Genomic DNA, 56512 nt, shown 5'->3' with positions numbered 1-56512 from the left:
CGGCCCGCCTACCGCCGGCTGTGGACGTCGACGATCGTGACAGCCGTCGGCAGCCAACTGACCGCCGTGGCCGTGCCGAAGCAGATCTACGACATCACGGGGTCCTCGGCCTGGGTCGGCTGGGCGAGCCTCGCGGGGCTCGTGCCGCTCGCGGTCTTCGGGCTGTGGGGCGGCGCGATCGCCGACCTGGTGGACCGGCGTCGTCTGCTGCTGGTGAGCGACTGCGGCATCGCCGCCACATCGCTGCTGCTGTGGGCGCAGGCCGCCGCCGGACTCGACTCCGTCGCCCTCCTCATGGTGCTGCTGGCCGTCCAGCAGGCGTTCTTCGGGCTGGAGTCACCGACGAGGAACGCGTCCGTCTCCCGGCTCGTGCCGGGCGACGAGATCGCGGCCGCGGCCGCCCTCGGCTCCACCGTCTCCGGCACCGGCATGCTGGCCGGTCCGTTGCTGGCCGGGGCGCTGATACCGGTCATCGGCCTGCCCACGCTCTACCTGATCGACGTCATCGCGCTGTGCGCCGCGGTGTGGGCGGTGTGGCTGCTGCCCGCTCTGCCGCCTCTGCACACGGCCGCCGCCGACACACGGTCGGCGCTGCGGTCCGCCGGCCGGGAAGTCGTCGCCGGCTTCCGCTACATGGCGGCGCATCGGGTGCTGATGCTGTCGTTCCTCGCGGACATCATCGCGATGGTCCTCGGTATGCCGCGGGCGCTGTTCCCGCAGCTCGCGGCGGAGACGTTCGCGCCGTACGGGGAGGACCTGGCGCTCGGGCTGCTGTACGCCGCCATCCCGGTGGGCGCGGTGCTCGGCGGCCTCGCCTCGGGAACGTACTCCCGTGTGCGGCGGCACGGACTGATGGTGATCGGCAGCATCGTCGCCTGGGGCGTGGCCGTCGTGGGATTCGGGCTGAGCGGGAGCCTGTGGCTCGCGCTGGTGTTCCTCGCCGCCGGGGGTGTGGCGGACATGGTGTCGATGGTGTTCCGCAACGCGATCATGCTGTCGGCCGCGACCGACGCGATGCGCGGCCGGCTCCAGGGCGCGTTCACGGTCGTGGTGGCGGGCGGCCCGCGGGTCGCCGACGCCCTGCACGGCGTCGCGGGCTCGGCCTTCGGACCGCGGACGGCGATCGTCGCGGGCGGGGCGGCCGTGATCGTGTGCATGCTGGCGATGGCGGTGCCGCCGTCGCTGCGCGGCCACCGCGGCTGACCGGCCCACGCGGCGGCACCGGTGCCGCCGTGACCGGCAGGGCCGGTGGGGCGTTGGGCAGTCCGCGACGGCCACCGCCGTGGCGGGCGAAGGGGAGGACCATGACGGACGGGTACCGGATCGGGACGGCGAGCACGGCGGATCTGCGGCTGTTCCGGCAGTGGGCCGCCGCGGAGGGCTGGAACCCGGGGCGGTCGGACCCCCTCGCGTTCCAGGCGGCGGACCCGGGCGGCTTCTTCACCGGCCGGCTCGACGGGGAACCGGTCGCCTCGCTCTCCGGCGTCCGCTACGGCCGTGACCACGCCTTCCTCGGTCTGTACATGGTCAGGCCCGAGCTGCGCGGCCGGGGTCTCGGGCTGCGGCTGTGGCGGGCGGTCATGGAGCACGTGGCCGGGCGGAACACCGGCCTCGACGGGGTGGCCGAGCAGCGGGACAACTACCGCAGGTCCGGCTTCCGCGCGGCCTGGGAGCACATCAGGTACGAGGGCGTGCCGGCCATCGACGGGGCCGCGCCGGGCGTCACCGTGATCGACGGCCGCTCCGTTCCCCTCGCCGATCTCCTCGCCCTCGACCGGCGGTACTTCCCCGCGCCGAGGGACGCCTTCCTGTCCCTGTGGGTCGGCCTGCCGGAGCACGTGTCGCTCGCCGCCGTGACGGACGGCGCGCTGAGCGGGTTCGCGGTGCTGCGGCCGACGGAGACGGGGGCGCGCGTCGGACCGGTGTACGCGGCGTCCGAGGCGGTCGCGCTGGCCCTGATCGGCGGGCTCGCGGCCCGCGTGCCCGGGTCCCCTGTCGCCCTGGACGTCCCGGACGTGAACGCCCCGGCCGTCCGGCTGGCCGAACGCCTTGGCCTGCGCCCGTCGTTCGCCTGCACCCGGATGTACACCGGTCCCGTGCCGGACGTGGACCTGCCCGGCATCTGGGCGGCGACCAGCGTCGAACTGGGGTGACGGCGGGATTGGCCGCACCGTCGGAGGCGCCCTGTCGGTCCCGGTCGACGGGCACGACCTCGCGCTGCTGCGCCATGTCCCCGGCCGTCCGCTCGACGGCGCCGACACCGGGGACGCCGCGCTGCTCGGCACCGTGCTCGGCCGCGTCCACCGGCTGCTGAGCGGGGTCCGCGCGGCTCCGGGCGAGGCGCGCCGGCGGTTCGACCTGCTCGGGCCGGGCGCCGACACCTGCGGTGTCATCGACTGGGGAGCGGCCGGTGAGGGGGCGCTGCTGTATGACGTGGCCACGGCCGTGATGGACACGGACGGCCGGGCGGGTGCGGTCGCCCTGCTCCGGCACTACGTGGCGGAGGGTGCGCTGCCGCAGGATGAGGCGGACCGCGCGCTCGGGCCGCTGCTCGACTTCCGCCACGCCATCGGCCTCGTCTACTACGCCGGGCGCGTCCTGCGCGGCGACATGCGGGGGCTGGGCGACGGGTCGTCGAACGATGAGCGCGTCGAGGCGGCCCGCGCGACTCTCATCCCGCTCTCATGAGCGCGGCGTACCATCTGCGTCGCCGGCGCATCGACGCCGCATTCCGAGACGACGGGACAACAGATCGAGTACGTGAGGTGACGTGATGGCCTCTTCCGCCGAACGAGCCCTGGGCCGGCCGCTGAGCAAGCACAGGACCGATGAACGAGGGCGCCGCCGCCGGGCCGTCCGCGCGCTGGTCACGGGGATCGTCGTGACCGTGGCCGGCGCGGCCGCCGCCCCGGCCGGGCTCCCGCTGCCGGCCTGCGCCGTGCTGGTGGTCCTCGGCCTGCTGCTGGTGTGCCGGGGCGTGGTGCGGGCGCGGGACGCGCGGCGCGCGGGGACGGAGATGTTCACGGTCAGGGAGCGCGGGTTCGCGCACCGGCGGGCCGGATACTCCCGGGTGGTGCCCTGGGAGGACGTGACCGGGGTGGAGGAGGTCCGGTTCGGCCGCCCGCTGACGCGCGCCGCGGGGCGCGACACCGCCCTGCGGATCAGGCTCACGGACGGGACGGCACTGCGGGTCACCGCGTTCACGGAGGACCCGGGCGGCCTCGCCGCCGTGGTGCGGGAGCACACGCCGGCCGGTGCTCCCCCGGTGAAGGACGCGGACGTGGCACCGGCCACGGCCTGACGGCGGGCGGCCCGTGGCGCATCACACGGGCCGCCGCCGCGCTCACCCGGAGGGGCAGCTCTCCCGGAACGGCACGTCGGGCACGTACGCCGCCCATTCGAAGGAGCCGAAGCCGCCGTCCGTGAGCCGGCACGCCATCCCGACGGTGTCCGCCGCGATCACCGGGAGGTCGCCGAGGTCCCACGTGTACAGGTTGCTGTCGCTGAGGGTCAGGGCATGCCCGTCCGGTGTGAAGAGCATGTCGTCCACGGCGGCGGAGTGGACGAGGCCGCTCGCCTCGTGCGGCCGCCGGGTGTCGGTGACGCTCCACAGCTCGACCGTGCCGCGCTCTCCCACGGCGGCCAGGAGCGTGCCGTCCGGGTGGAACGCCAGCGGCGTACCGCCGGTCCTGCCCAGTGCCTCCGGGTCGCCGGGGTCGCGGACGTCCCACAGGTACGACGCGGTGGCCACGAGTGTGCCGTCGGGGCTGAAGATCCCGTCGTCCTCCCCGAGCCCGCCGGTCAGCGGCACCAGCCCGGACCGGCCGGCCCCGTAGTCCCACAGGCTGGTGTCACCCTCCACGGTCCTGACCAGAAGGCGGCTGCCGTCGGGGCTGAAGGTCACGGTCCCCGAGCAGTAGGAGGTGTCCGTGAGGGAGGCCGTCCTCGCCGGGGCCGCCGGGTCCGAGACGTCCCACAGGCCGAGGTCCGTGCCGCACAGCGACAGCAGCGGCGCGTCGGGGGCGAAGGCGACGGCGGGGAAGACGTCGGTCCCGACGGGCAGTTCACCGACCCTGCGTGCGGCGGCCGGGTCGGCGACGTCCCACAGTTCGACGGCCTCGGAGTAGGCGGCGGCCAGGACGGTGCCGTCGGCGCTGAGGGCGAGGTCGCTCGTCCCTCCCTCCCGGGCGGGGAGGACGGCGATACGCCGGAGTGCGGCCGGGTCGGTCATGTCCCAGAGCTGGAGTTCGTCGACCCGGTTCACGGCCAGGACCGCGCCGTCCCGGGACAATGCCATGTCCAGTGCCGGCACGCCGACGGCGGTCGTCGCCACGACCCGGGCGGCGGCCGCGAGGTCCCAGCGCCTGAGCTCGTCGCCGCCCGCCGACGACAGCGAGCGGCCGTCCCTGTCGAACGCCAGCGCGTCGATGCCGGTGCGGTGCCCTCCCATGGCGGCCTCCCGGCGCGGTTCCCGGGGGTCGTCCAGGTTCCACAGGGTGAGGGTTCCGCCGAAGCCGCCGGTCGCCAGCCGCGCGCCGTCCGGCGAGAACGCGAAGGCCGTGACGAAGTCGGTGGTCACGGGCCACTCGGCCAGTACCTCGGCCCTGCCCGGCGACGTGACGTCGACGAGCGTGACGAACCGCGACCGTCCGGTGACGAGCAGACCGCCGTCCCGGCTGAAGACGGCTCCCTCGTCGGCGGCCACCCGGTCGCCGGGCCGGGGCCGTCCGGGGTCCGTGAGGTCCCACAGGACCAGGCCGCTCGACCCGATCCGGTCCGAGACGGTGGCGAGCGTACGGCCGTCCGGGCCGAGGACCACGCCGTCCGCCCCCTCCACGCCCTCCGTGACGGACAGCCTCCGGGGCTGCCGGGGATCCGTCACGTCCCACAGCACGAGCGCGCCGCCCTCCTCCCCGGCGTCCTCCTCGTCCCGCCACCCCACCGCGGCAAGCATGGTGCCGTCGTCGCTCAGGGCCACCGCCCGCGCCCCGCCCGGCAGGCCGTCGACGCCGAGGGACGCGAGTCTGCGCGGCTCCTCACCGGGCGCTCCCATGTCCCACAGCGTCACCTTCCCGTCGCAGGGGGCGGCGAGCGTCCGGCCGTCCGGACCGCCGATGAGCGGGCGGTCGGGGGCCGACCACCGGCACGGCAGGCGCGCGGCCGGTGCGTCGGGGACGGGGAGCCCTCCGACGTCCCACAGAGACACGTCGTCGAGACCGGGGAGGGCCAGGGTCCGCCCGTCGGGACTGAACGTCGCGTTCCCGGTGTAGGGCAGCGCGGAGCTGCCACGGAACGGACCCGACAGGGTCTCGAAGAGGCTCCGGCGGGTCTCGGCCGAGGGTTCGAGGGCGTGGGCGGCCAGTCCCAGGGCGAGCGCCCGGCGGGGGTCGTCGGTGCGCAGCGTCCCGGCCTCGGCGATCAGGGCGCGCGCGGTGGCCAGTTCCTGCTGCTCCTCGGCGGCCCGCTGCTGCCGTACGGCCACCACGGTCGCCGCGATCGTCATGACGAGGGCCAGCACCAGGCCGCCGGCCGCGCGCCGCAGGATCCGTCTGCGCCGCGTCTCGCGGCGGCGCTCGCCGGCCGCCGCCTCCTCACCGGCGGCCAGGAACTCCCGCTCCACGGTGGACAGTCCGGCGAGCCCCAGGGCGGCTTCGAGACGGCCGGACCGGTAGAGGAACGCCGCGTCGCGCCCGGCGGCGTCCCACTCGGCCGCGGCCGCGCGGAGCCGCTGCCGCACCAGCAGCGCGGCCGCGTCCTCCTCGATCCAGCGCCGCAGCCGGGGCCACGCCCGCAGCAGCGCCTCGTGGGCCATCTGCGCCGTGTCCCGGCCGACGGTGAGCAGACGGGCGCGGGCCAGCCGGTCCCGGATCTCCTCCGACCCGTCCGGCAGGTCCGCCAGCGGGACCCGGTGGCGCGGGACGGCGGCGCCGCCGTCCGGGGGCAGGTGCACGAGGCGCAGCAGCAGCTCCCGTGCCGTCCGCCGCCCGTCCGCCGGGAGGGAGGTGTACAGGTCCTCGCCGGTGGTGGCGACCGAGCGCCAGATGCCGCCGGTGGCCTCGTAGCCGGCGAGGGTGAGGCGCGTTCCGCTGCGCCGCAGCCATGTCCCGCGCAGCGCGTGGGCGAGGAAGGGCATCGCGCCGCCGGCGTCGGCCGCGGGGCGCCCCTCGCGCAGGTCGTGCAGCAGCCGCTCGGTCAGCCCGGGTTCGATGACCAGCCCCGCAGCGGCGGCCGGGTTCTCGACGGCCGCACGCAGGTCCGCCTCGCGCATCGGCGGCACGGTGATGGCGTGGGACAGTGCCCGTTCCAGTTCGGGGTGGTCGAGGCAGCTTCCGTAGTGGTCGGCGCGGAGGCCGATGACCACCCGCGGCCCCGCACCGGCCAGGGCGGCGACGAACGCGGCGCGCTCGCGCGGGTCGGCGCAGCGGGTGAAGACCTCCTCGAACTGGTCGACCACGAGCACGGAGGGGGCGGGCCGTCCGGGCAGGGCGTCCGGTGGGCGGCCGGCGTCGAGCGCGGAGCGCACCTCGTCCGTGGGCCGCCCCGTGGCCTCGGCCCACAGTGCGGTCAGTGCCCGCATGGGGTGCTCCCCGGGGGCGGGCAGGAGCAGGGCGTGCCGGCGGGCCGCCAGGCCGGCGAGCAGTCCGGCGCGCAGCAGGGACGACTTTCCCGCGCCCGACGCCCCGACGAGCACGACCGGGCCGCCGTCGCCGTCCACCGCGTCGAGCAGCCGGGCGGCCAGGTCGTCCCGGCCGAAGAAGTGCGCGCTGTCCTCGGTGCGGAACGGTTCCAGGCCGGGGTAGGGGCACGGCACGTCCGCCGGCGGCTCGGCCTCCCCGGCCGCGGTGGGCGCGGGGGCGTAGGCGCGGTTGCGGGCGATGACGAGCGAGCCCAGGGTGCCCTCGCTGTGACGGGCCGGGCGGACGCGCCCGTCGTCCGCGAACGCGCGGTCCAGCGCCGCGTGCAGCCCGTCGGCGGTCAGCCACGGCGGCCCGGCCGGGTCGCCCTCGGTGAGGAGCCGCAGCAGCCGCCCCGTGAACAGGGTGTGGCGCTCGCCCTCCGGGGCGAAGGAGAGGGCGTAGTGGGAGGCGGAGGTGAGCAGGAAACTGCCGCGCGGCCGGGCGGTGGCGAACGGGTTCCGTGCCCCGCCGTCCGCCGGCGGGGCGGTGGCGCGCCCGGAGAAGCAGCAGTCGAGGACGACGATGCTGCCGTGGGGTGCCTCGCCCAGCAGGTCGCGCAGGGTGCGGTACGGGACGGCCTGCGCGATGTGGCGGGCGGACCGGCCGCCGTGGGTGGCGAGGTACAGCTCGTCCCGGGGGCCGAGGAGCCCGTGGCCCGCGTAGTGGAACAGCACGGGCCCGGCGGCCCGGTCCCTCGCCTCCTCCACCGCGGCGATCACCTCGGCGGGAGTCGCGCGGGCCGGGACGCGGGTGATGTGCCGAGGGTCCATGCCGCAGACCTCGCTCAGCGCGGTCCGGAGGTCGTCGAGCGTGGTGTCGACGGAGGGGAGCCGCTGGAGTTCCGAGCCGGGGACATGGCCGCCGGTGCCGACGAGGACCGCGCGGACGCCCGGTGCCGCGAGGCCGCCCGTCATGCCGGCGGTGCGCCGTCCCCCGCCGGCCGGGCCAGGCGTTCGGCGAGGGCTGCGAGCTGCTCGGGGCTCATCGAGCGGGCCTGGCGGGAGGTGATGGTGATCTCCGTGCCGTCGGGCCGGGTCACGGTGACGGTGTGGCTGCCGCGGCGGGTCTGCACCCACGCGACCAGCGCTCCGGCGAACACCGCGGCGACACCGCCCGGTTCGAGCAGCGCGAGCACCGCGTCGGCCGCCGGGCCCATGGCGCCGGCGGGGGGCGCCGCGTACCGCGGTCCCCGGCCGATGCGGCCCCGCAGCTCGGGGACGTCGAGCAGCCACTGCCGCAGGTCGGCCGAGCCTTCCCCCTCCTCACCGTCCCCCGAGCTGCCGCTCACCGACACGACCAGACGCATGGTCCCCCCTCGACACTCCGGGCCGGTCCCCCGGCGGACAGGCTATCCACGGGGCGCCGCCGGCGGAATGCCGCGGGGGACGTTCAGGGCCGGGCGCCGTCGAGGTCCTGTGCGAGCTTGCGGAGCGCCGGGCCGTACTCGGGGTGCGCGAGCGCGAACGCCATCTGCGCGACGAGGTAGTCGGCCGGATTGCCCGTGTCGTACCAGCGGCCCGAGATGACCTGCCCGTAGACGGCGCGGCTGGCCGCGTAGGCGTTGATGGCGTCGGTGAGGTAGATCTCGCCGGTCCGGTGCTCGTACCAGCGGCGGGTCTGCTCGCGCAGCTCGTCGACGATGCCCGGGGTGATCACGTAGCCGCCGATCGCCGCGTACCCGGAGGGTGCCTCGGCGGGGACCGGCTTCTCGACGAGACCGCTGATGCGCAGCAGCCCGTCGTCGAGGTCCTCCTTGACGACGGGCACGCCGTAGCGGCGGGAGTCGGCCGGGTCCATGGGCATGAGGGCGAGGACGGGGCAGCTCGTCAGCTCGTAGGCGCGGATGAGCTGCTGGGCGCGCGGCACGTCCGCGACGAAGACGTCGTCCGGCCACAGCACGAGCATCGGCTCGTCGCGGGCGTTGCGCGCGGCGTTCAGGACCGGGGTGCCGTTGCCGTACGGGCCGTGCTGGTCGAGGTAGGTGATGTGGCCGCGCCGCGCGAGGTCGGCGACCTCCTCGACGGCCTCGGCGTACGCCTCCTTGCCGTCCTCGCGCAGCCGGTCGGCCAGGGCCGGATTCGGCCGGAAGTGGTCCTGGATCAGGGATTTGCCGCCCGACACGACGATCGTGATGTCGGTGATGCCGGAGGCGACGAGCTCACGGACCGTGTGCTCGATCACCGGTTTGTCACCCACGGGCAGCATCTCCTTGGGTGTCGCCTTGGTCAGCGGCAGGAGACGGGAACCGAGTCCGGCGGCGGGTATCACCGCTCTGCGGATCGTGGAGGGCATCACTTCTCGCTCTCGGGCGTGGGGGGCGTCCACCGGTCGGCGGCGCTCCGCGGGAAGTTACCGGGCGGAGGTTACGTACCGGAGGCCCTTCGGCCACGCGCGGATGAGGGCTTGCCGACCGGTCCGGGACGGACCCGGCACCGGCGCTGGACCGTCCGGGCGGCGGGGCCGGGCCGGTCGGCGTGTTCCGTGGCGGGAACAGAACCGAGTGGTTCAGTGTTCAACCATATGGCGCCCGGTTCGTCCGGGTGATCCCGGTGGCGCCCCGGCGCCGCCCCACCGTACGACCACGACAGGGAAAGCAAGGCACAGCATGAGCGAGAGGTTCACGGACAAGGTCGTTCTCATCACGGGTGGCGGGTCCGGCCTCGGCCGGGCGACGGCCGTCCGGGTCGCCGGCGAGGGCGCGCGGCTCGCGCTCGTCGACATCAGCGAGGAGGGCCTGGCGCAGTCGGCCCGCGCCGTCGAGGAGGCCGCCCCCGGCACGCCCGTCCTCACCGTGACGGCGGACGTGTCGGACGAGGCCGACGTCCGGCGCTACGTGGCGGCGACGCTGCAGAAGTACGGCCGCGTCGACGCCTTCTTCAACAACGCCGGCATCGAGGGCAAGCAGAACCCGACCGAGGACTTCGGCAGCGACGAGTTCCGCCGCGTCGTGGCCATCAACCTGGAGGGCGTGTTCCTCGGCCTGAAGCACGTCCTGCCCGTGCTGCGCGAGCAGGGCTCCGGGTCGGTCGTCAACACCGCATCGGTCGGCGGCATCCGGGGCGTCGGCAACCAGTCGGGCTACGCCGCGGCCAAGCACGGCGTGGTCGGCCTGACCCGCAACTCGGGTGTCGAGTACGGGGCGTACGGCGTCACCGTCAAGGCCATCGCGCCCGGCGCCATCATGACGCCCATGGTCGAGGCGTCCCTGAAGCAGATGGACCCGGAGAACTGGGAGGAGGCGGGCCGCCAGTTCGTGTCCGTCAACCCCATGCGCCGCTTCGGCCGGCCGGAGGAGGTCGCGAGCCTCGTGGCGTTCCTGCTCTCCGACGAGGCGTCGTTCATCAACGCCACGACCGTCACGATCGACGGCGGCCAGTCCGAGAAGTACTGACCGCGGCGCCGGGCGCGGCGGGGCTCACAGGTTCGGGATGCGGCCGTTGCGGAAGAGGTCGACGAAGATCTGGTGGTCCGCGCGCGCCCGGTTGCCGTAGGCGTGGGCGAAGTCCACGAGCAGGTCGGCGAAGCCCGCCTCGTCGCGCGCGATCGCCGCGTCGATGGCGTGCTCGGTGGAGAACGCCACGAGCGACTGGCCGCTGGAGTCGTCGGCCGCCGCGTGCATCGCCGCCGTGGCGCGGCCGAGGTCGGCGACGAGCTGGGTGATCTCCTCCGGGTCGTCCAGGTCCGACCAGGCGAGGTCCACCGCGTACGGGGAGACCTCGGCGACCAGCTGGCCCGCGCCGTCCAGCTCGGTCCAGCCGAGCCACGGGTCGGCGTTGGCCTGGAGGGCGCGCTGCGAGATGACCGTGCGGTGGCCCTCGTGGTGGAAGTACGAGCGCACGCGCTCCTCGGTCACATGGCGGGAGACGGCCGGCACCTGCCCCTGCTTCATGTAGATGACGACGTCGTTCTCCAGGGCGTCGCTGTTGCCCTCGAGCAGGATGTTGTACGACGGCAGGCCGGCGCTTCCTATGCCGATCCCCCGGCGGCCCACCACGTCCTTCACCCGGTAGGAGTCGGGCCGCGCGAGGCGCGCCTGCGGGAGCGTCGCCACGTAGCGGTCGAACGCCTCGAGCACCCGGGAGCGCGTGGCGTCGTCGAGCGGGATGGCTCCGCCGCCCGGCGCGAACCCGCGCTCCCAGTCGCGCACCTCGGTCATCGAGTCGAGCAGCGCGAAGCGGGTGCGGGAGCGCGCGTCGCGCAGGGCGCCCAGCATCGGCCCCGTCGCGGTGTCGAGGGTGAACGGCTCCTCGTCGGTGAGGGTGCCCGCCGCGAGCGCGCCGATGCGGTCGCGGTAGGCGGCGGCGTAGACGCGGACCAGGTCGCTGATCACGCGGTCGCTCAGCGCCTTGGTGTAGCCGAGGAGCGCCACGGACGCGGCGAACCGCTGCAGGTCCCACAGGAAGGGGCCGACGTACGCCTCGTCGAAGTCGTTGACGTTGAACACGAGACGGCCGGCGGAGTCCATGTAGGTGCCGAAGTTCTCGGCGTGCAGGTCCCCGTGGATCCAGACGTGCGCGGTGCGGTCGTCCAGGAAGTCGGCGGCGGCCGGGGCCTTCGCCAGGTCGCGGTAGAACAGGCAGGCCGTGCCCCGGTAGAAGGCGAACGCGGACGCCGCCATCCTGCGGTACTTCACCCGGAACGCCGCCGGGTCCGCGACCAGCAGTTGCCCGAACGCCTCGTCGAGCACGCCGAGGATCACCTCGCCCCGCTCCTCGTTCCCGGCCGCGGTGGTCTCGCCTGCTGTCACGGTGCTTCCGCCCCTTCTGCCCTGGCGCACGGTGCGCGCGTCGGCCCATGTCAGGACCGCTCCGACCCTACCCGCGGGGGTGACCGCGACCGGGTCCGCGGGGGCCGTCCTGACGATGCCTTGGCGCAGGCTTTGCGCCCCGGCGGCACATCGCTTGCCGGGGCGCGAGGCCGTGCGCTCTCAGCCGGTCACGGTGAAGTCGGCGCGCAGCAGCGCCTCGTCGCGGGAGGACGGCCCGACGAGCAGCTCGAACCCGCCCGGCTCGACGACGCGGTGCCCCGCGGCGTCCACCAGCGTGCAGACGGAGGCGGGCAGTTCCAGCGTGACCTGCTCCGTCGCGCCGGGGGCCAGCGGCACCTGCCGATAGGCCTTCAGCTCCTTCTCCGCCCAGGTGACGGACGTCACCCGGTCACTGATGTACACCTGGACGGTCTCCAGGGCGGGCCGGTCACCGGTGTTGCGGAGGGTGACGCGGGCACGGACCGTGTCGTCGGCGGTGACGGCGGGGGTCAGGACCTCCAGGTCGCCGTACTCGACGGTGGTGTAGGCGAGGCCCTCGCCGAAGGCGAACGCCGGGCTCTGCGTGAGGTCCGCGTAGCGGCTGCCGTGCTGGCCCCGGATCTGGTTGTAGTACGTCGGCTGCTGGCCGGCGTGCCGGGGGAACGACAGCGGCAGGCGCCCGGTCGGCTCGATGAGCCCGAGGGCGAGTTCGGCGATCGCGCGGCCGCCGCGCATCCCCGGGTTGAAGGCGTGCACGATGGCCGCGGCCCGGTGCGCCGACGGCGGCAGCACCAGCGGCTTGGAGGCGATGACGACGACGATCAGCGGCGTGCCGGTGGCGGCGAGCGCGTCGAGCAGCGCCGTCTGGCCGCCGACGAGGTCGAGGGTCGCGGTGGAGCGGCCCTCGCCGATGAGCTCGATGCGGTCGCCGACGACGCAGACCGCCCAGTCGGCGGCCTCGGCGGCGGCGACGGCCTCCGCGATCAGGGCGGCGTCCGGCTCGGCCGGCACCACGACGTCCGGGCGCGGCTGCCCGTCGGGGAAGAACGCGCCCTCCGGGTCCGGGCCGACGGTCAGGATGTCGGCGCCCCGGGCGTGCGTGACGGTCCAGCCGTCCGGCACCCGGTCGCGGAAGCCGTCAAGGACGGTCTCGATCATGTCGCGCGGGTGGCCCTGGCGCAGCCAGTCGGCCTGGCCCGAGGAGCCGGCCCAGTCGCCGAGCTGCGTCTGGGCGTCGTCCGCGTTGGGGCCGATGACGGCGACGGTGCGGGGGGCCGCGCCGTCCGGGGCTGCGGCACGGCCGTCCGCACCCCCGGTCAGGCCGCCGGCGAGCGGCAGCGTGCCGTCGTTGCGCAGCAGGACGAGGGAGCGGCGGGCGATCTCCAGGTTGAGCGCCGTGTGGTCGGCGGACGCGATGACGGCGGCCTGGCGCCCGGGGTCGGGGCGGCGCGGGTTCTCGAAGAGGCCGAGTTCGAACTTCAGGGTGAGGATGCGGCGGACGGCGGCGTCGATGTCCTTCTCGTCCAGCAGGCCGCGGGCCACGGCGTCCTGGGCGCCCTCGAAGAACTGCGGGGTCGTCATCACCATGTCGTTGCCCGCGCGCACGGCGCGGACGGCGGCCTCGGTGTGGTCGGCGCAGATGTGCTGCTCCCACACCATGCGGCCGACGTTGTCCCAGTCGGTGACGAGGGTGCCGGTGTAGCCCCACTCGCCGCGCAGGACGTCGCCGAGGAGCCAGTCGTTCACGGTGATCGGCACGCCGTCCATGGACTGGTAGCCGAGCATGAACGTGCGGCAGCCCTCGCGTGCGACGCGCTCGAACGGCGGCAGGAACCAGGAGCGCAGCTTGCGGCGGCTGATGTCCGCCTCGCTGGCGTCCCGGCCGCCCTGGGTCTCCGAGTAGCCCGCGAAGTGCTTGGCGCAGGCCAGGATCGCGGTGCCGTCCGCGAGGCCGTCGCCCTGGTAGCCGCGCACCATGGCGGAGGCGAACTCGCCGATGAGGAACGGGTCCTCGCCGAACGTCTCGCTGACCCGGCCCCAGCGGACGTCGCGCGCGATGCACAGCACCGGGGAGAACGTCCAGTGGATGCCGGTCGCCGCGACCTCGACGGCCGTGGCGCGGGCGACGCGCTCCACGAGGGCGGGGTCCCAGCTCGCGGCCATGCCGAGCTGGGTGGGGTAGATGGTGGCGCCCTCGAAGAAGGAGTGGCCGTGGATGCAGTCCTCGGCGACGAGCAGGGGGATGCGCAGCCGGGTGCGGCCGGTCAGCTCGGCGGCCTCCAGGACGTGTTCCGGGGAGGCGTGGAGGATCGAGCCGACGTGCAGCTCCCCGACGAGGTGGGGCACGCCCCGGCCCGCGGGGAGCTGGAGCATCTGGCCGACCTTCTCGGGCAGGGTCATGCGGCCGATCAGGTCGGTGACGCGCTCGGCGACCGGCAGGGCGGGGTCGAGGTAGGGCAGGGGGGCGGTCACGGGTGTCCTCTCACGACGGGCGCGGCGGTGCGGCGCGGCGGGCACGGCGCGCGCCGTCCCCGGCGCGGCGTCCGGCCCGACGGTAGCACCGAAAACCTCCGCGTGGAGGTTTTCTGCCCGTACGATGCCGTCATGAGCGACTCACCTGCCACGCCCCCGGGGCCGCCGAGCCGCGGCCGGTACGCGAAGGGCGTCGAGCGCCGGCGGGAGATCCTCGACCGCGCGATCGAGGTCTTCGCCGAACGGGGCGCGGAGCGCACGTCGCTGCGCGCGATCGGGGAGGCGATCGGGGTCTCGCACGCGGCGCTGCGGCACTACTTCTCCTCGCGCGAGGAACTGCTGGTCGCGGTGTACGCCGCCGCCGAGCGGCGGTGCGCCGAGGAGGACCCGACGCCGGAGGAGGAATCGGCCGTCGGGGAGATGCGGCGGGCCGCGCGCCGCAACCGGGGGGTGCCGGGGCTCGTCCAGCTCTACTCCGCGCTGGTCGCGGGCGCGCTGGAGGAGGGGCACGAGGAGTCGCGCGACTTCTTCGCCGGGCGCTTCGCCTCGCTGCGGGAGGCGCTGGCGCAGCGGGTGCGCCGGGAGCAGCGGGCGGGCCGCGTACGGGCGGACATCGATCCGCGGGCGGCCGCGGCCCTGGTGATCGCCGCGTCGGACGGCCTGCAGATCCAGTGGCTGCTGGACCCGGAGATCGACATGGAGGAGTCGCTGCGGCTGCTGGAGCGCTTCCTCGGTCCCGACGGCGACGCGGCGGGGGGCGGCTGACGCGGCCCGCGCGCGGGCGGGCGGCCCGTCAGGCGGCGGCGCTGTGGGCGATGTCGACCATGAGCCGCCCGTCCTCCGTGGTCACACGGAACGGCGCGTGCCCCTCGCCCTCGGGGTCGAGGCCGAGCGCGACGCCGCTCTCGCCCTCGAAGAAGCCGAGGTCGGCCACCTCGCGGATCAGCTCGGTCGTCCCCGTCGCGGTGACGGCGGTCGTGGGGTCCACGGACACGAGGACGACGACGAGGTGCTCGTCCCCCGCGACGTCGACGGGGCCGCCGTCGCCGCCGCGCGGGTACACCGTGTCGGTGTACTCGGCGATGTAGCCGGGGGTGTCGCCGGTGAACGTGAAGGTGACGCGGTCGTAGCCGTCGTGGCGGGAGAGGGCCACGTCGTCGAGGACGGCGGCCTCCGCCGTCGAGTCGCTGGAGCTGCTGCGTTCCGTGGCCCAGCCGTCGCCGGGGAGCCCGGCGGCGTTGGCGTCGTCCTCCGTGGCACCGGTGGTGGCCTCCGGGGCGGGGTCGTCGTCGCCGCCGCAGGCGGTCAGGGCGAGCGCGGCTGCGCAGACGACGGCGGCGAGCGGGAGTGCGGGGTGGCGCGGCACGGACGGGCCTCCGGGCGTGGGGATGCGGACGGCGGTCTGGCGGCAGCCGCGCGCGGGGCACGGGTGCGGCGATCATCGTAGGCCGCGCGGACCGCCGCGCCTGGACACGAGCGAACCTCTTGGCGTGCCCCAATAATTAATATTTAATGCTCTGGAGCAGGCAGTTGAACGGTCCGGAGGTCCCCGTGGCAGCACCGTCATCCCCCGAGGGCAGGTTCGCCGGCCGCTGCGCCGTCGTCACGGGCGCGGGCTCGGGCATCGGCGCGGCGACCGCCCGGCGCCTCGCCGGCGAGGGCGCTTCCGTCCTCGTCACCGATGTGCGGCGGGCGGCGGGCGAGGAGGTCGCCGCGGACATCGCGCGGGCGGGCGGGCGCGCGGCGTTCCACCCGCTGGACGTGTCCGACGAACCCCAGTGGCACACCGCCGTCCGGGCCGCGCGCGAGGCGTTCGGCCCGGTGTCCGCGCTCGTCAGCAACGCCGCGTCGGTGACCGTCGCCGCGGCCGACCGGATCGACCTCGCCGAGTGGAACCGGCAGCTCGGCATCGGGCTGACCGGCGCCTTCCTCGGCTTCCGCGCGTGCCTGCCGGATCTGCGTGCGACGGGTGGGGCGGCCGTCCTCGTGTCGTCCGTCCACGCGCTGGTGGGACTGCCGGGCCGGCCGGCGTACGCGGCGGGCAAGGCCGGGCTGACCGGGCTCGCGCGGCAACTGGCCGTCGAGTACGGCCCGGACATCCGCGTGAACGCCGTGCTGCCGGGTCCCGTGCTCACCGCCGCCTGGGACGGCGTCACCGAGGACGACCGGCGGCGCAGCGCCGAGCAGACCGCGGCCGGGCGCCTCGGCGATCCCTCGGAGGTGGCGGGGGCGATCGCGTTCCTGCTGCACGAGGACGCGTCGTTCGTCACCGGCGCATCGCTCGTCGTGGACGGCGGCTGGAGCGTGTACAAGACCAGCTCGTGACGCACGCGCCCCGCACACCACCGACCGACACCGCCGGCACGCCGGCGCGGACAGGGAGCAGGAACCACCGTTGAGGATCACGCGGGTCGAGACGTTCGCGGTGCCGCCGCGCTGGCTGCTGTGCCGCGTCGAGACGGACGAGGGTGTCGTCGGCTGGGGCGAGCCGGTCGTCGAGGGCCGGGCCGCGACGGTGCGGGCCGCCGTGCACGAGCTGTCGGAACTCCTCGTCGGCCGTGACCCCGCGCGCATCGAGGACCACTGGCAGGTCATGACGAAGGGGTCGTTCTACCGGGGCGGCCCCGTCCTCTCCAGCGCCGTCGCCGGGCTGGACCAGGCGCTGTGGGACATCGCGGGCAAGACCCACGGCGTACCGGTGCACCAGTTGCTCGGCGGCCCGGTGCGCGAGCGGGTCCGCGCCTACGGGTGGGTGGGCGGCGACGACCCCGCCGAGATCACCGACGCCGTGGCGGCCCAGGTCGCGGCCGGGTTCACGGCGGTGAAGATGAACGCGTGCGGCCGGATGGGCCGTATCGCGGCCGTCGCGGAACTGGACGCCATGGTGGGGCGGGCGGAGGCCGCGCGGGCGGTGCTCGGCCCGCACCGGGACATGGCGCTGGACTTCCACGGACGCTTCACCGTGGCGAACGCGCGGCGCGCCCTGCCGCTGCTGGCGCCGTTCCACCCGCTGTTCGCGGAAGAGCCGCTGCTGCCGGAGTACACGCACCGGATCGGCGAACTGGTCGCCGCGTCACCGGTGCCGGTCGCCACGGGCGAGCGGCTGTTCTCCCGCACGGACGTGCTGCCCGCGCTGCAGGCGGGCGTCGCGGTGATCCAGCCGGACCTGTCGCACGCGGGCGGCGTCTCCGAGGTGCGGCGGATAGCGGCGCTGGCCGAGACGTTCGACGTCCTGCTCGCGCCGCACTGCCCGCTCGGGCCGGTGTCGCTCGCGGCGAGCCTGCAGGTCGCGTTCGCCACGCCGAACTTCCTGATCCAGGAGCAGAGCATCGGCATCCACTACAACGAGGGCGCCGAAGTGCTCGACTACGTGGTCGACCGCGAGGTGTTCCGCTTCGACGAGGGCCACTTCCGGCGCCCGACGGGTCCCGGACTCGGCATCGAGGTGGACGAACGCGCCGTACGGGCGGCCGACGGGCGCGCGCCCGACTGGCACAACCCGGTGTGGCGGCACCCGGACGGCTCGTTCGCCGAGTGGTGACGCCCCCCGGTCAGTCCGCGGCGGAACGGTCGCGGGCCAGCACCGCGTCGAGGTAGGAGCCGATCGCGTCGCGGTTGCGGACGAGGCAGTCGATCCTGGCGCTCATCCGGTCCATCTCCGCGCGCAGGGTGGCGATCATCTCCGGCTCCGGGTCGGGGAAGTGGATGGTGCGCGGCGAGTCGAGGCAGGGCAGGATCTGCCGGATGATGCGGGTCGGCAGCCCGGCGTCCAGGAGACCGCGGATCTGGCGGACACGGTCGACGTTGCGCTCGTCGTAGTCGCGGTAGCCGTTGGGGAGGCGGGCGGCGCTGATCAGGCGCTGCTCCTCGTAGTAGCGCAGGAGGCGGCGCGGGGTGCCGGTGCGCTCCGCCAGCTCGCCGATCCGCATGTGATCCACCCCACTCGCCGCCGCGTTGACCTTCTCACCGATGCGAGGGTTCGAGGATACCGGCGGACGGCGCCGACGGAGCGCCGTCAGGACGCTCCGAGAGGCGAACTCCCGTGGACAACACGCTCTTCGACTACAGCCCGATCACCGAACGCCCGCCGCTGCGGTGGCCCGGCGGCGCGCGCGTCGCGTTCTACACCGGCCTCAACATCGAGCACTACCGGGTCGACCGGCCCTCGACCAGCATCTTCCCCGACACCCGCGACCTCGCGCCCGACCCCCTCAACTACGGGTGGCGCGACTACGGGCCGCGGGTCGGCTTCTGGCGGACCCTCAAGGCCCTGGACCGCCACGGCGTCCGGGCGAGCGTCATGCTGAACGCCGCCGTGACCCGGCACTACCCGCAGATCGTCCGGGCCGGCCTGGAGCGCGACTGGGCGTGGATCGCCCACGGCGAGGACAACTCCACGCTCCAGGCGGGGCTCACGCGCGAGGAGGAACGGGCCGCCCTCGGCCGCACGGTGGACACCATCGCGGCGGCCACCGGGCGCCGGCCGCGCGGCTGGCTCGGCCCCGCGCTCACCGAGACGTTCCACACGCCGGAACTGCTCGCCGAACTCGGCCTCCAGTACGTCCTGGACTGGACGAACGACGACCAGCCGTACCGCCTCAACGTCCCCGGCATGCTGAGCGTGCCCTACTCGGTCGAGGTCGGCGACATCCAGCTGTTCGTCGGGAAGGCGCTTTCGGGACCCGAGTTCGTGCGGATCGTCCGCGACCAGCTCGACCAGCTCGTCGAGGACGCCGCGGACGGCGGGCGGGTGATGGCGCTGGTGCTGCACCCGTTCGTCATCGGCCAGCCGTTCCGGCACCGCTACCTCGACGAGGCCCTCGAGTACGTCGTGAACCACCCCGCCGTGTGGGTGACGACGAGCGACGAGATCGCCGCGCACTGGGCCGCGACGCAGGACGGGGGCACGGCGGCGGCCGGGTGAGGACCGGGGCCGCCGCCGGCGGGTCACGACCGCAGCAGCGCGTTGCACTCGCGCTGGAGCTGGACGTCGTCCCACATGGCGTGGTGGGGCGCCGCGTTGGAGCACACGACGGCGCCCCGAGCGCCGACCTCCGCGCAGGCGGCGAGGGCGCGGCGGCACAGCGCGGCACCGACCGGCCCCTCCTCGAACGTGCCGTGCGCCGGCGTGTAGCCGACCCAGCCCTCCCCCAGCACCAGCGGCCTGCCGGCCGCCCGCGCGTGGTCGGCGGCGGCAGCGAGCCACAGGTCGAGCTTCTCCTCCATGGCGAGCCGGTGCGTGGCGTACCGGTCGTACAGCCACGCGTCCCACTTCCCCGGGTCGCACCAGTCGTGGACGTACATCTCGCGCAGGCCGACGATCGTCGCCGTGAGGCGCCACCGGTCGGCGGCCGGGGGCGCCCAGTCGGCGAAGTCGGGGGCGCCGGGGCGCAGCAGCTCGCGGTGGGCGTCGGCCTGGGGGAAGGGCCGTGTCGTGTCGCGCAGGGCGAAGGTGTCGATCAGCTCGTCCAGGACGCCGTAGACGTACGGGTGGAAGACCGCGACGTCCGCCTCGTCGGGGACACCGCGCAGCGAACCGACGGGCACGCCGGCGTAGTTGACGGTGACGGGGTGGTCCGGGTGGCGTTCCTTGAAGCGGACGAGGCCGCGCGCGAGCCGGGGGCGCAGCGCGACGACCGGGTCCTCGTCCGCGGGCAGGCCGTCCGTGAGACGCCCCGCCTGCACCTCGTTGTGGAGCTCGGTGAAGGCGACGCGGTCGTCCAGGCCGTCGTGCGCGGCGAGGAAGTCGACGAGGTCGGCCAGCGCGTCCGCGAGCGCCTCGGCCCGCCGCTCGGGGTCGATGGCCATCAGCGCGTCGAACCAGGCACGGTCGGCCGCGAACGACGGGCTCTGCTGGTACTCCCAGCTCGAGAGGATGACGAAGAAGTGGTGCCGCCTGGCCGCCTCGAACAGCGCGAGCAGGTGCGCCCGGCCGTCGATCCGCGTCGTGTGCCGCACGTCGTACCAGCGGACGCGCTGCCCGTACGCGCCGCCGAGCGGGCCGAGGACCACCTCGCGCGTGTCCAGGCCCGAGCCGAAGAGGAGGAACGGCATCGCGCAGATCCGGATGGTGTTGTAGCCGCGGTCGGCGGCCTCGCGGAAGGCGCGGTCCAGGTCGGCGAACGGCTCGCCCGGCCCGGTGCGGGTGTACCAGGTGAAGTCCCACAGGGTGATGGTCAGATGGTCGGGGACGTGGGGCGGGAGAGGTGTCGGCACTGGCGGGCCTTTCGTCGGCGGTGCACGGACGGCTCGGGGGCGCGGTCAGGAGGCGTGGAGCGTGAAGCGGTGGAGGGGGACGCAGGTGGCGCCGTGGACGCGGGCCGTCGTACGGGCGGCCGCGAGCCCGGCGCGGGCCGACGGGTCGACGTGGACGGCGCTCCCGGCGGCGAGGGGCAGCACCCGGATCTCGACGCCGTGGGCGCGCACCGCCGCCGCGTGGCGGCGCAGGCCGATCTCCCAGGCGGGGCCGTACCAGAAGTGGTCGGCGACGAGTTCCCCGTCGACGTAGGCGCGCGCGGCGTCGCCGGTGAGGGCGACGCGCAGCAGGACCTCGGCGGTGTCGTCCGCGTCCCCGGCGCCGTCCAGGACACCGGCGGGCGGGGTCACCCGGAAGACGGCGGCGTGCTCGAACGCGGCGTCGTCGGGTGCCGACGCGCGCCCGGCGGGACCACCGGTCCGCGCCGGCGCCGGGCGCGCGTCGGGCGACACGCACTCCACGCGCGCCGCGCGCGTCCCGGCGCGCCCGGTCAGGGTCCAGCGGAAGAACACCCCGTCCTGCGTACCCGGCTCGCACCCCGGGCCGGTGAGCGAGGCCGGCGCGGGGTACAGGGCGACGGTCGTCCGTCCCGCCTCGGTGCGGACGACGAGGTCGCCGCTGACCGGGTCGGTCAGGAGCAGGTCGGGACACAGGGCGACGCGGTCGGCGCCGGCGCACCGCACGCGGTGGACGGCCGCGGCCTGCCCGGCGTCGAGGACGAGCACCGCGACGGTCCCGCCGTCCGGCGCCGCCAGGGTGAGCAGCGCGTGGCTGCCCGGCCGCGTCACGGTGACGAGGGTGGCGTCCGGTGTCTCCTCCGTGTGCGCGGTGTCCGCCGGCGCGGTGACGGCGGTGCCGGGCGGCAGGGCGAGCTGCGGTGTGATGCCGGCGGTCGCGGCCAGGACGGTCAGCGGCGTGCCGTGGGCGTCGAGCCGGGTGACGGGCTGGGCGGCGGCCCAGGTCAGCGTGAGCCCCCGCCCGAGGTCGTGGCCCACGGGCCACACGAAGTGTGCGCCCGACGGAACGGTGACGGGCACGGCCGGGAGGGTGACCGCACGGCCCGGGAACTCGACGGTGAACCGTACGCCGTGGTGATCGGGCAGCGGTTCGTGCGGCTGGTGGTTGTTGACGAACAGGAACGCGCGCTCGCCGTCCGAGCGGACCGACCAGCGCAGGACCGCGCGGTCGTCGAGGCCGGGCGGAAGCTCGTCGGGCAGCGTCAGCGGCATGCCCGCGAGATCCGTCCCGCAGTCCTCCAGGAAGAGGTGCTGCGCGCGCAGGGCGTGGTAGGAGGGGCGGGCCTGGCCCCACTCGCCGAGCGGCGCCTGGAAGTCGTAGGTGACGGCCGGGAGGTCGTTCGGGTAGCCCGTGACGTGCGACTCCTGGTTCGGCAGCTCGGTCGCGCGGCGCTGGGAGACGCCGTGGTACAGGTAGTAGCCCTGCCAGACGGAGCCGCTGCCGAGCTTGCTGAGCGCGAGGGCCGACACGTCGGCCGCCGGGACGAGGGGGCGGCGGTGGTAGGCGATGGCCATGCCACCGCCGAGTTCGCAGGTGGCGTACGGGTGACGGCGGTCGTCGGGGCGGCGGCCGCCCCCGGCCGGCGGCTCCGGGCGCAGGTCGGCGCCGATCGCGTGGTCGTCGCGGATGGGCGTGAAGAAGTAGTGGCGGCGCATCCCGCGCGCCCAGCCGTCGCCCGCGTCCTCCCAGAACGCCTCGGGGTAGCCGCCGTACAGCGGCAGCACCGCGTCCTCGGGCAGGTCGGCCGCGCCCCAGGCGGTCGCCGTCCACAGCGGGACGCGCAGCCCCGCCTCCTCGGCGATGCGGCGCAGTGTCGCGATGTGCCCCGGCTGGTCGTACAGCTCGTTCTCCACCTGCACGCCGACGACGGGGCCGCCGTCGTGGTGGGAGAGGCCGCGCAGCTCGCGGGCGATGGCGGCGAAGTACGGGCGGACGAGCGCGAGATACGCGGGGTCGTCGGTGCGGGGCACGCAGTCCTCGTCGGCCAGCCAGTCGGGGAAGCCGCCGTTGCGGCACTCGCCGTGCGCCCACGGGCCGATGCGCACCACGGCGGCGAGCCCCGTCTCCCCGCACAGCCGGACGAACCGGCGGATGTCGAGGTCCCCGTCGAAACGGATCCGGCCCCGGCGCTCCTCGTGCTGGTTCCAGAACAGGTACGTCGCGACCGTGTCGAGACCGCCCGCGCGCATTGCGAGCAGTTCCTCGCGCCAGGCGTGCGCCGGGTAGCGGCTGAAGTGGAACTCCCCCATCACCGGCAGCCAGCGCCGGCCGTCCCTCAGGATGCTGCGGCTGTCGGCGGTGATGCCGCCCGGTCCCCCGGTGGCCGGATGGCCCGCCGACGGCGGCACGGGAGGGTGGACACGGGCGGACGGCATGGGCTCTCCGGCGGTCGCTGCGGGACGGGACGGGGGCGGACGCTCCCGGGACGGCGTTCATCGTCGGCAGGGCGCGGAACACCTGTCAAGATGTATTCATAAATAATGCCCAGGCTAGGATGGCCGCGGCAGGAAGGGGGACACGGCGATGGCGTCCTACTCGCGCCGGGGCGTGCACGGCCAGGTCGTGCACCGTCTGGGTCTCGGCATCGTCGACGGCACCTGGGCCGAGGGCGACACCCTGGATGTGAAGGCGCTCGGCGAGGAGTTCGACGTCAGCCTGACCGTGCTGCGCGAGGCCATGAAGGTGCTCGCCGGCAAGGGGCTGATCGACGCGCGGCAGAAGCGCGGCACCTTCGTCCGCGCCCGGTCGGCGTGGAACCTGCTCGACCCCGACCTGATCCGCTGGCGCATGGCCGCCGGCGACTCGGGCCGGCTGCTGCGGGACCTGGCGGAGGTGCGCGCCGTCATCGAACCGGCCGCCGCGCGGCGGGCCGCGCTCCGCCGCGGCGAGGCGGATCTCGCGGCGCTGGAGGACGCGCTCGCGGCCATGGAACGCGCGGGCGACGACTCGGCAGCGGCGGCGGAGGCGGACGCCGCGTTCCACGGCGCGCTGCTCGCCGCCACCGGCAACGAGTTGCTCGGCCACCTGGAACTGCTCCTGCGGCCGGGCCTGCGCGAGCGGGACCGCCTCGTGCACGCGCATCTCACGGGTGCCGACCCGGTGCCGTCGCACCGTGCCGTGGTGGACGCGGTGCGCGCCGGGGACGCGGCGGGCGCGCAGGCGGCGATGCTCGACCTTCTGGCGCAGGCGTCGGACGACCTCGACCGGGTGGCGCCCTCGCTCGCCGGCGACGACCGGCCGTCCTGACCCGCCGCACCCGGGCACGGTGCGGCGGACGCTTGCGGGCGCCCGATGTTTACGCAAACATGGGACCGCCCCGCGCACCGCGGGGGTCAGGGACGCAGTGCAGGGGAGGGAACCGCCCATGACGACCGCGGTCGGCGACAAGGTGGCGACCCGTGCTCGGGCCGCCGTCGGAGTCCTGTTCTTCACGAACGGCTTCCTGTTCGCCAACGTCGTCCCCCGCTACCCGGAGATCAAGGCGGACCTCGGCCTGTCGAACGCCGCGCTCGGCACGGCGATCGCCGCGATGCCGCTGGGCGCGCTCCTCATCGGCCTGCTGGCGAGCCCGCTGATCCGGCGCTTCGGCTCCGCGCGCACGGCTGTGGTGGCCGAAGCCGTGATGGGCGCGAACGTGCTGCTGATCGGCACGGCGCCCGGATTCCCCGCGCTGTGCGGGGCGATGTTCGCGGCGGGCAGCCTGGACGCGATCACGGACGTGGCGATGAACGCGCACGGCATGCGCGTCCAGCGGCGTTACGGCCGGTCGATCCTCAACGCGTTCCACGGCGTGTGGAGCGTCGGCGCGGTCGTCGGCGGCTTCGCGGGCGCGGGCGCGGCGCAGGCGGGCGTCCCGCTGACGGCGCATCTGACGGTGGCCGGGGTGCTGGGCGCCGCCGCGGCGGTGGTGTCGTACCGGTTCCTGCTGCCGGGCGCGGAGGACACCGAACGGGACCCGTCCGCCGCCGGCGACACCCCCGGCGCGGCCGGCTCGGGAGTGCGGCGGCTCGCCCCGCTGCTGCCGGTCCTCGGTCTGCTCGGCCTGCTCGGCGCGGCGGCGGCCGCCGTCGAGGACTCGGGCGCCTCCTGGGGATCGCTGTACCTGCGGGACGAGCTGGCGGCGAGCGCGTTCGCCGGCGGACTGGCGTTCGCCGCGCTGCAGGGGGCGCAGACGGTGGGCCGGCTGCTGGGCGACCACGTGGTGCGGCGACTCGGCGACCGGAGCACGGCCCGGCTCGGCGGCGCGCTGGTCCTGGCCGGCATGGGCGCGGCGCTGGCGTGGCCGTCGGTGCCGGGGACGGTGGCCGGTTTCGCCTGCGCCGGCCTCGGGATCGCGACCGTGATCCCGGCGACGTTCCACGCGGCGGACGAACTGCCGGGCCTGACGCCGGGCGCGGGCATCACGGTGGTGGCGTTCCTGCTGCGGGTCGGCTTCCTCGTCTCGCCGCCCCTGGTCGGCCTGGTGGCGGACGCGGTGTCGATCCGCGCGGGACTGCTCGTCGTCCCGCTCGCCGGCGCGGTCATCCTGCTGACGTCCGCCACACTGGCGGCCGGCGGCCCCGGGGACGGCGCGAAGCACTGAGGACGCGTGCCCGGCACGACGGGGTGATGCCGCGGGCCGTACCACGACACACGACCGACATCGGACGCGAGACTGCCGCAATGTCCGGGTGTCAGCATGGGTGTGTGATCGGCGAACGCGTCCACGGCCCTCGGTGCCGCGCGGAGTGCTGTCGGAACCGCTGACCCGGCCGGGGCGGACCGCGGCCACCGCGGCGTGCCCGCCCCCACCCCCTCATTCCGCCCCTGTCATGAGGTGACGCATGCCGACCGTCCTGTCCGTCTCCGGCAGTCCTTCCCCCACCTCACGCACCGCCCGTCTGCTGCGCCATCTCGACGTACGGCTCGGACTGCAGGGCCACGAGGTCGTCCCGCTCGACGTACGGTCGCTCCCCGCCGAAGCGCTGACCGGTGCCGATGCGCGGCACCCCGCGATCGTGGAGGCCGCGGCGCTCTTCGAGCGCGTCGACGGTGTGGTCTTCGGGACCCCCGTGTACAAGGCCGCGTACTCGGGTCTGCTCAAGTCGCTGCTCGACCTGCTGCCGCAGTACGCCCTCGCCGGGAAGACGGTCCTGCCGCTGGCCACGGGCGGGACGACGGCGCACGCGCTGGCCGTCGACTACGCGCTGCGGCCCGTGCTGTCGGCCATGGGGGCCGCCCACATCACGCCCGGCCGGTTCGTCCTCGACAAGGACGTCGCCGTCGGTGCCGACGGGTCGGTGACGGTCGGCGGCGCGGCGGCCGGGCCGCTGGAGCGGATCGTCGACCAGTTCTCCGCGCATCTGCACGCGCGACCGCAGCGGGTGTCGCTGTGACGCGGTGACTGTGACGCAGCCGGGTCGGCGGACGGCCCGGCCGCGCGCGGTGCCGCGCCGTCAGCCGACGAGCAGGGCGCGCCGCAGGTCCCGCAGGTCGCGCCCGGACAGGCCGAGGGCGTCGCGCAGGTAGCCGTCGAAGCCGCCCCAGGCGGCCTCGACCTCGTCGAACCCGGCCGCCAGGTACTCGGGCCGCACGTCGAGGACCGCCCGGTAGGCCGGCCGCAGCTCCTCGGGGACCTGGGCGAGCGCGGCGGCGTTCTCCTCGGCGCGGTAGCCGTTGCTGGCGAGGTAGTCCTCCATGACCGTCTCCGCCGGCACGCCGAGGGCGGTGAGGATGGCGGCGCTCGCCCAGCCGGTGCGGTCCTTGCCGGCCGTGCAGTGGTAGACGACGGCGGCGGCGCGGCGGTCGGCGGCGGTCGTGAGCAGGGTGCGGTACGCGGCGCGGGCGGAGTCACCGGAGACCATGGTCCGCTCGCCCTCGGCCATGGCGGCGGCGGCCTCCTCCTCCGTGGTCATGGGGAAGGACGTCACGTCCGAGCCGGCGAGCACGTCGGCGACGACGTGGTCGGTGCCCTCGGGAAGGCGGTCGGGGCTCGCGGCGCGCTCCGCCTCGGTGCGCAGGTCGACGTCGGTGGCGATGCCGAGGCGCCGCAGTGTCGCGAGGTCGGCGTCGGTGAGCCGGCTGAGGTCGCCGGAGCGGTAGATGACGCCCATGCGGACCCACTGGCCGTCGGCCGTGCGGTACCCGCCGGCGTCACGGAAGTTGGGGGCGGACGCGAGGTGCAGGGAGCGGTCGGCGAGTGTCAGGGACTCGCCGCGGTCCGGGACCAGTTCGAACCACCAGCGGTCCGCCGGGCCGAGGCCCCGCACGGTGACGCTGTCCGTGCCCGAGCCGTGCGCGACGGCGTGGCGGTGCGCGACGTGGTCACGGTCGCGTCCGGCGTAGACCGTCACGTGGCGGGCGGCAGTGGACGTCCAGGTGACGGTGAACGACCCGTCGTCCTGCCGGGTCACCTCGGCGTCGGTGAACGGTATGGCGTGCGCCGACTGCTGCCGCTGCGTCGCGGCGGCCCGCGCGTCCGTACCCGCGGTGGCGGCGCCGGCGGGCACCGCGCCGTACGCGAGGCCGCCGATGAGGAGGGCACCCGTGACCCCCGCCGTGGCGAGGCGGCGGCCGGCGGTCCCCCGGCGGGCCGGTGCGGAGGCGGTGGACTCGGGTGCGGTGGGCTGCGCGGGCATGCGGTTCTCCAGTCGTGCTGAGGTACGGCGCAACCTTTCGCCGCTGCCATGACATCCAGGGCGGTGCCGGTCGACGCGCGGGCGAACGGGAGGCGACGTCCGGGGACGGCGGCGCCCGCCGGTCCGGTTGTTGCACGACGGTGACAACCGGACGGGCGTTCGCACGGTCCACGGGGTGTCACGGCATCGACAGGAAGTGGGCCACAGCATGACGAGGGATGAGCGCGGCCGGACCCGGGGGACGCGTCGGGTGGGGCGCAGGGCGCTGCTCGGCCTGGGGGCGGCCGGAGCCGTCGGGGCCGCGGGCGCGGCCCTCTATCCGCTCGCCAGGTTGTCCGCGCACGCGGGCGAGTCCGACGACGCCGTCGAAGTGGATCCGATCGAGGACCCGGCGCCCGACCCGACCGTGACGCCGTCGCCCAGCGTGGACAACCCGCGTCTCATAGGCGACGGCTCGACGGCCGACACCGGGCCGCAGCCCGGGCAGCCGGGGGTGCGGCGCCTCGCGCCCGGTGAGGAGCCCCCGCAGTTCGTCGTCGTCTCCTGGGACGGCGCGGGCGCACTGGACGACGGTCTGTTCGGCCGGTTCCGGGGCGTCGCGCGTGAGCTGGAGGCGTCGATGACGTTCTTCCTGTCGGGCCTCTACCTGCTGCCGGAGTCCCGCAGGACCGACTACCTGCCGCCGCGCAACGCCCCCGGCGCCTCCGACATCGGATACCTGACGGACGCGCACATACGGGACACGCTCGGCCAGCTCCGCTCGGCGTGGCTTGAGGGGCACGAGGTGGGCACGCACTTCAACGGCCATTTCCTCGCCGGCAGCGGCTCGGTCGGCAACTGGTCCCCCGACGACTGGCGCAGCGAGATAGAGCAGGCCAAGGCGTTCGTCACCGAGTGGCGCACCAACACCGGCTGGGACGATCTCGACCCGCTGCCGTTCGACTACGAGCGGGAACTCGTCGGCGGCCGGACCCCCGGGCTCCTCGGCCAGGAGAACCTGCTGCCCGTCGCCGCCGAACTGGGCTGGCGCTACGACGCGAGTTCCCCCGGCGGGCTCCAGCAGTGGCCGGGACGCACCGGAGGGCTGTGGGATCTCCCCCTCCAGTCCCTGCCGTTCCCGGATCACGGTTTCGAGGTGCTGTCGATGGACTACAGCATGCTCGCCAACCAGTCCGGCACCACGCAGGGCGACCCGGCGTCGTTCGCCGCGTGGAAACGGCAGGCGGGAGGGGCGTTCATGGCCGGATTCGAACGCGCCTACACTTCGAACCGCGCACCGCTGTTCATCGGCAACCACTTCGAGACGTGGAACGGCGGCATCTACATGGACGCCGTCGAGGAGTCCCTGCGGGCGATGGCGTCCTTCGAGGGCGTGCGGTTCGTCTCCTTCCGCCAGCTGTGCGACTGGCTGGACGCCCAGGATCCCGCCGTCCTGGACAACTTGCGCGGGCTCGGTGTCGGCCAGGCGCCCCCCGGCGGCTGGGAGTCGGTGGTGACGGTGTAGCGCGCGGGTACGAGGGGGTCCCGGCGGGTGGCGGTCCGCCGCCGGACCGGAAGGACGGGCGAACGGGTTGTGAGGGCGTGCGGGTGAGCGGGGAGCGGGAGGCCGAAGTGTTGTTCGAGGGCTTCTATCCCCGGCTGGCCGGATGGTGCCGGGGTCTGGTGGACTCGGACGAGGCGGCGCACGACATCGCGTCGGAGGCGTTCACGCGCCTGTGGTCGCGGTGGTCGTCGGTGGACCGGCCCGAGTCCTATCTGTTCACCGTGGCGGCCAATCTGGTCAGGGACCACTGGCGCGCCCAGGCCCGTGAACGCCGTGCCACCCGCGACCTCGGCGCCGGCCGCGAGCACTCGCCGGCCGCCGACCAGGGGGTCGCCGTACGCAGCCTCGTCGAGGCGCTGCCGGACCGGCAGCGGGTCACGGTGCTGCTCTACTACTACGCCGGCCTTCCGGTGGACGAGATCGCCTCGACGCTGCGGCGCCGCCCCGGCACCGTGAAGAGCGACCTCCACCAGGCCCGGCAGCGGCTGCGGAGCGCGTTGAGGGGACTGCATGACATCACGGGATGAGCCTCACGGCGGGGCGCACGAACCCGAACCGTCGGAACTGCTCGACGTCTTCCGGCTGCCCGGCGGGCCGCTGGCACCACCGCCGGGGCACTTCGCGGCGGTACGGCGGCGGGCCGCCGCGCGACGGCGCCGGCACGTGCTGGCGGCGGGCGGCGCGGCCGTGGTCTGCGTCGCCGCCGCTGCCGCCGCCGTGACGCTGACCCGCGCCGACGGGCCGGCGCCGATCGCCGGGCCGCCCCCGGCGACGGAGACGGTGTCGCACGGTGCCCCGTCCGGCGGGGACGACGGCGTGCGCCCGTCGCCGCCGGCGCCGGAGGAATCGGCGGCCACGACGACGGAGGACGCGGCACCGTCCGGGACGGGGGGCGTGACGGCGTCGGAACCGGCGGACGCGTCACCGACGGAGCCGGGCGATCCACAGGAGCCGCCGAGGTGCGCGAGCGGGGTGCTCGACCTGTCACTCGCCGGCTCGGAAGGAGCCGCCGGTTCGCTGTACCTGACCCTCGCCCTGACGAACACCGGTGACGAGACCTGCACGATGACGGGCTTCCCCGGGGTGTCGCTGGTCGCCGGGGAGGCCGGCCCGCAGATCGGCGCGCCCGCCGGGAGGGACACGGCCCGGGGCTCCGGCGAAACCGTCGAACTGGCCCCCGGCGGCACCGCGTGGACCGACGTGCGGGTCACGCAGGCGGGCAACTACCCGGCCGAGGAGTGCGACCCGGCACCGGCGGGCGGCCTGCGGGTCTATCCGCCGGACGAGCGCGACGCGCTGTTCCTCCCCGACGACACCCTGACGGGCTGCGTCTCCGAGGACGTGCCACTGCTGACGGTGACTCCGGTGTACGCGGCGGAGCAGGAGGAGTGACCGGGGCCGTCCGCGCGGTTTCGGGGTGAGGTACCGGCGTGGAGCGGGCAGGAGGGTCGGTACGGCCGTTATCCGTGGGGGGACGTACACCGATCGAGAGGACCACCCATGCCCGAGCGCCAGCAGCAGCGACCCCCCGGCACGACGGACGCGATGAACCCCGAGCCCGACCACGGGGAGCACTCGTACGAGGGGTCGGGGCGCCTGAGCGGCAAGACGGCCGTCATCACCGGTGCCGACAGCGGCATCGGCCGCGCCGTGGCCATCGCCTTCGCCCGTGAGGGCGCGGACGTGCTGATCTCCTACCTGGACGAGGACGACGACGCCCGGGAGACCGCCCGGTGGGTGGAACAGGCGGGGCGCAAGGCCGTTCTGGTGCCCGGTGACCTCACCGAGCCCGCGCACTGCCGTGAGGTGATCGACCGGGCGGTGCGGGAGTTCGGGAGACTCGACATCCTGGTGAACAACGCGGCGATGCAGCGGACGTACCACGCGTTCGAGGACATCCCCGACGAGGAGTGGGACCGCACGCTGGCGACGAACCTGTCGGCGATGTTCCGGCTGTGCAAGGCGGCGCTTCCGCACCTCGGCGCCGGCGCGTCCATCATCAACTCGTCGTCCGTCAACTCCGACACCCCCTCCCCCACGCTCCTGCCGTACGACGTGACGAAGGCCGGCATCGCGAACTTCTCCGCCGCCCTCGCCCAGCTCCTCGGCCCGCGCGGCATCCGCGTCAACAGCGTCGCCCCCGGCCCCATCTGGACGCCGCTCATCCCCTCCACCATGCCCGCGGAGAAGGTCGAGTCGTTCGGGAAGAACACGCCGCTCGGCCGTCCCGGGCAGCCCGCCGAACTGGCGCCCGTCTACGTGCTGCTGGCGTCGGACGAGTCGAGTTACGTGTCGGCGGCGCGGATCGCGGTGACCGGCGGGCGCCCGGTGCTCTGAACCACCCGCCGGGGCGCCGTCTCAGCCCGCGTCGGCCGCTGTCCCGAGGTGCGCCGTGTCGCCGAACGCGGCGAGCCGCAGGCGGCGCCCGTCGCCCACCCAGGTGGAGACGGACGCGTTCGGCACCAGCGCGCCCTCCTCCGTGGGCGGCGGGGCGCCCAGCCCTTCGACGGCCTGCCGCAGGAGGACGGCGATCGCGTCGTGCGCGACGACGAGGACCCTGCGGCCGGGCGCCGCGGCGTCCAGGGCGCCGAGGAAGTCGCGCACGCGGACGCCCACATCGGCGAGCGACTCGCCGCCCGGCGGCCGGTGGAACCAGCCGCCGAGGCGGTCGCGGCGGCGCGCCTCGGCGGGGTCGCGGCGGCGCAGGGCCGTGGGCGAGTGGGTCTCGAAGATCCCCGTCTCCCGGTCGCGCAGGCGCTCGTCGACGAGTTCGACGGGAGTGGGGTCCGCGCCGCGGCGGGCCGCCTCGTCCCGCATGATCTCCCACGTGCGGCGTGCCCGCAGGTACGGCGAGCACACGACGAGCTCGGGGCGCTCGTCGGCGTCGAGCCCGGCGAGCCAGCCACCGAGCGCGGTCGCCTGCGCGACGCCGAGCGGCGTGAGGGGCACCTCGCTGTCACCGCAGTCGAGGACGGTGCCGGTGCCCTCCGCCTCGGCACGGGCGTAGGCGGCGTTGGCGACGCTCTCGCCGTGCCGGACGGCGGTGAGCCGGGCGAGGGACCACGGGCAGGGCAGTGGATCGTTGGCCATGGCGCACCATCGTGCCAGTCCGGCGCGTCAGCTCGCCCGGCGGAAGAAGCGGCGCGCCGACCTGCGCCGGGCGGTGAGCGGTTCGATGACGGGTTCGCCGCGGGTGTGGCCGCAGCGCCGGCAGACGCCCCGCCGGTCGAAGGGGTGCGGGGCGGTCGTGGGTCCTAACCAGTCCTCGCAGAGTGGTTCGTCGGGCATGCGGCGCCTCCCGTCCGGCAGATACTTCGGTCACTGGGTATTGGCCGGAGGGGGGACGGGGGTTTCCCGGCAGTCCGAGAGTAACCCGTGTCGCACGCCGCGCCGCTGGCGGGTCGGGTCAGCGGCCCAGCGCCCGGGGCGTGCTGAGGGCGTCGAGCAGGCCGGGGAACGCCTCGTCGATCTCCGCGCGGCGCAGCGCGTTCATCCGGGACGTGCCGACGTAGTACTGGCGGATCAGGCCGGCTTCCCGCAGCACCTTGAAGTGGTGGGTGGCGGTGGACTTGCTGACCGGCATGTCGAAGCCGCCGCAGCGGATGTCCTCGCCGGCCGCGTCGAGCTGCGTCACGATGCCGCGGCGCACCGGGTCGACCAGGGCCTCGAGCACCCGCTGGAAGTCGAACTCCGACATGTCGGGGTGCGGCACGCTGCGTTCTGCGGTCTCGGTGCGTTCCATCGTCCCATCGTATGGCATCCATCGAACTTTGACAGACGTCGTACTTAGGCGCCACAGTGGTGGCCGCTCCCGGTGGGGAAAGGATGACGATCATGGCGAGAACAGTGCGGTTCCACGAGACCGGCGGACCCGAGGTGCTGCGGGTGGAGGACCTGGAGGCGGGTGAACCGGGGCCGGGCGAGGTCCGGATACGGGTGGACGCGGTCGGCGTCAACCGGGCCGAGGCCCTGTTCCGCGGCGGCCGGTACATCGAGCCGGTCCGGCGGCTGCCCGCGCGGCTCGGCAACGAGGCCGCGGGCGTCGTCGAGACGGTCGGCCCGGGGGTGACGGAGTTCACCGCGGGCCAGGCCGTCAGCGTCGTGCCGTCCTTCTCGCACAACGACTACGGGGTGTACGCCGAGCGGGCCGTCGTGCCGGCCTCCGCCCTCCTGCACCGGCCCGACGGCGTGGACGCGCTGTCCGGCGCGGCGGTGTGGATGCCGTACCTGACCGCCTACGGGGCGATGGCCGAGGTCACCGGGGTGCGGCCGGGCGACGTGGTCCTGGTGAACGCCGCCTCCAGCAGCGTCGGGCTCGCCGCCATCAGGACCGCGAACCACCTGGGCGCCACCCCCGTGGCCCTCACCCGCACCCGGGCCAAGCGGCGGCGGCTCCTCGACGAGGGCGCGGCCGAGGTGATCGTCACCGACGAGGAACGCGTGCGGGACCGCGTCCGGGACCTGACCGGCGGCCGGGGCGCGGCCCACGTCTTCGACGCCGTCGCCGGGCCCGGCGTGGTGGAGCTGGCCGGCGCCGTCGCCGACGGCGGGACACTGCTCCTGTGGGGCGCGCAGAGCGGCCGGCCGACGCCGTACCCCGGCTTCGACCTCGGCATGCCCGCCCTGACCATGCGGACCTACACGATGCTGGAGGTCACGCGCGACGCGGACCGCATGCGGCGCGCCACCGCGTTCATCACCTCCGGGCTTCGGACCGGGTCGCTCCGCCCGGTGATCGACAGGACGTTCCCGCTGGAGGACGTGGTGGACGCGCACCGGTACCTGGAGTCGAACGTCCAGATCGGCAAGATCCTGCTGACGGTCGCCCACTGACGGCCGCGGGCCGGCGCCCCCATGGGAGGGGACACCGGCCCGTCATGCCGTGCCGTCAGGCGGCCTGCGTGCCGTCCAGAGTGAGGGTCACGCTGTCCCCGTCCGCCGTCACCGGGGCACCGTAGCCCCCGGGCCCGGCCAGCACCACGTGCCACGGGCCGGGAGCACCCTCGGCGCGCACGGTGACCGTGTCACCGCTGCGGCTCGTGCGGAACGTGGCGGCCGGAGCGCCGTCCGGCCGGGGCACGCGGGTGACGGTCTCGGTGCCGTCCTGCGGGGCGTGGACCCGCAGCGTCACGCCGTCCGCCCAGTCGTACACCGGGCCGTCGTCCCGCGCGCCGAAGGGGACGACGGAGCCAGGACGGGCCAGCAGCGGCAGGCTGTCGAACCCGAAGTGCTCGCGCCGCCAGCCGGGACCCGTGACCTGCTCGCCGGACAGGAGGTGCGTCCAGGTGCCGGCCGGCACGTAGTACTCGGCCGGCCCGGTCTCGGTGAAGACGGGCGCGACGAGGATGTCGCCGCCGAGCATGTACTGCCGGTCCAGCGTGTGACAGCCCGGGTCGTCCGGGAACTCCAGCAGCATCGCCCGCATCACCGGCGTGCCGTGCTCGTGCGCCTCCCGGGCCGCGCCGTACAGGTACGGCATCAGCCGGTGCTTCAGCCGCGTGAAGTCGCGGGTGACGGCGACGGCCTCCTCGTCGTAGTCCCACGGCACCCGGTAGGAGCTGCTGCCGTGGAGACGGCTGTGCGAGGACAGCAGGCCGAACTGCACCCACCGCTTGAAGACGGCGGGCGTCGGCGTGCCCTCGAAACCGCCGATGTCGTGGCTCCAGAACCCGAAGCCCGACAGGCCGAGGGACAGGCCGCCGCGCAGCGACTCCGCCATCGCGCCGAACGTCGACTCGCAGTCGCCGCCCCAGTGCACCGGGAACTGCTGACCGCCCGCGGTCGCCGACCGGGCGAAGAGGACGGCCTCGTCCACACCCTTCGCCTCGGTCAGCACCTCGAAGACCGTGGCGTTGTAGAGCTGCGTGTAGTAGTTGTGCATCCGCTCGGGGTCCGAGCCGTCGTGCCAGACGACGTCCGTCGGGATGCGCTCGCCGAAGTCGGTCTTGAAGCAGTCCACGCCCTGATCGGTCAGGGCGCGCAGCTTGTCGGCGAACCAGGCGCGGGCACCGGGGTTCGTGAAGTCGACCAGGCCCATGCCGGCCTGCCACAGGTCCCACTGCCACACGTCGCCCGAGGCCGTGCGCACCAGGTGGCCCAGCTCCTTCGCCTCGGCGAACAGCGGGGACTTCTGGGCGATGTACGGGTTGATCCACACGCAGATCCGCAGGCCGTGCTCGTCCTTCAGGCGGCTGAGCATGCCCTCCGGGTCCGGGAAGACGGCCGGGTCCCACGTGAAGTCGCACCACTGGTACTCGCGCATCCAGAAGCAGTCGAAGTGGAAGACGCTCAGCGGGATGTCGCGCTCGGCCATGCCGCGCACGAAACGGTTGACGGTGGCCTCGTCGTAGTCCGTCGTGAACGAGGTCGACAGCCACAGGCCGAACGACCAGGCCGGCGGCAGCGCGGGGCGGCCGGTCAGCGCGGTGTAGCGGTCCAGGATCTCCTTCGGCGTCGGGCCGTGGATCACCATGTACTCGATGGACTGGCCCTCGACGCTGAACTGCACCTGGCCGACGGCCTCCGAGCCGATCTCGTAGGAGACCTTGCCCGGGTGGTTGACGAAGACGCCGTAGCCCCGGTTGGTGAGGTAGAACGGGACGTTCTTGTACGCCTGCTCGCTCGCGGTGCCGCCGTCGGCCTGCCAGACGTCGACGGTCTGGCCGTTCTTCGTGAACGGGGTGAAGCGCTCGCCGAGGCCGTAGATCAGCTCGCCCACGCCGAGGGACAGGCCGCCGAGCGTGTAGTGCCGGCCGTCCGCGTCCGTGACGAAGCCGGTGCCGCGCGCGCCGGCGGTCACCAGTGTCTCGTCCCCGGCCGCGAAGTCGAGCTGCCAGGGACGCTCGGTGTCGACGCGCAGGGTCAGGCCGCCGCTGGTCAGTTCGTGCACGGTGCCGTCCGCCCGGGTCGTCCCCGCACCGGTCTCGGTGGCCAGCTCGAACGCGGGTCCGCGGTCGTACGCGCCGGCGTGGTGCGTGGTGCGGACGGCGATGACGCCCTCGGCCGGGGAGTAGCAGTCCACGGTCAGCAGCGGGCTGTTGAGGGTGTCGCCGCGGCGGCGGACGGGGCGCACGGCAGCGTGGAGCGTGAGCCGGTCCGCTTCCGGGTGGACGGCGGCGACCTCCTTCGCGAAGGACGCCCGCACGCCGTCGCGCATGAGCCAGTAGCCGTCGGTGAACTTCACAGTGTTCTCCTCGATCGCCCCGCCGCGGGGGCGCAGATGGTGCGTGTGGTGCGGGTACTGCGGCCGGCCCGGGGGCGGCGCTCGGACGGTGTGGGTGTGTCAGGGGGTGTGGGTGTTGTGGTGGTGGGTGATGAGGTGGTGGTACCAGTGGTAGCTGTCTTTGGGGGTGCGGGTTTGGGTGGTGTAGTCGATGTGGATGAGGCCGAAGCGTTTGGTGTAGCCGTGGGCCCATTCGAAGTTGTCCATGAGGGACCAGGCGTAGTAGCCGCGGATGTCGATGCCGTTGTTGATGGCGTGGGTGAGGGCGGTGAGGTGGGTGTGGAGGTAGGTGATGCGGTCGGTGTCGTGGATGCGGCCGTCGGGGCCTGGGGTGTCGCCGTGTTCGGCTGAGCCGTTCTCGGTGATGACGATGGGGGGGAGGGTGGGGTAGCGGTGTTTGAGGTCGGTGAGGAGGTCGGTGAGGGAGGAGGGGACGACGGGCCAGTCCATGGCGGTGTGGCGGACGCCGTCCTGCCAGGTTTCGGTGGCGCGGATGTCGGTGGCGGTGCGGGTGGTGGGGTCGGGGTCCTGGTGGGGGGTGTGGGCGATGGTGATGGGCCGGTAGTAGTTGATGCCGAGGAAGTCGAGGGGGGTGGTGATGATGTCGAGGTCGCCGTCGTGGCGCCAGGTGGGGTCCTGGATGAGGGGGCCCCAGGTGTCGGTTTCGGTGGTGGGGTAGCGGTGGGCGAGGAGGGGGTCGAGCCAGATGGTGTTGTGGAGGGTTTCGGCGCGGGCGCAGGCGGCGAGGTCGGCGGGGTCGTGGGTGGCGGGCAGGAGCCGGTCGGGGTTGAGTGCGATGCCGACGTCGCCTCGGGTGGTGTCTTTGAGGATGCGGGCGGCGTGGCCGTGGGCGAGGAGGAGGTGGTGGGCGGCGGCCAGGGCGGGGGTGCCTTCGCGGGTGCCGGGGGCGTGGCGGCCGATGGCGTGGCCGACGAAGGCGGTGCAGAAGGGTTCGTTGAGGGTGAACCAGCGGCCGACGCGGTCGCCGAGGCGTTCGGCGACGATGCGGGTGTAGTCGGTGAAGGCGTCGACGGTGGAGCGGACCCGCCAGCCCCCGGTGTCTTCGAGGGCTTGGGGGAGGTCCCAGTGGTAGAGGGTGGCGGCGGGGGTGATCCCGGCTTCCAGGAGGGCGTCGACGAGGCGGTCGTAGAAGTCCAGGCCGGGTGTGTTGGCGGGGCCGGTGCCGGTGGGCTGGATACGGGGCCAGGCGATGGAGAAGCGGTAGGTGTCCAGGCCCAGGTCCTTCATCAGGGCGATGTCCTCGGGCCAGCGGTGGTAGTGGTCACAGGCCACGTCCCCGCTCGCGCCGCCGGTAATCCGGCCCGGCCGGCGGCAGTAGGTGTCCCAGATCGACGGTCCCCGCCCGTCCTCCCCGGCCCCGCCCTCGATCTGGTAACTCGCCGTCGCCGCCCCGAAGAAGAACCCCCGCGGAAACACCGGCAGACCACCGGAAACAGAAACATCGGGGGACGGCGTACGGGCGGATGCGGAGCTGCTCATGGCGTGGCGCGAGTCCTGGTTCTGGTGCGGAGGGACGGGGGCGGGGGCTGCCGGGACGGTCACTTGACGGAACCGCCCGCGATGCCGGCGGCGATGTACTTCTGCGCGACGACCAGGAGGATGGCCGCCGGGACGGCCGACAGCACGGCCGTCGCCATCACGGCGCCCCAGTCGCTGACGTGCGCACCGATGAACTGGTAGATCCCGAGCGTCACCGGCTTCACGTCGTCGGTCGTGTTCAGGGTCAGGGCGAAGATGAAGTCCGCCCAGGCGAAGAGGAACGCGAAGAGACCCGAGGTGATCAGGGCGTTCCGGCTCATCGGCAGGACGATCCGCACGAAGGCGGTGAACCGGTTCGCGCCGTCCACCATGGCCGCCTCCACCACCTCGGTGGGGATCGACACCATGAACGCGCGCAGCAGCACGATCGCGAACGGCAGGCCGAGCGACGCGTCGGCGAGGATCAGGCCGAGGTAGGAGTTGACCAGGTTCAGCTCGGCGTAGGCGCTGTACAGGGCGTTCGCCACGACGATGCCGGGCACCATCTGGGTGATCAGGGTGCCGAAGACGATGCCGCGGCTGCCGCGCAGGCCGAACTGCGCGAGCCCGTAGGCGGCCGGGGCGGCCAGCGCCAGGCAGACCACGACGGCGCCCAGGGCGACGACGAGGCTCGTCACGAGCGAGCCGCCCTGCGTGTCGAACGCCTTCGAGAAGTTCCCGAAGTCCGGGCTCGTCGGGAACAGGTCGGTCGAGGCGATGCTGGAGCCCGGCTGGAGCGCCGTGGAGATCATCCAGTAGACCGGGAAGAGCATCACGGCGAGGATCAGCAGCGCGGCGACGGTGTTCCAGCCGCGGCGCAGCCGGGTGCGGGTGGGAGTGGGGTTCATCGTCGGGTCACTTCCCCTTGACCGTGTCCGCGCGGTTCACGCGCAGGTAGAGCACCGCGAAGACGGCGCTGATGAGGATGAGGACATTGCCGACCACGGCGCCCTGGCCGAAGTCGAGCTGCATGAACGAGAGCTGGTAGGTCAGCGTGCCCAGCGTCTGCGTGGAGTCGGCGGGGCCGCCGCCGGTCAGCGCGAGGATCAGGTCCAGGATCTTGATGGTGGACATGAAGCCGAGCACCAGGACGACCGTCACCACCGGCCGCAGCATCGGCAGCGTGATGCTGCGGAACGTCCGCCAGGGGCTCGCGCCGTCCAGGGACGCCGCCTCGTACAGCTCCCGCGGGATCTCCTGCAGGCCGCCGTAGAGGATCACCATGTTGAACGGGATGCCGATCCAGATGTTCACGAGGATCGCGGAGAGCAGTGCCACGCTGGGGCTGCTCAGCCAGGACACGCCGTCCTGCGACAGGTGCAGGGTCTCCAGGAAGCTGTTGAGGATGCCGTGGTCCTGGTCCATGATGCGCCGCCACACGACGGCGGAGACCACCATGGGGACGAGCCACGGCAGCAGCAGCACCGCGCGGATCACGCCGGAGAGGTGGAAGCGGCGCGAGAAGAACACCGCCAGGCCGAGGCCGATCGCGAACTGGCCGACGAGCGAGCCGACCGTGAAGAGGATCGTCTGCCACAGGGCGTCGCCGAACAGCTCGTTGTCGAAGACGCGCCGCCAGTTCTCCAGGCCGTTGAACGGGGACTCGCCGGTGAAGTAGGTGGTCGGCGTGAACTCCTGGAAGCTCATCAGGACGTTCCGCACCAGCGGGTAGCCGAAGAACGCGAGGAGGTACACCAGCGCGGGGGCGACGAACAGCCACTGGTACAGACGGCGGCGGCCGCTTCCGCGCCGGGGCCGCGTCTCGCGCGCGGCGGTGGTCCGGGCGGGTGGGGTGGTCGTGGTCATGGTCCTTCTCACTCTCCCGCCGTGGCCTGCCGCTGGGCGCTGCCGAGCGCGTCCTCGGGCGACGACCTGCCGGTCAGCACGGACTGGAACGCGCCGGCCAGCGCGTCCTGGATCACCGGCCAGCGGGTGCCGACCTGGGCGGTGCGGGACCTGGCGGTCTCCACGAGATCGGCGAACGGGGCCAGCTCGGGGTTGGCCTCGCGGTACGCCTGGGCCGCGTCGGCGCGGGTCGGGACGTTGTTGACCCGCTCACCCCACGCGAGCTGGTTGTCCGCCGAGTTGAGGCACTCGAGGATCCTGCCCGCGTTGTCCTCGCGCTCGGGGTGGTCGTCGTTCTTCGGCACGGTCATGACGGTGCCGCCGATCGGGGGCACCGGGTCCTGGCCGGCCTCGGGCACCGGGATGGAGGCGACGGCCCAGTCCACGTCGTCCTGGGCGCTGAGCACGGGGACCTGCCAGGGACCGTTGATCATCATCGCGGCGCGGCCGGCGATGAACTGGTCGTTGACGTCCTGCTGGTTCCAGTTGACGACGGAGCGGGAGGCGGAACCGTCCTCCACCAGGTCCTTCCAGAGCTGGAGCGCGGCCACACCGGCGTTGTCGTCGAGGTGCGCCTCGTCGGCCCCGGCGGACCAGAAGAACGGCAGGAACTGGTAGACGCCGTCGGCGTTCGGACCGGCGCTGAACGCCATCCCGTAGGTGTCGCCCTGGGTGAGCGCCGCCGCGGTCGTCCGCAGCTCGTCCCACGTGGTCGGCGGCTCCAGGCCGGCGTCGGCGAGCATGTCCTTGTTGTAGATGAGCGCGAGGGAGTTCACCGAGCGGGCGACGCCGTACTCGGTGCCGTCGAAGCTGCCGAGGAGACGCGAGGAGTCGGAGAACTCCGACGTGTCGAGACCCACGTCCGCGAGGGGGCGCAGGCCGCCCGTCTCGGCGAACTGCGGCAGCTCCGACCCGTCCAGCTCCAGGATGTCGGGCAGGGAGTCGGACGACGCCATCCGCAGGGCCTTGGAGGCCACCTGGTCGGCGGGGACGCTGATCTGCTCGACCTTCAGACCGAGCGGCTCGGCGCAGCGGTCGAAGAAGTCCTGGTTGGCCTCGTGCTCGGCGGTGTCGGTCGCCGAGTTCAGCACGGTGACCGTGTCGGGGTCGGGCTCCGCGGCACAGGCGGTGAGCCCGAGCGCGACCATGGCCCCGGCCAGGGTCAGCGCGGCGGCGGGCGACGTTATGCGCCCGAGTGACGTTCGCATGGGCTTGGCGGTCTCCATTTCGCGGCTCAGGAGGCGGAGGGGGGCGCGGCGATACGGGGTGCGTCCGCCATCCGTGGGGGGATCAGCTCGCGGGTCACCGGAGGGTGTCCCGCCCCGGCGGTCCGCTCGTCGCGGGAGGCGATGGCCTCGACGGCGAGCTGGGCGACGGCGGCCGACATGCGGGCCACCGGCAGGTCGATGCGGGGCAGCGGGGTGCTGCCCGGGTCGTCCGGCAGGCTGCCGACCGGGACGACGGACAGGTCATCGGGCACGCGGAGGCCGAGCGCCGCGATCTCCTCCAGCAGCTCGGGCAGGAGGATGAGGTGCTGGACCACCAGTGCCGTCGGGGCGGGGTCGGCGCCCAGGGCCTGCCGGAGGCGTTTGCGCAGGTCGTCGGGGTCGCCGCTGGAGGCGTGCACCCGGATGTCGGCGCCGGTGCGGCGGGCGGCGAGGCGTGCGCCGTCGAGCCCGTGCACGGCGTAGCCGCGGCGGGCCTCGATCTCGTGCTCGGCCGAGGCCCAGAAGACGACGCGGTGGTGTCCGGCGGCCACGGCCTCGCCGATGGCGAGGGCGACGGCGGCCTCCCAGTCGAGGTCGACCCAGGGAAGCTCCGCCTCGTCCGCCTCGTTGCCGTGGCCGAGGAGCGCGGTCGGGAAGCCGAGTTCGCGCAGGGCGGCGATACGGGGGTCGTTCTCGCGGACGGCCATGAGGATGGCGCCGTCGGCCAGGCCGCTGCCGGCGATGCGGCACAGGCCCGCCACGCCCTCGGGCTCCGTCATCAGCAGCACGTCGTACCCGTGGTCGCGGGCCGCGTCGCTGATGTCGATGGCGAACCGGCCGTCGACCGCGCGGTATTTGCCCGGCTCCCGGGGGACAGCGAGGACGAGGACCTCGCTGCGGGCGCTGCGGAGCGTACGGGCGCTCGCGCGGGGGTGGTAGCCGAGGTCGGCGATGGCACGGCGCACCGCGCTGCGCGTCTCCTCGGAGATCTTGCGGGAACCGCTCAGGACGTAGGAGACGGTGCTCGGCGCGACGCCGGCCCGCTCCGCGACATCCTTGATCGTTGCCATTCCCGCTCCCTTGCGGTGCTTGCTCAGCGTTGTCGAATCGATTAGTCGAATCGATTCGAACGATGACCGGATGCTAGGACGGTGGAGCGAGCAGTGGCAATAGCCTGCGGAAAAAATCATGAACCGGTCATCTGTGACGTGGTTCACGCCGCGAGACCGGTGACACTGGGTGATGATCGCGGCGGGCCGGAGCACGGCCGGCCCGCCGCTCGGGGACGTCAGCGCGCCCAGGCGCCGGCTGCCGCGGCCGCCTCGGCGTACGCGGCGAAGTCACGGGCCGGCCGGCCGAGGACCTCGTCGACGCCGTGCACCACCGACGCGTTGCGCCCGTCCGTGATGAGTGTGAAGAGGTCGGCGAACTCGGCGGGCACCCCCTGCTCGGCGAGGGCCGCGCGGTAGGCGGCATCGCTGACCGGGACGTAGGCCAGCGGCCGGCCGGTGGCCCGGGCGATCGCGTCCGCCGCCTCGGCCATGCCGAGCAGGCGGGGGCCGGAGAGTTCGTACGTCCTGCCGCCGTGTCCGGGGCCGGTGAGCACGGCGGTCACGACGTCGGCGATGTCGTCGGCGTCCACGAACGCCTCGACCGCGTCGCCGGTCGGCAGGACCAGCTCGCCGGACAGGACCGCGTCGCGGAAGAAGCCCTCGCTGAAGTTCTGGTCGAACCAGCCCGCCCGGACGACCGTCCAGTCCGCGCCGGACTCCTTGAGCCGCTCCTCGGCGCGCACCGCGCCCTCCTCCCCTCGCCCGGACAGGAGGACGAGACGACGGGTGCCGGCTGCGACGGCGAGGGACGCGAAGGCGCCGACGGCCTCGGCGGCGCCCGGGACGGCCAGGTCGGGGTAGTAGGTGATGTACGCGGCGCGTGTCCCGGCGAGGGCGGCGGGCCAGGTCGTCGGGTCGGTCCAGTCGAAGGCGGGCGTGCCGGCGCGCGAGCCGATCCGTACGGGCAGTCCGCGCGCGGTGAGCCGCCGGGCGACCCGCCGGCCGGTCTTGCCGGTACCACCGATGACGAGGACGGGGCCTTGCTGAGTGTTTGTCATGACCCCAGTCCACAGCGCGAGTCGGCCCCGGACCATGGCCGTCGCGCTCACCCGCATACGCGTCCGTCCAGCTCCGCACGGATGCAACCCCGGGACACCGTTCCGACGTCTGGAACATGTGTCCCTGCTCACCATTCCGCCCCGGGGCGGCCCCGCCGCACGGCACATGATCGTCTGCGGTGACGACGTGCTGGCCGTCCGGCTCGCCGCCGAGCTGCACGACGTCTACCGCGAACGCGTCACGCTGGTCGCGCCGCCGCCGCCCGCCGTGAGCGGCGCACCGGGCACGGCGGCCGGCAGGACCCGGCTGACCGCGCTGCTGAACCGGGTGACGTCCGTGCGGGGCCGTGCCGCGCCCCCCGTGCCGCAGCCCACCTCCTCGGGGTACTTCCCGGTGCCGATGCGGGAGATCCAGGCGGCCGAGGTGACCGACGAGGTGCTGCGGCAGGCGGGGGCCGAGCGGGCCGAGGCCCTGGCGCTCGTCCACGACGACGACGAGGCGAACATCCGCGCCGCCCTGGCCGCCCGCCGGCTCAACCCCCGGCTGCGGCTGGTGATCCGGCTGTACAACCGCAAGCTCGGCCAGCACCTCGCCGAACTCCTCGACCAGGCCGCCGCCGTGTCCGTCGGCGCCGACCCGCCGGCGGGCGGCTTCGTGGACGCCACGACGACGGTGCTGTCCGACGCCGACACGGCCGCGCCCGCACTGGCCGCCACCGCCGTGGTCGGCACCCGCAAGGTCGTCGAGGCGGACGGGCTGCTCCTGCACGCCGTGGAACGGACCCCTCCCCCGGGCGGCGCCCCGCCCGCCGACGCCGGTCTGTGCACGCTCGCGCTGCTGTCGTCGACGGCGGACGACCCCGAGGGCGCCGAGGGGTCGGGCGGGCCGCAGGGGCCGGTGCTGCTGCCGGACGACGGGGACGTCGCGTCGGCGGCGGGGCGCAGGACCGTCGTGCTCGAAGCCGTGACCAGGGCCGGACCGGCACGGCCGGTGCGGGGTGTGGCGGGGCGCGCCGCACCCCTGCGCGACCTGGTGCCGGTGCGGCTGCGGTGGGCGGTCGGGGGCATCGCGGCGGCCGTCGTGGCGCTCGCGGTCATCCTGTGGCGGACGACCGGCGGCACTCCGCTCAACGCCGCCTACCTGACGCTGCTCGACCTGTTCGCCATAGGGGACCCCGCGGTCGGCGAGTCGGTGCCCCGTCAGATCCTGCAACTGGTCTCCGGCCTCGCCGGCCTCGCGCTGCTGCCGATCCTGGTGGCGGGGGCGCTGCAGGCGCTCGGCGCGTTCCGCGGCGCGTCGGCCCTGCGCCGGCCGCCGCGCACGCTGTCGGGGCATGTCGTCCTGCTGGGGCTCGGCAAGATCGGCACCCGTGTGCTGGAGCGCCTGCGCGAGCTGGACATCCCGGTCGTGTGCGTGGAGGAGGACCCGGAGGCACGCGGCATCGCGCTGGCACGCCGGCTGCGCGTGCCCGTCGTCCTCGGGGACGTGACGCACGAGGGGCTGCTGGAGTCGGCGAAGATCAACCGGGCGCGCGCCCTGCTGGCGCTGACCAGTTCCGACTCGACGAACCTGGAGGCGGCGCTGTACGCCCGGACCGTGCGGCCCGACCTGCGGGTCGCGCTGCGCCTGTACGACGACGACTTCGCGACGGCGGTGTACCGGACCCTGCGGACGGCGCACCCGGGCGCGCTGACCCGCAGCCGCAGCGTGTCGACGCTGGCTGCGCCCGCGTTCGCCGTGGCCATGATGGGCCGTCAGGTGCTCGGGGCGCTGCCGGTGGAGCGGAAGGTGCTGCTGTTCGCGGCGATCGAGGTGGCCGAGCAGCCGCGTTTCCTCGGCCGCACGCTGAGCGAGGCCAACCGGCCGGGCGCGTGGCGGATCATCGCCCTGGACACCTCCGAGCCCGGCCGGCGGACGGACCTCGCGGCCTCCCGTACGGCCGGCCTGGTGTGGAACGTCCACCCCGGCTATGTGCTGAGCGCGGCGGACCGCGTGGTGGTCGCCGCCACGCGCCGGGGGCTCGCCGAACTCCTGGGCCGCACCGGGCAGGACGGCGGGCGGTGACCGCGGCGGCCGGGCGGGCTTGCCCTCGCGTGCGCTCCAGCTCCTAGCGTCGGCGCCATGACGACACAGAGGGGCACCTTGCCCATGGATCGGCCCACGACCCCCGAGGCACTCGCGGAGGTGGCGGCGCGGCGTCCGCTCGGCAGCGGATTCGGCCCGGCGAGCACGGCGGACGAGGTTCTGGCGGGCGTACCGCTGACAGGCAGGACGGTGCTGGTCACCGGCGGCTACTCGGGCCTCGGCCTGGCGGCGACCCGCGCGCTGGCGCGGGCGGGCGCGCGGGTCGTCGTTCCGGCGCGGCGGCCGGAGACGGCGGCCGGGGCGCTGCGCGGCGTGCCCGGCGCCGAGGTGGCGGCGATGGACCTCGCCGACCTGGAGAGCGTGCGGCGGTTCGCGGAGGACTTCCTGGACAGCGGGTCGGCGCTGGACGCGATGATCAACGGGGCGGGGATCATGGCCTGCCCCGAGACCCGGGTCGGCCCCGGCTGGGAGGCCCACTTCGCGGTCAACCACCTCGGGCACCACGCCCTGGTGAACCGTCTGCGCCCGGCGCTCCGGCACGGCGCGCGCGTGGTGTCGGTGGCCTCGTCCGGGCACTTCCTGAGCGGGCTGCGCCGGGACGACATCGACTTCCGCTCGGGCTACGACCGCTGGACCGCGTACGGCCAGTCGAAGACGGCGAACGCGCTGTTCGCGCTCCACCTCGACGCGCTGGGCGCCGCGCAGGGGCTGCACGCCTTCGCGGTGCACCCGGGCAGCATCCTCACGCCGCTGCAGCGGCATGTCCCGCGCGACGAGTGGGAGGGTCTCGGCTGGGTCCGACCCGACGGGCGGCCGCCGGCCGGGTTCAAGACCCCGGAGCAGGGCGCGGCGACGGCCGTGTGGGCGGCCACGTCACCCCTGCTCGACGGACACGGCGGGACGTACTGCCAGGACTGCGACGTCGCGGCGCCGGCCGCCGGTGACGACATGCTGGTGGGCGGTGTGAAGCCGTGGGCGGCCGACCGTGCGGCGGCGGCCTGGCTGTGGGAGCTGTCGGCGGAACGGACCGGCGTCGACGCGTTCGCCTGAGCCGTCAGGGGCGGGCGACGATCTTCACGGCGGTGACCACCATCACCGTGCAGGAGACGTAGTACACGACGAAGGCGCCCGCGACGGTCGCCTCGCGGCGGTCGCGTTCCTTGCCGATCGGGGTGGAGCCGTGGCCGTACGGATCGCGCCCGAGGGACGCGCCCATCTCCGTCTCGAACAGGGTCCTGGCCGCGCGCGGCATCGCCCTGCGGGCCTCGTCGGCCAGCGGCGCGAACTGGATCCGGTAGCGGCTCACGCAGCGCCGGTCCCGTTCTCCCGGTCGTCGAGCGGCACACATCCGGAGAGGTCGCCGATCTCCAGCCGGGCGAACTCCTCCTCCACCTCGGCGACCGCCTGCGGGTGGGTCTCCAGCGCCCAGTGGGCGAGGACCTGGTGGAGCCGGTCACCGGGGGTGCTGCCGACGACGGAGTCGAACTCGTCCCGGCGCTGCGCGGGGAGCGCGGCGCGGATGGAGTCGATGGTCGCGGGCAGCTCGACCTTGCCGTCGCCGACGTAGGTGATCCAGGTCGCCCCCGGTGTGTCGTTCATGCGCAGCCCTCCCGCGTCCTCCCGCCGCGGCGGGCACTCCGGCGCCACTGTGCCACACCGTCCCCCGGGCGGACAGGCGGCGGGAGGGGGCGCGGGGTCAGGCTCCTTCGCGCTGCTGCTCGATCACAGCGGCCAGCGCCTCGGCGATGAACGTCTCGGCCGCCGCCTTCTCCACCCCGAGACCGGCGAGGACGCCCGTGCCGTTCTCCCACTCCAGGAGCGCGAGCAGGATGTGCTCGGTGCCGATGTAGTTGTGGCCGAGGCGCAGGGCCTCCCTGAAGGTCAGCTTCAGGACCTTCTGGGCGTCGGCGGCGTAGGGGATGAGGTCGGGGGCGTCCGGGTCGGCGGCGGGCAGGGCCTCGGTCGCGGCGTCCCGCACGGCGGCCGGCGTCACGCCCTGGGCCTCGATGGCGCGGGCGGCGAAGGCGGCCGGCTCGCTGAGCAGGCCCAGCACCAGGTGGGGCGGCACGATGTGCGGGCTGCCGGCCTCCTTGGCCGCGTTGTGGGCCGCGATGATCACGTTCTTGGCGCGGGGGGTGTAGCGCTGGAAGCCGTCACGGGCGTCGATGCCGGGCTCGTCGGACTCCTTGGGAACGAAGCGCTTCTGCGCCGCCTGCCGGGTGACGCCCATGCTCCTGCCGATGTCGCTCCAGGAGGCGCCCGACCTGCGGGCCTGATCGACGAAGTGGCCGATCAGGTGGTCGGACAGCTCTCCGAGGTGGTCGGCCGCGAGGACCGCGTCGGAGAGCTGGTCGAGGACGTCGGGGTGCACCTTCTTGATCGCGTCGATCAGGTCGTCGAGCCGGACCGTGGTGGCGAGCGTCGTCGGCGCCGGAGTGGACGGACGGGATGTCGAGGAATCAGCCATGAGGCAACCATAGGTTGACACCTGCCGGGCGTCAACCCGTCGTTGACACCGGTCAATCCGGGGGCGCGGAGTCGTACTGCAGGCTCCGCCGGACCTCACGCCCGCGTTCCGGCGAGGCGAGGCGCGCCACCAGATGGACAGCCATGTCGAGGCCGGCCGAGACACCGGCCGATGTCACGAGGTCGCCGTCGTCCACGAACCGCTCGCCGGGACGGATCTCCACCGTCGGATCGAGCCGCACCAGCAGCCCGAGCGACGACCAGTGCGTCGTCGCGGGCCGCCCGCCCAGCAGCCCGGCAGCGGCGAGGACGAGCCCGCCGGTGCAGACACCGACCAGCAGCGACACGGACTCGCGCACGCCGCGGAGCCACGCGAGATGCTCCTGGTCACCGATCCGCGCCTCGACGCCGGGGCCGCCCGGATAAAGGAGGACGTCGAGGGAGGGGAGCGCGTCGGCGGCGGCGTGCGGGACGACCGTGAGGCCGCCCGCGCACGTCACGGGCGCGCCGTCGCCGGAGAACGTGAGGGCCTCCCAGCCGTCGCCGGGGAAGTCGCGGACCCAGCGGGAGAGGACTCCCCAGGGGGCGAAGGCGTCCAGCTCCTCGACGCCCGGGAACAGGTGGATGCCGATGGTCCGGGTGCGCGGATCGCTCATGCGCCCATCCCACCAGAGGGGAAAGCATCGGGGACGCTCCCGCGCGGGGGCACGGGAGGGCCTGGGGATCCCCGGTACGGAGAGGCGGGGCCGGTCGCAGGGGGCGCCGGGGCGAGTCGCCCTGGACGCACCAGGGCGCCTCACTCACTCGTGGTCACCCTCTGTCACAACTCACCGCTGATCGGCGATGGATCCGGCATGAACCCCTTCCCTCCATGCACACGAATGAGCACCCTCTGTCGATCTCCGGGGGGTGGGGTGTGAGGCGCGGCATATGGCGCCGGTCACCTACGGGTGTCGATCGTAGGCGGGGGCCGGTGGGGGTGGTGCGGGGGCGGGGTGTGGGGGCCGGATGGCCCGTGCCGGTCTTCGGGTCCCGCTCGTAGGTCACCTCGTTGCCGCCTCCGGGAGCCGCCTCCCACCATGGCGATCGTCCGGAACCGCCAGGTATGTCCCAATCTGGAACGAGGTGCGTCCCATGACCGCGAACACCACCCCCCGCAAGCTCACCCTCGCCGGCGTCCTGACCGCCGGCACCGCGGCCGCGGCCGTCTCCCTCATCCCCGGCACCGCCCAGGCCGCCCAGAACGACTCCCCCACCGTCGAGCGCGTCGCGGAGCAGACCACCGCCACCGCCTTCACCCCCACCGACACCACCGACACCACCACCCCGCCAAGCCCCACACCGCCGACACCAAGACCGCCGACACCAAGACGGCCGACACCAAGACGGCCGACAGCAAGACCGCCGAGGACACCGCCTCCAGCGCGGACGTCGGCACCGTCGGCCGCGGCGCCCACTACACCGACGACGGCACCCTCGTCACCATCGACCGCACCGACCAGCCCTCCCCCGAGCCCGCCTCCCAGGACGACATCGAGGACTGGATCAACGAAGCCCTCGACGTCATGAAGAAGAACGACATCCCCGGCACCTACGACGGCATCTACAGCAACCTCATGCGCGAGTCCAGCGGCGACCCCCTCACCATCAACATGTGGGACACCAACGCCCACGAGAACATCCCCTCCAAGGGCCTCCTCCAGGTCATCGACCCCACCTTCGAGCAGTACCACGTCGACGGCACCAGCGAGAACATCTACGACCCCGTCGCCAACATCGCCGCCGCCTGCAACTACGCCGCCGACCGCTACGGCTCCATGGACAACGTCAACAGCGCGTACTGACCAACCCCACCCACACCCCCCACCACCACCCCACGCGGGCCGGCCACCCCGGCCCGCACCCGCATTTCTCGGCCCCGGGTGTAGAAAACGGGCCGTGCTCCGCGTCGTACCTGTGAAAGGGAAAGGAGCACGGCATGCACGACAACGTTCCGGTGACCGGAGCCGGGGTGGAGGTGGTCCTCACGGCACCGCTCCCCCGAGGTCACGTGTGGGACCTGGTGACCGACCTGGCGCTCATCGCCGCCTGCAGCCCGGAATGCCACCACGCCGCCTGGCTGACGGAGGGGACGCCCGCGGCACGGCCGGGTGCCCGTTTCGAGGGGCGCAACCGCTACCCGGACGGCACGACGGCCTCGGTGATCTGCGAGGTCACGGAAGCGGAGCCGGGCTCCGTGTTCGCCTGGATGGTGCTCGACCCCACGGGGGACCCGCGCCGCCCGGCCTCGCTGTGGCGTTACGATCTGACGCCGGCCGCCACCCCCGGGCACACCGTGGTACGGCACCGCTTCACCCACGGCCCCGGTGACAGCGGAGCGCGCGACGCGGCCCGCCGTGACCCGGCCGGGTTCGCCGACCGGCTGGCAGCCCTGCGCCACAACATGGCACGGACCCTGGACGCCATGATCACGACCGCGGGATCCACCGCGCCCGCCGAGGAGACGCACGCATGAAGTTCCTGATGATGGTCTGCACGGACGGCGGCGAGGTCGAGGCCGCGCCCGGCGAGCTGGACCCGACGGCGTGGGTGGACGAGATGGAGCGGCGCGGCATCCGGCTCGCCGGGGACCGGCTGCGTCCGCCGTCCGACGCCACGACCGTCCGCGTCCGTGACGGCTCGGTCCTCGTCACGGACGGGCCGTTCGCCGAGACGCGGGAGCAGATGGGCGGCTTCGACATCATCGAGTGCGCCGACCTGGACGAGGCGATCGAGGTCGCCGCGAAGCATCCGATGGCCCGCGCCGGGATGATCGAGGTGCGGCCGTTCTGGACGGAGTGAGCGACGCCCTCGGCCGGGCCTGGACCGAGGAGCGGAGCCGGGTCGTCGCCACCCTGATCCGGCTCACCGGCGACTGGGACCTGGCCGAGGAGTGCGCACAGGAGGCGTTCGCGCGCGCCGTCGAGCGCTGGCCCCTGGACGGCGTGCCGCGCCGCCCCGGGGCCTGGCTCACCACGACGGCCCGCAACCGTGCCGTGGACCGCCTGCGCCGTGACGCGACGGAGGCGGCCGGCCTGCGGACGCTCGCCGTCCTGACGCCCGGGGCGGAGGAGCCGGCGGACGGCGGCGAACCGTGGGACGGCATGCCGGACGACCGGCTGCGCCTGATCTTCACCTGCTGCCACCCCGCGCTGTCGCGGGAGGCACGCGTGGCGCTCACGCTGCGCACCGTGGCGGGGCTGAGCACGGCGACGATCGCGCGGGCCTTCCTCGTGCCGGAGAAGACGATGGGCCAGCGGCTCTTCCGGGCGAAGAGCCGGATTCGGCACGCGGGCATCCCGTTCCGCGTACCGCCCGCCGAGGCGCTGCCGGAGCGCCTCGGCAGTGTGCTGGCCGTCCTGTACCTCCTCCTCACCGAGGGATACGCCGCCACGCCCGGCGACGGTCCGGAGCGGTCGGGGCTCGCGGACGAGGCCGTGACGCTCGCCCGCCTGCTGGCCAGGCTGCTGCCGGACGAACCGGAGACCGGTGGGCTGCTGGCCCTGGCCCTCCTGCACACCGCCCGGCGGGCGGCGCGGTTCGACGGGGCGGGCCGGTTCGTGCCACTGGAGCGCCAGGACCGCGCCCTGTGGGACGGGGAGCGCATCGTGGAAGGAGTGGCCGTCCTGGAGCGGGCACTCGCCCAGGGCCGCGCGGGCCCGTACCAGGTGCAGGCCGCCATCGCCGCCTGCCACGCCACCGCGGCGCGGGCCGAGGACACGGACTGGCCGCAGATCGCCCTGCTGTACGGCGAACTCGCCGCCCTGACGCCCGGCCCGGTCGTGGAGCTGAACCGCGCCGTGGCCGTCGCGATGGCGGACGGACCGGCAGCCGGCCTGGCCCTGCTCGACCCGATCGTCGCCGACGGGTCACTGCGCGGCTACCATCTGCTGCCGGCCACGCGCGCCGACCTGCTGCGCCGCCTCGGCAGGCGGGCCGACGCGGCGGCGGCGTACCGGGACGCGCTCGTCCTGGCGACGGCCCCGGAGGACCGCGACTACCTCCGTGCCCGCCTGGCGGAGACGACCCGAGCGGACTGAGTCACGGGCGCGCCGTCTCCTTCTAGACGGCGCGCCAGCGGGCCAGGGCGATGGAGAAGACGCCGAACATGGCGAGCCCGACGGCGATCACCACGAGCAGCGCGGGTCCCGCCGGGGTGTCGGCGAACGTGCGCAGGGTGTCGTCGAGGCCCTTCGTCTCGCCGGGGGCGTGGTCCACGGCGGCACGCACGGCGCACACGCCCGCCACGGCGAAGGCCGCTCCGCGCGCCACTCCCCCGCCGATGCCCAGGATGTCGGTGAGCCGCCGGACCCGGCGCGGCAGGTGGGCGTCCCGCAGGTGCTTGCGGAAGGAGCGGCGGCAGGCGCGCACGGCGATCACGACACCGGCGACGGCGATGCCGATCCCGGCGGCGGCGACCAGCCACTGCCCGGCGGGGAGATCGAGCGCGCGGGCCGTGACGTCCTGCGACTTCCGGTCACTGGAGCCGCTCCCCTTCTCCCCCGCCGCGAACAGCAGCACCGACCACGCGACGAACGCGTAGAAGACGAACCGGGCACCGGACAGGAGCCGTTTGCCCGCCTTGCGCCCATCGGGCCCGGCCGCACCGAACAGCGCCTCCGACAGCCGCCACACCGCCATCCCGGCCAGCCCGATCGCGACCGCCCAGATGAGGAAGCTGCCGAACGGCTTCTCCGACAGCTCACGCAGCGCGCCACCCTGATCGGCCTGCTGCTCCCCGGATCCGAACGCGATGCGCAGCGCGAGCATGCCGATCAGCAGATAGACAACGCCTCGCGCGAGCAGCCCCCACCGGGCCGCGACATCGACCGCGGTACTGTCCGCGGCACGCCGGGCCGTGGCACGGCCGCGCACTCCGATCGCTGTACCCATCCTCACCGCCTCCTGATCCAAAGCACTGCCCCCTCTGCTGCCCCGCACCGGACCACGAAAACGACATCTCGAAGGTTCCGGTGCACGCAGGGAGGCCCGCCGGTAGCCGCCCGTAACGCCCGGTCCGCGAGTTTTCCCCCTTCCCGGCCAGTTCGGTCACAAGAAGCCAAGGAACACACCCTCTCTCACGAATCAGGCCACATAAGCCCCACAGAAGGCATCATCCGGATGTCCGGCAGATGTATTCGCCCAGAACTTCCGGCCGTACGAGGGGGTGCGGTGTTGCTGCCTGCTCCCCTGACAGGCGAATCTCTCCGGGCACCGGCATTCGCGTGACTCGTGTGCATTCCGTGAACGACTCCATCGGCACGGAGCCTTTCGTCAGGACATGTCGGGGAATCGTGAGGGCGGGACGTGGGACAGGCACGGGCAGGGCATTGGACGAACCGCTTCTCGATCCTCGCACTGGCCGTCACGGCAGTGCTCTCCCCGACCCCCACGGCAAGCGCGGCCGACACAGTGGACACGCCCCTACCGGCCGTGGCCGCCGGTGAGGACGAGGCCCTCGCCCAGGCCGAGGAGTCGGGCGAACGGGTCGAGGTGGCCGCGCTCACCACCGAGACGAGCCAGACCTTCGCGGAACCGGACGGGACGCTGACCACGATGGAGAGCCTCCGTCCCGTCCGGGTGCGCGACAGCGCAGGCGAGTGGGTGGATGCGGATCCCACCCTGCGCGTGTCGCCCGACGGCGGACTCGAACCGGTGGCGGCGAGCGTGGACACGGTCGTCTCCGCGGGAGGCGATCAGCCGATGGTCACGCTGACCGGCGTCGGGGGCCGGGAACTGGTGGTCGACTGGCCCGGCGAGCTTCCCGCTCCCGAGGTCTCCGGGAACGTGGCGACCTACCGCGATGTGCTGCCGGATGTCGATCTGCAAGTACGCGTGGAGGTGGACAACGTCTCCCACATCCTCGTGGTGAAGACGCCCGAGGCCGCTGCCGACCCTGCTCTGGACACTCTGATCCTGCCCATCAGCGGCAGCGGGCTGTCCCTGCAGGACGACGGAGACGGCGGCATCACAGCTGTCGACGAAGGCGCCGGCGGAGTCGTGTTCACGGCGGCGCAGCCCATGATGTGGGACTCCACCGGAACAGCGGCCGCCGCACGCAGCGCCACCGACGCCGAGCCGACGGACGGCCCGGGTGACGCCGCACGGCTCGCTGCCGTACAGGTCGACATCTCCTCCTCGGGCGACGAGGTGGTCCTCACGCCCGACCAGGACCTGCTGCAGGACTCAGCAACGACGTACCCGGTCTACATCGATCCGCAGTGGTACACGGCTCGGGACGCCGAATGGGGAATGGTGTCCAGTTATCACCCGAATTCCTCCTTCTTCAAGTTCTCCGGGACCGAGGGCGTGGGGATGTGCCCCTACGACTATGACTACGGCGACTGCAACTACGAGGACGTGAAGCGACTTTTCTACCAATTCCCGACATCGCGCTTCGCCGGCAAATCCATCGTGAGCGCTGAATTCGTCGTCCGGAACACCTTCTCGTTCAATTGCACGCCGCAGGAGGTGCAGCTGTGGCGCACCCGTGATGTGAGCGCGGGCACGACATGGAACAAGCAGCTCGCCGACGGATACTGGATCGACCGGCTCCACACCAAGGACGAGGCGCACGGCTGGGGCTCGGACTGCCCGGCCGGTGACATCGAGTTCTGGGCAGGGCGCGCCGTCGCGGACGCCGCGGAGGCCGGCTGGTCGTCCATCACCCTGGGCCTGCGGGCGACGGTCGAGAGCGGCTACACGGCGTGGAAGCGGTTCGACGACACGGCCTACCTGCGCGTGAACTACAACCGTCCGCCCGCGCAGCCGCGGATCGCCGACATCACGATGTCGCCCGGTGGCGCGTGCGTCACCGGTCCGAACGCCACTTCGGTGACCGCGATACCGCGCACCTATGTCGAGGCGAGCGACCCGGACGGGGACGACATCGCGCTGCAGTACCGGGTGGCGGAGTGGGTGGACGGAGCCGCGCGTGTGCTGTTCACGTCGGGGTTGTCGGCGGCGAAGGCGTCCGGATCCACCTTCACGTACGACCTTCCGAGCTGGCTGCCGGCCAACACGCTGCTCCACTGGGGCGTCAGAGCATGGGACGGCGCGGCGTGGGGACCATGGAGTTTCGACGGCGCCGCCACCGCCTGTCACTTCCGGTACGACCCCTCGGCCCCCGCCGGACCGGCGATCGATTCCCCCCAGTACCCGGAATCGGATCCATCGGACCCATTGGACCCCTGGATGAACGGGGTCGGCCGCTATGGGACGTTCAGTATCGACTCCGCCTCCTCCGATGTCGTCAAGTACACCTACGGCATCAACGCCAACCCGTCGACCGCACGGACCATCACGACCTCGGGCGGCGCCGCCCGTCAGATCGACTTCATGCCGACCCGGGTGGGCGTCAACTTCATCACCGCGCAGGCTTACGACGCGGCGGGGAACATCAGCTCCGTCACCACCTACCGCTTCCGTGTGAGGACGGGGCAGCCGGAACGGGCCGCGTTCTCCATGGACGAGAGCGTCGGCGCCGAGGAGACCGTCGCCACGGGAGGAACGTACGAGGCCGCGCTGAACGGCGGTGCGCACGCCGGTGGCGCCGGCGTCGCGGGGACCGGGCTGAGCCTCGACGGTATCGACGACCACGCACGGACGGCGGGCGGGGTCGTGGACACGACCGCCGGTTTCACCGTGTCCCTGTGGGCACGCCTCCCGGAGGACAAGGAGGAGCGCGCCATGGTCGCGGTGTCCCAGACGGGAGTGCACCAGTCGGCGTTCGAGCTCTACCACTCCTCGGCGCTCGGCGGCTGGGTGTTCTACCGGGACACGGTGGACGAGGTGTCCGCGCCGGACCCCGTCCGCGCGACACAACCGGCCTGCCCCGAGGGCGACACGGCCTGTGCGGAGAGCCGTCTGGGTGAGTGGATTCATGTGGTCGGCACGATGGACCACGGCCAGGACGAGATGCGGCTCTACATCAACGGCGAACACGTCGCGACGGCGACCTACAGCGCCGACTGGGACTCACGGGCCTCGTTCCTCATCGGTGCCTCGGCCAACGAGGGCGTTCCGAGCAACCACTTCGCGGGTGACCTGGACGACGTACATGTCTGGGACATCCCGCTGAAGGAGGACGCGGTCGCAGCCCTGTACACGGACGGCACCGTCGCCGCGGGGCGACCGATGAAGTCCGCATGGGCACTTGACGAGGCTGCCGACACTGCGGTGGTGACCGGGCACGGGGAGTCCGTGTCAGCCGCATTGCACGGCGACGCGACGCTCGGCGCGACCGGGGCGGACGGCACCGGCCTGCATCTCGGGGGGAGCGACGGCTACGCCCTCGTTCCACGGCCGCTCGTCAACAGCTACTACAGCTTCTCCGTCTCCTTGTGGGCGCAACTCCCCGACGAGCCGGACCGGCCGATGACCGTCATCGACCAGGAGGCGACGAACAACACGGCCTTCGCGATCCGTCACTCCCCGTCCGAAGGCGGCTGGGTCTTCTCACGGGCCACGGCCAACACCGCCGACGCCACGACCGTCCAAGTGAGTCAGAACGCCTGCACGAGCACAGCATGCTCCGGGGCGGGCGAGTGGTCGCATGTGGTGGCCGTCTACGACCACGTGGCGCACACGCTGACGCTCTACGTCAACGGTGAGCGGACCGACAGTGTGCCCTACACCTACAACTGGACGCCCAACGGTCCCCTGTACATAGGCGCGGCCGAGGAGGACGGTGCCCTGGGGTCCTTCTTCGAGGGAGACATCGACGAGGTCAGGCTCTACGACCGTGTCGTTTCGGCCGATGAGGTGCAGGAACTGTTCCTCAGGATCCCCACGCTCGCCGGACGCTGGCGCCTGGACGGCGCGACGGGAAGCCCTCTCGTCACCCCGGAGGCAGCCGGCGTCGGACCGGACGCCTCCCTCTCCGGCGACGCGACGTTCACCACCGGCATCATCGGCGGCAACCAGGCGCTGTCCCTGGACGGGGTCGGAGATTACGCGTCCACGGCCACCGCGCCCTTCGACTCTTCGGAAAGCTGGTCGGTGACGGCATGGGTGACCGCGCCTGGCCGCCCGCAACGGAACGCGACGGTCCTGTCTCTCGCCGGCGAACGGGAAAGCGCGTTCACGCTCCGTTATGCGCCGGATCCCGCTGACCCGGAGTTCTCCGGGCGCTGGCAACTGGAGGTCGCAGACGAGGACACGTCCGCGGTCGCCCACCAAGTGGCAGAGCACGGCAACTACCAGTTGAACACAAGCTGGAACCACCTTGCTGTCGTCTACGACGCGTTCGCCGACCGGATGTCTCTGTATGTGGACGGCGAACTGTCCCAGGTGGTCTGCGCCGACGATGCCGCAGCGGATTGCACCGACATCGTGTCCTGGCGCTCGTCCGTGCTGCCGTTCGAGGCAGACGGCGGCCTGCAGATCGGACGCACCCGTGCGGGCGGCACATGGGGAGAGTACTGGTCGGGTGCGATCGACGACGTATGGGCGTTCCAGGGCGTCCTGAATCAAGCGCAGGTGAGCGCGCTGGCCAACCGTACGAGGGACCAAGACATCAACACGCCCTGATCTTCAGGTCGTCCTCTGCACTCGCATTCATCGACACCTGCGGTTTCCACCATCGATTCCCCCTACTCCAGGACGAAAGGCGGCCACGGGAATGATCACCAACGTGTCGGGGCGGCGGCCCGGCAGACGGCGCCGG

Annotated in this window: 50 protein-coding genes (2 of these 50 cut by a window edge); 25 read left to right on the top strand and 25 right to left on the bottom strand. The window is 73.7% G+C overall.

Annotated features, from left to right (window positions below):
* From EMA09_RS27540 to EMA09_RS27525, 4 genes are all read left to right on the top strand, one after another.
* On the top strand, positions 1-1203 hold the 3' portion of the coding sequence (locus EMA09_RS27540) for an MFS transporter (RefSeq protein WP_240796599.1). Its footprint begins 135 nt before the window's first position; 1203 of the gene's 1338 nt are visible here — the last part of the coding sequence; its start codon lies beyond the left edge, outside the window; the stop codon is at positions 1201-1203.
* 101 nt (positions 1204-1304) lie between these two features.
* Positions 1305-2153, top strand: a complete 849-nt coding sequence (locus EMA09_RS27535) for a GNAT family N-acetyltransferase (RefSeq protein ID WP_129843662.1) — start codon at positions 1305-1307, stop codon at positions 2151-2153.
* Between the two features lie 133 nt (positions 2154-2286).
* Positions 2287-2688 carry a hypothetical protein gene (locus EMA09_RS27530; protein WP_129843661.1) on the top strand — a complete coding sequence of 134 codons (402 nt, stop codon included), beginning with the start codon at positions 2287-2289 and terminating at the stop codon, positions 2686-2688.
* A gap of 85 nt (positions 2689-2773) precedes the next feature.
* Positions 2774-3301 (top strand): PH domain-containing protein, encoded by a 528-nt coding sequence (locus tag EMA09_RS27525; RefSeq protein WP_129843660.1) that lies wholly within the window; start codon positions 2774-2776, stop codon positions 3299-3301.
* Between the two features lie 42 nt (positions 3302-3343).
* Here the strand turns inward: EMA09_RS27525 and EMA09_RS27520 are convergent, their stop codons facing one another.
* The 3 genes from EMA09_RS27520 to EMA09_RS27510 all read right to left on the bottom strand — a co-directional run bounded on the left by EMA09_RS27520 (position 3344) and on the right by EMA09_RS27510 (position 8969).
* The gene (locus EMA09_RS27520; protein ID WP_129843659.1) at positions 3344-7591 is read right to left on the bottom strand and encodes a caspase family protein; all 4248 of its coding nucleotides are present in this window, start codon (positions 7589-7591) and stop codon (positions 3344-3346) included.
* Entirely contained in the window at positions 7588-7983 is a 396-nt protein-coding gene (locus tag EMA09_RS27515) for a hypothetical protein (RefSeq protein WP_129843658.1), read from the bottom strand. The genes EMA09_RS27520 and EMA09_RS27515 overlap by 4 nt, the downstream gene beginning before the upstream one ends.
* Positions 7984-8066: 83 nt before the next feature.
* Positions 8067-8969 (bottom strand): UTP--glucose-1-phosphate uridylyltransferase, encoded by a 903-nt coding sequence (locus EMA09_RS27510; protein WP_129843657.1) that lies wholly within the window; start codon positions 8967-8969, stop codon positions 8067-8069.
* A gap of 313 nt (positions 8970-9282) precedes the next feature.
* On the opposite strand from EMA09_RS27510, the gene EMA09_RS27505 reads away from it, so the two are divergent.
* On the top strand, positions 9283-10068 hold the full coding sequence (locus EMA09_RS27505; RefSeq protein WP_129843656.1) for a glucose 1-dehydrogenase: 786 nt from the start codon (positions 9283-9285) through the stop codon (positions 10066-10068).
* Positions 10069-10092: 24 nt separating this feature from the next.
* Here EMA09_RS27505 and EMA09_RS27500 read toward each other — a convergent pair whose 3' ends face one another.
* On the bottom strand, positions 10093-11424 hold the full coding sequence (locus EMA09_RS27500) for a DUF2252 domain-containing protein (RefSeq protein WP_129843655.1): 1332 nt from the start codon (positions 11422-11424) through the stop codon (positions 10093-10095).
* A 180-nt stretch (positions 11425-11604) separates the two neighbouring features.
* Positions 11605-13896: a glycoside hydrolase family 3 N-terminal domain-containing protein gene (locus EMA09_RS27495; RefSeq protein ID WP_129843654.1), complete on the bottom strand. Its 2292-nt coding sequence runs from the start codon at positions 13894-13896 to the stop codon at positions 11605-11607.
* Between the two features lie 132 nt (positions 13897-14028).
* Between EMA09_RS27495 and EMA09_RS27490 the strand changes: the two genes are divergently transcribed.
* Positions 14029-14661, top strand: coding sequence for a TetR/AcrR family transcriptional regulator (locus EMA09_RS27490; RefSeq protein ID WP_129843653.1), 633 nt, complete (start codon positions 14029-14031; stop codon positions 14659-14661).
* A gap of 28 nt (positions 14662-14689) precedes the next feature.
* On the opposite strand, the gene EMA09_RS27485 is transcribed toward EMA09_RS27490, so the two are convergent.
* The gene (locus EMA09_RS27485) at positions 14690-15262 is read right to left on the bottom strand and encodes a hypothetical protein (protein ID WP_129843652.1); all 573 of its coding nucleotides are present in this window, start codon (positions 15260-15262) and stop codon (positions 14690-14692) included.
* Positions 15263-15447: 185 nt separating this feature from the next.
* Here EMA09_RS27485 and EMA09_RS27480 point away from each other — a divergent pair, with 185 nt between their 5' ends.
* A complete protein-coding gene (locus EMA09_RS27480) occupies positions 15448-16221 on the top strand; it encodes an SDR family NAD(P)-dependent oxidoreductase (RefSeq protein WP_240796598.1) in 774 nt (257 codons plus the stop codon).
* A 70-nt stretch (positions 16222-16291) separates the two neighbouring features.
* On the top strand, positions 16292-17437 hold the full coding sequence (gene dgoD / locus EMA09_RS27475; RefSeq protein ID WP_129843650.1) for a galactonate dehydratase: 1146 nt from the start codon (positions 16292-16294) through the stop codon (positions 17435-17437).
* A gap of 10 nt (positions 17438-17447) precedes the next feature.
* Here dgoD and EMA09_RS27470 read toward each other — a convergent pair whose 3' ends face one another.
* Positions 17448-17825: a MerR family transcriptional regulator gene (locus tag EMA09_RS27470; RefSeq protein ID WP_129843649.1), complete on the bottom strand. Its 378-nt coding sequence runs from the start codon at positions 17823-17825 to the stop codon at positions 17448-17450.
* 113 nt (positions 17826-17938) lie between these two features.
* Between EMA09_RS27470 and EMA09_RS27465 the strand changes: the two genes are divergently transcribed.
* A complete protein-coding gene (locus EMA09_RS27465; protein WP_129843648.1) occupies positions 17939-18820 on the top strand; it encodes a polysaccharide deacetylase family protein in 882 nt (293 codons plus the stop codon).
* A 23-nt stretch (positions 18821-18843) separates the two neighbouring features.
* On the opposite strand, the gene EMA09_RS27460 is transcribed toward EMA09_RS27465, so the two are convergent.
* Positions 18844-20112 carry a cellulase-like family protein gene (locus EMA09_RS27460; protein WP_129843647.1) on the bottom strand — a complete coding sequence of 423 codons (1269 nt, stop codon included), beginning with the start codon at positions 20110-20112 and terminating at the stop codon, positions 18844-18846.
* A 45-nt stretch (positions 20113-20157) separates the two neighbouring features.
* Positions 20158-22545: a beta-galactosidase gene (locus EMA09_RS27455; protein ID WP_129843646.1), complete on the bottom strand. Its 2388-nt coding sequence runs from the start codon at positions 22543-22545 to the stop codon at positions 20158-20160.
* Positions 22546-22693: 148 nt separating this feature from the next.
* Here EMA09_RS27455 and EMA09_RS27450 point away from each other — a divergent pair, with 148 nt between their 5' ends.
* The 3 genes from EMA09_RS27450 to ssuE all read left to right on the top strand — a co-directional run bounded on the left by EMA09_RS27450 (position 22694) and on the right by ssuE (position 25545).
* Entirely contained in the window at positions 22694-23416 is a 723-nt protein-coding gene (locus EMA09_RS27450; protein ID WP_129843645.1) for an FCD domain-containing protein, read from the top strand.
* Between the two features lie 118 nt (positions 23417-23534).
* Positions 23535-24752, top strand: a complete 1218-nt coding sequence (locus EMA09_RS27445) for an MFS transporter (protein WP_129843644.1) — start codon at positions 23535-23537, stop codon at positions 24750-24752.
* A 241-nt stretch (positions 24753-24993) separates the two neighbouring features.
* Positions 24994-25545 carry an NADPH-dependent FMN reductase gene (gene ssuE, locus EMA09_RS27440; protein ID WP_129843643.1) on the top strand — a complete coding sequence of 184 codons (552 nt, stop codon included), beginning with the start codon at positions 24994-24996 and terminating at the stop codon, positions 25543-25545.
* 60 nt (positions 25546-25605) lie between these two features.
* Here the strand turns inward: ssuE and EMA09_RS27435 are convergent, their stop codons facing one another.
* On the bottom strand, positions 25606-26787 hold the full coding sequence (locus EMA09_RS27435; protein WP_129843642.1) for a tyrosine-protein phosphatase: 1182 nt from the start codon (positions 26785-26787) through the stop codon (positions 25606-25608).
* Positions 26788-26995: 208 nt separating this feature from the next.
* Between EMA09_RS27435 and EMA09_RS27430 the strand changes: the two genes are divergently transcribed.
* The 4 genes from EMA09_RS27430 (at position 26996) to EMA09_RS27415 (ending at position 30667) form a co-directional block, all read left to right on the top strand.
* Positions 26996-28291: a hypothetical protein gene (locus EMA09_RS27430; protein ID WP_129843641.1), complete on the top strand. Its 1296-nt coding sequence runs from the start codon at positions 26996-26998 to the stop codon at positions 28289-28291.
* A gap of 77 nt (positions 28292-28368) precedes the next feature.
* Complete coding sequence (locus EMA09_RS27425; RefSeq protein WP_129843640.1) at positions 28369-28857, top strand: sigma-70 family RNA polymerase sigma factor; 489 nt, start codon at positions 28369-28371, stop codon at positions 28855-28857.
* On the top strand, positions 28841-29722 hold the full coding sequence (locus EMA09_RS27420; protein ID WP_129843639.1) for a DUF4232 domain-containing protein: 882 nt from the start codon (positions 28841-28843) through the stop codon (positions 29720-29722). The genes EMA09_RS27425 and EMA09_RS27420 overlap by 17 nt, the downstream gene beginning before the upstream one ends.
* 108 nt (positions 29723-29830) lie before the next feature.
* Positions 29831-30667, top strand: coding sequence for an SDR family oxidoreductase (locus tag EMA09_RS27415; protein ID WP_129843638.1), 837 nt, complete (start codon positions 29831-29833; stop codon positions 30665-30667).
* Between the two features lie 21 nt (positions 30668-30688).
* Here EMA09_RS27415 and EMA09_RS27410 read toward each other — a convergent pair whose 3' ends face one another.
* From EMA09_RS27410 to EMA09_RS27405, 3 genes are all read right to left on the bottom strand, one after another.
* Positions 30689-31420 (bottom strand): histidine phosphatase family protein, encoded by a 732-nt coding sequence (locus tag EMA09_RS27410; RefSeq protein WP_129843637.1) that lies wholly within the window; start codon positions 31418-31420, stop codon positions 30689-30691.
* Between the two features lie 27 nt (positions 31421-31447).
* Positions 31448-31618 carry a hypothetical protein gene (locus EMA09_RS28575; RefSeq protein ID WP_168220821.1) on the bottom strand — a complete coding sequence of 57 codons (171 nt, stop codon included), beginning with the start codon at positions 31616-31618 and terminating at the stop codon, positions 31448-31450.
* A 118-nt stretch (positions 31619-31736) separates the two neighbouring features.
* A complete protein-coding gene (locus EMA09_RS27405; RefSeq protein ID WP_129843636.1) occupies positions 31737-32072 on the bottom strand; it encodes a helix-turn-helix transcriptional regulator in 336 nt (111 codons plus the stop codon).
* 92 nt (positions 32073-32164) lie between these two features.
* Between EMA09_RS27405 and EMA09_RS27400 the strand changes: the two genes are divergently transcribed.
* The gene (locus EMA09_RS27400; protein ID WP_129843635.1) at positions 32165-33163 is read left to right on the top strand and encodes a zinc-dependent alcohol dehydrogenase family protein; all 999 of its coding nucleotides are present in this window, start codon (positions 32165-32167) and stop codon (positions 33161-33163) included.
* Between the two features lie 55 nt (positions 33164-33218).
* On the opposite strand, the gene yicI is transcribed toward EMA09_RS27400, so the two are convergent.
* The 7 genes from yicI to EMA09_RS27365 form a co-directional block, all read right to left on the bottom strand.
* Positions 33219-35513, bottom strand: coding sequence for an alpha-xylosidase (gene yicI, locus EMA09_RS27395; protein WP_129843634.1), 2295 nt, complete (start codon positions 35511-35513; stop codon positions 33219-33221).
* Between the two features lie 99 nt (positions 35514-35612).
* A complete protein-coding gene (locus EMA09_RS27390; protein WP_129843633.1) occupies positions 35613-37052 on the bottom strand; it encodes a GH1 family beta-glucosidase in 1440 nt (479 codons plus the stop codon).
* 59 nt (positions 37053-37111) lie between these two features.
* Complete coding sequence (locus EMA09_RS27385; protein ID WP_129843632.1) at positions 37112-37939, bottom strand: carbohydrate ABC transporter permease; 828 nt, start codon at positions 37937-37939, stop codon at positions 37112-37114.
* A 7-nt stretch (positions 37940-37946) separates the two neighbouring features.
* Positions 37947-38897 carry a sugar ABC transporter permease gene (locus tag EMA09_RS27380; protein ID WP_129843631.1) on the bottom strand — a complete coding sequence of 317 codons (951 nt, stop codon included), beginning with the start codon at positions 38895-38897 and terminating at the stop codon, positions 37947-37949.
* 8 nt (positions 38898-38905) lie between these two features.
* A complete protein-coding gene (locus tag EMA09_RS27375; protein WP_129843630.1) occupies positions 38906-40144 on the bottom strand; it encodes a sugar ABC transporter substrate-binding protein in 1239 nt (412 codons plus the stop codon).
* A gap of 26 nt (positions 40145-40170) precedes the next feature.
* Positions 40171-41214, bottom strand: coding sequence for a LacI family DNA-binding transcriptional regulator (locus EMA09_RS27370; RefSeq protein WP_129843629.1), 1044 nt, complete (start codon positions 41212-41214; stop codon positions 40171-40173).
* A gap of 218 nt (positions 41215-41432) precedes the next feature.
* Positions 41433-42254 (bottom strand): NAD(P)H-binding protein, encoded by an 822-nt coding sequence (locus EMA09_RS27365; protein ID WP_129843628.1) that lies wholly within the window; start codon positions 42252-42254, stop codon positions 41433-41435.
* Positions 42255-42420: 166 nt separating this feature from the next.
* On the opposite strand from EMA09_RS27365, the gene EMA09_RS27360 reads away from it, so the two are divergent.
* Together EMA09_RS27360 and EMA09_RS27355 are read left to right on the top strand one after the other, a co-directional pair.
* A complete protein-coding gene (locus EMA09_RS27360; protein WP_129844342.1) occupies positions 42421-44319 on the top strand; it encodes an NAD(P)-binding protein in 1899 nt (632 codons plus the stop codon).
* An 84-nt stretch (positions 44320-44403) separates the two neighbouring features.
* Entirely contained in the window at positions 44404-45390 is a 987-nt protein-coding gene (locus EMA09_RS27355) for an oxidoreductase (RefSeq protein ID WP_129844340.1), read from the top strand.
* A gap of 4 nt (positions 45391-45394) precedes the next feature.
* On the opposite strand, the gene EMA09_RS27350 is transcribed toward EMA09_RS27355, so the two are convergent.
* The 4 genes from EMA09_RS27350 to EMA09_RS27335 form a co-directional block, all read right to left on the bottom strand.
* Positions 45395-45646 carry a hypothetical protein gene (locus EMA09_RS27350; protein WP_129843627.1) on the bottom strand — a complete coding sequence of 84 codons (252 nt, stop codon included), beginning with the start codon at positions 45644-45646 and terminating at the stop codon, positions 45395-45397.
* Complete coding sequence (locus EMA09_RS27345; protein ID WP_129843626.1) at positions 45643-45939, bottom strand: hypothetical protein; 297 nt, start codon at positions 45937-45939, stop codon at positions 45643-45645. Before EMA09_RS27345 ends, EMA09_RS27350 begins: the two co-directional genes overlap by 4 nt.
* Positions 45940-46036: 97 nt before the next feature.
* Entirely contained in the window at positions 46037-46807 is a 771-nt protein-coding gene (locus tag EMA09_RS27340; RefSeq protein ID WP_129843625.1) for a Clp protease N-terminal domain-containing protein, read from the bottom strand.
* Between the two features lie 52 nt (positions 46808-46859).
* Complete coding sequence (locus EMA09_RS27335) at positions 46860-47462, bottom strand: DJ-1/PfpI family protein (protein WP_129843624.1); 603 nt, start codon at positions 47460-47462, stop codon at positions 46860-46862.
* A gap of 423 nt (positions 47463-47885) precedes the next feature.
* Here EMA09_RS27335 and EMA09_RS29195 point away from each other — a divergent pair, with 423 nt between their 5' ends.
* The 4 genes from EMA09_RS29195 (at position 47886) to EMA09_RS27315 (ending at position 50885) form a co-directional block, all read left to right on the top strand.
* A complete protein-coding gene (locus EMA09_RS29195) occupies positions 47886-48650 on the top strand; it encodes a transglycosylase SLT domain-containing protein (protein WP_240796597.1) in 765 nt (254 codons plus the stop codon).
* Positions 48651-48784: 134 nt separating this feature from the next.
* On the top strand, positions 48785-49321 hold the full coding sequence (locus tag EMA09_RS27325) for an SRPBCC family protein (protein WP_129843623.1): 537 nt from the start codon (positions 48785-48787) through the stop codon (positions 49319-49321).
* Positions 49318-49647, top strand: coding sequence for a YciI family protein (locus EMA09_RS27320; RefSeq protein ID WP_129843622.1), 330 nt, complete (start codon positions 49318-49320; stop codon positions 49645-49647). Before EMA09_RS27325 ends, EMA09_RS27320 begins: the two co-directional genes overlap by 4 nt.
* Complete coding sequence (locus EMA09_RS27315) at positions 49644-50885, top strand: DUF6596 domain-containing protein (protein WP_240796596.1); 1242 nt, start codon at positions 49644-49646, stop codon at positions 50883-50885. The genes EMA09_RS27320 and EMA09_RS27315 overlap by 4 nt, the downstream gene beginning before the upstream one ends.
* 22 nt (positions 50886-50907) lie before the next feature.
* Here the strand turns inward: EMA09_RS27315 and EMA09_RS27310 are convergent, their stop codons facing one another.
* On the bottom strand, positions 50908-51738 hold the full coding sequence (locus EMA09_RS27310) for a DUF1206 domain-containing protein (protein WP_129843621.1): 831 nt from the start codon (positions 51736-51738) through the stop codon (positions 50908-50910).
* A 540-nt stretch (positions 51739-52278) separates the two neighbouring features.
* Between EMA09_RS27310 and EMA09_RS27300 the strand changes: the two genes are divergently transcribed.
* Positions 52279-56376: a LamG domain-containing protein gene (locus EMA09_RS27300; RefSeq protein WP_168220820.1), complete on the top strand. Its 4098-nt coding sequence runs from the start codon at positions 52279-52281 to the stop codon at positions 56374-56376.
* A 91-nt stretch (positions 56377-56467) separates the two neighbouring features.
* On the top strand, positions 56468-56512 hold the beginning of the coding sequence (locus EMA09_RS27295; protein ID WP_129843618.1) for a polymorphic toxin-type HINT domain-containing protein. It continues 6672 nt past the right edge of the window; only the first 45 of its 6717 coding nucleotides appear in the window; the start codon lies at positions 56468-56470; its stop codon lies off the right edge, out of view.

The organism is Streptomyces sp. RFCAC02 (assembly GCF_004193175.1).
Classification (GTDB): Bacteria; Actinomycetota; Actinomycetes; order Streptomycetales; family Streptomycetaceae; genus Streptomyces.
Note: the sequence above shows the minus strand (reverse complement) of the source record. Positions and strands in the feature narration are given on the sequence as shown.

Bases quoted from the DNA above. Each gene is read 5' to 3' on its own strand.
- EMA09_RS27535 (WP_129843662.1), top strand. From the start codon at position 1,305: ATGACGGACGGGTACCGGATCGGGACGGCGAGCACGGCGGATCTGCGG.
- EMA09_RS27525 (WP_129843660.1), top strand. From the start codon at position 2,774: ATGGCCTCTTCCGCCGAACGAGCCCTGGGCCGGCCGCTGAGCAAGCAC.
- EMA09_RS27520 (WP_129843659.1), bottom strand. From the start codon at position 7,591: ATGACGGGCGGCCTCGCGGCACCGGGCGTCCGCGCGGTCCTCGTCGGC.
- EMA09_RS27515 (WP_129843658.1), bottom strand. From the start codon at position 7,983: ATGCGTCTGGTCGTGTCGGTGAGCGGCAGCTCGGGGGACGGTGAGGAG.
- EMA09_RS27510 (WP_129843657.1), bottom strand. From the start codon at position 8,969: ATGCCCTCCACGATCCGCAGAGCGGTGATACCCGCCGCCGGACTCGGT.
- EMA09_RS27505 (WP_129843656.1), top strand. From the start codon at position 9,283: ATGAGCGAGAGGTTCACGGACAAGGTCGTTCTCATCACGGGTGGCGGG.
- EMA09_RS27490 (WP_129843653.1), top strand. From the start codon at position 14,029: ATGAGCGACTCACCTGCCACGCCCCCGGGGCCGCCGAGCCGCGGCCGG.
- EMA09_RS27470 (WP_129843649.1), bottom strand. From the start codon at position 17,825: ATGCGGATCGGCGAGCTGGCGGAGCGCACCGGCACCCCGCGCCGCCTC.
- EMA09_RS27455 (WP_129843646.1), bottom strand. From the start codon at position 22,545: ATGCCGTCCGCCCGTGTCCACCCTCCCGTGCCGCCGTCGGCGGGCCAT.
- EMA09_RS27450 (WP_129843645.1), top strand. From the start codon at position 22,694: ATGGCGTCCTACTCGCGCCGGGGCGTGCACGGCCAGGTCGTGCACCGT.
- EMA09_RS27445 (WP_129843644.1), top strand. From the start codon at position 23,535: ATGACGACCGCGGTCGGCGACAAGGTGGCGACCCGTGCTCGGGCCGCC.
- ssuE (WP_129843643.1), top strand. From the start codon at position 24,994: ATGCCGACCGTCCTGTCCGTCTCCGGCAGTCCTTCCCCCACCTCACGC.
- EMA09_RS27435 (WP_129843642.1), bottom strand. From the start codon at position 26,787: ATGCCCGCGCAGCCCACCGCACCCGAGTCCACCGCCTCCGCACCGGCC.
- EMA09_RS27430 (WP_129843641.1), top strand. From the start codon at position 26,996: ATGACGAGGGATGAGCGCGGCCGGACCCGGGGGACGCGTCGGGTGGGG.
- EMA09_RS27420 (WP_129843639.1), top strand. From the start codon at position 28,841: ATGACATCACGGGATGAGCCTCACGGCGGGGCGCACGAACCCGAACCG.
- EMA09_RS27415 (WP_129843638.1), top strand. From the start codon at position 29,831: ATGCCCGAGCGCCAGCAGCAGCGACCCCCCGGCACGACGGACGCGATG.
- EMA09_RS27410 (WP_129843637.1), bottom strand. From the start codon at position 31,420: ATGGCCAACGATCCACTGCCCTGCCCGTGGTCCCTCGCCCGGCTCACC.
- EMA09_RS28575 (WP_168220821.1), bottom strand. From the start codon at position 31,618: ATGCCCGACGAACCACTCTGCGAGGACTGGTTAGGACCCACGACCGCC.
- EMA09_RS27405 (WP_129843636.1), bottom strand. From the start codon at position 32,072: ATGGAACGCACCGAGACCGCAGAACGCAGCGTGCCGCACCCCGACATG.
- EMA09_RS27400 (WP_129843635.1), top strand. From the start codon at position 32,165: ATGGCGAGAACAGTGCGGTTCCACGAGACCGGCGGACCCGAGGTGCTG.
- EMA09_RS27390 (WP_129843633.1), bottom strand. From the start codon at position 37,052: ATGAGCAGCTCCGCATCCGCCCGTACGCCGTCCCCCGATGTTTCTGTT.
- EMA09_RS27385 (WP_129843632.1), bottom strand. From the start codon at position 37,939: ATGAACCCCACTCCCACCCGCACCCGGCTGCGCCGCGGCTGGAACACC.
- EMA09_RS27380 (WP_129843631.1), bottom strand. From the start codon at position 38,897: ATGACCACGACCACCCCACCCGCCCGGACCACCGCCGCGCGCGAGACG.
- EMA09_RS27375 (WP_129843630.1), bottom strand. From the start codon at position 40,144: ATGCGAACGTCACTCGGGCGCATAACGTCGCCCGCCGCCGCGCTGACC.
- EMA09_RS27370 (WP_129843629.1), bottom strand. From the start codon at position 41,214: ATGGCAACGATCAAGGATGTCGCGGAGCGGGCCGGCGTCGCGCCGAGC.
- EMA09_RS27365 (WP_129843628.1), bottom strand. From the start codon at position 42,254: ATGACAAACACTCAGCAAGGCCCCGTCCTCGTCATCGGTGGTACCGGC.
- EMA09_RS27360 (WP_129844342.1), top strand. From the start codon at position 42,421: ATGATCGTCTGCGGTGACGACGTGCTGGCCGTCCGGCTCGCCGCCGAG.
- EMA09_RS27355 (WP_129844340.1), top strand. From the start codon at position 44,404: ATGGATCGGCCCACGACCCCCGAGGCACTCGCGGAGGTGGCGGCGCGG.
- EMA09_RS27345 (WP_129843626.1), bottom strand. From the start codon at position 45,939: ATGAACGACACACCGGGGGCGACCTGGATCACCTACGTCGGCGACGGC.
- EMA09_RS27340 (WP_129843625.1), bottom strand. From the start codon at position 46,807: ATGGCTGATTCCTCGACATCCCGTCCGTCCACTCCGGCGCCGACGACG.
- EMA09_RS27335 (WP_129843624.1), bottom strand. From the start codon at position 47,462: ATGAGCGATCCGCGCACCCGGACCATCGGCATCCACCTGTTCCCGGGC.
- EMA09_RS29195 (WP_240796597.1), top strand. From the start codon at position 47,886: ATGGCGATCGTCCGGAACCGCCAGGTATGTCCCAATCTGGAACGAGGT.
- EMA09_RS27325 (WP_129843623.1), top strand. From the start codon at position 48,785: ATGCACGACAACGTTCCGGTGACCGGAGCCGGGGTGGAGGTGGTCCTC.
- EMA09_RS27320 (WP_129843622.1), top strand. From the start codon at position 49,318: ATGAAGTTCCTGATGATGGTCTGCACGGACGGCGGCGAGGTCGAGGCC.
- EMA09_RS27310 (WP_129843621.1), bottom strand. From the start codon at position 51,738: ATGGGTACAGCGATCGGAGTGCGCGGCCGTGCCACGGCCCGGCGTGCC.